The organism is Massilia paldalensis, from assembly GCF_044901715.1.
Lineage (GTDB): Bacteria > Pseudomonadota > Gammaproteobacteria > Burkholderiales > Burkholderiaceae_D > Telluria > Telluria paldalensis.
The window spans coordinates 628,269-682,899 of the sequence record NZ_JBJCIU010000001.1 but is presented as its reverse complement, the minus strand read 5'-3'; the positions used below and the strand labels follow the sequence as shown (position 1 = coordinate 682,899).

Sequence of the window (54,631 nt, the reverse complement as noted above, 5' to 3'; positions counted from 1 at the left end):
GACGACAAGCCCGCGGCGCCCGACGACGTCGTGCCCGCCGCGGCCACGCCGGCCGTCGAAGCCGGGCCCACCAACGCAGGCGTCGTGATCGTGACGGGCACGCGCGCATCCGGCCTGAAGGTCGAGAACAGCGCCTCGCCGATCCAGGTGCTCGACTCGAGCTCGCTGCAGCGCACGGGCCAGCCGGACCTGATCCAGGCGCTGTCGCAGAACCTGCCTTCGCTGAACGCCCAGGCCTTCGGCGGCGACATGGCCAACATGACGCTGTCGGCGCGGCTGCGCGGCCTTTCCCCCAACAACACGCTGGTGCTGGTCAACGGCAAGCGCCGCCACGGCACGTCGAACCTGGCCGTGCTGGGCGGCCCCTACCAGGGCGGCGCCGCGGCCGACCTGAACTACATCCCGGTGGCCGCCATCGACCACATCGAGGTGCTGCAGGACGGCGCCGCGGCGCAGTACGGCACCGACGCGATCGCGGGCGTGGTCAACATCATCCTCAAGCAGAACTACAAGGGCGGCACCGCCAACGTCAACGGCGGCGGCTACGGCGACGGCGGCGGCCACACGGGCGACGGCACCGCCAATATCGGCCTCGCGCCCTTCACCGACGCCTTCCTGAGCCTGACGGCGGAAACCAAGTACCACGGCTTCTCGGACCGCGGCGGCATCGACCCGCGCGTCAACGATCCAGCCAACCTGGCCGCCATGCCGCAGCTGCAGAACCATCCGGGCTACCCGTACGTGAACCACATCTCCGGCGACGCCCAGTACCGCCAGCACATCTTCGCCGCCAACTTCGGCGTCGACATCACGCCCGACCTGAACCTGTACAGCTTCGCCACCTACGGCAAGAAGAAGGCGCGCGCGTTCGAGAACTACCGCACCCCGGACCGCCTGCCGAAGCTCTATCCGACCGGCTTCTCGCCGCAGGAAGTCTTCGACGAGAAGGACTGGGCCTTCACGGCCGGCATCAAGGGTAAGCTGCCGGGCAACTGGAACTGGGACCTGTCCAGCACCTACGGCAAGGACACGGCCGACCTGGGCGTGGCGCACTCGGGCAACGTCTCGCTGTTCAACGACACGGGCGCAACCCCGACCGAGTTCCATGCCGGCCAGTTCGTCGCCAGCCAGTGGACCAACAACCTCGACGTGAACCGCGAGTTCGACGTCGGCTGGGCCACGCCCCTGACCTTCGCCATCGGCCTGGAACACCGCCGCGACGAATACGAGATCGGCGCCGGCGACGCCGCCTCGCGCTACAAGGAAGGCTCGCAATCGTTCCCGGGCTTCTCGCTGACGGACGCCGGCAAGCACAGCCGCAACAGCAAGGCCGGCTACATCAACTTCTCGTCGCAGCCGATCAAGGACTGGACCGTCGACCTGGCCGGCCGCTACGAGCACTTCAGCGACTTCGGCAACGCCAAGGTGGGCAAGCTGACCAGCCGCTACGACTTCAGCCCGGCCGTGGCCCTGCGCGCCACCTACTCGAACGGCTTCCGCGCGCCGACGCTGGCCGAGTCCTACTATTCGGCCACCAACGTCGGCCCGCGCACGGCCTTCGTCCAGCTGCCGCCGAACTCGCCGGGCGCGCGCCTGGTCGGCGTGAACGGCCTGCGTCCGGAAGCCTCGACCAACATCAGCGCCGGCATCGTGCTCAACCCGGCGCCGAACGTGGCGATCACGGCCGACGCCTACAAGATCACGATCCGCGACCGCATCGTCGGCTCCGGCTCGCTGTGCGGCTCGGGCGGCGCCGTCAACTCGCCGGCCGTCACGGCGGCGATCCTGGCCAACGGCAACGTGCTCGATCCGAGCGTGGTGCAGACCGGCATCAACATCTTCTCGAACGCCGTCAACACCCGCACCAGCGGCCTGGAGTTCGTCGCCACGCTGAACAGCAACTACGGCAGCGCCGGCCGCGTCGACTGGTCGCTCGCGGCGAACTACAACCGCACCGAGGTCATCAAGATCAACCAGGCCCCGGTCGAACTGCGTCCGCAGACGCTGCTCGACCAGACCGCGATCTCCGACCTGGAAACGGCCTCGCCGCGCGTGCGCGTGAACCTGGGTGCGCTGTGGAAGATGGGCAACTGGACGGTGAACCTGCGCGAGAACTTCTTCGGCAAGTCGTCCGAGCTGCAGTCGTCCGACGGCGCCACCTACTACGAGACCGAGATCAAGCCGACCGCCCTGACGGACCTCGAAGTGAGCTACCAGTACAACAAGGCCTGGACCTTCTCGCTCGGCGCGAACAACCTGTTCAACCAGTACCCGAACCACATCAACGCCAACCTGCTGGCCGAGCAGCGCGCGAACCTGGACAACGCGGCCGTGACCGTGTATCCGAGCTTCTCGCCGTTCGGGATCAATGGCGGATATTACTATGCGCGGGTGGGGTTCAAGTTCTGAACCTGGCTCGATGCTTCGTTGAAGACGGCCCGTACTTCGTGCGGGCCGTTTTTTTGGGCGTCCCTTCGGGCGCAGCGTCTTTTCGTGCCATGCCCTGCCGGAAGGCCGGCGCAACCGATCCCGGCCCGGACGTAGAATTCCCTGCCCGGCCGACGATGCCGGCTTTCCCGCAATCGACTACCGGACTCCCATGACGCGTCTCCCTATCGCCAGCCTGGCACTGGCCATCCTGCCGGTCCTCGCCCCCGCATCCGCCGGGGCCCAGGACATCGTGCGCCACAAGAACGTGGGATCGCCGCTGCCGATCGCGCAAGCCGTCAGCATCGCCCCGGGCGTCGCGCTGCACTTCGTCAGCGGGCAAGTGCCGCCATCGATCGACAAAAACGCCAACCAGGACACGCCCGCTGCCTACGGCGATACCCGGACCCAGGCGATCGGCGTGCTGACCCGCATCCAGGACGTCTTGCGCGGCATGGGCATGACGATGGGCGACGTGGTCAAGATGCAGGTGTTCCTCGTCGGCGACCCGGCCCGCGGCGGCAAGGCCGACACGGCCGGCTTCGCCGATGCCTACGCCCGCCTCTTCGGCCCCGGCCAACCGAACCTGCCGGCCCGCGCCCTGGTCCAGGTGGCTGCGCTGGGCAATCCCGGCTGGCTGGTCGAGATCGAGGTCATCGCGGCTACGCCCCGTTGACCGGCACAGGCCATCGCGGCACGCCCTTGCCGCCGTCTCCTAGACGTGTTCGTGGCGCGGGAATCGTTGCCAGACGAGCTGGCGCGGCCCTGTCCGGGCCGCCTCGTCCGGACCGCAGAACTCGACCCTGACCAGCACATCCGACTAGTAGGCGAGTCGCACGACGCCATCGGAACGTACCCATTCAATGTGCTGCGCCGGGATCGGGGGAAGACAGGGACGCTTGCATCGTGGCTCCTTCGCGGCGGACGACGGTTCAGCCGACGATGGTAGCGGAGCGAGGATGAAAGATGACGTCCGGCAACGTGACGCCGGTCAAGCTCAGGCTTTTTGGCTTGCGGGCAGGCCGGCCCCGCAATCCTTGCAGAATTTCGCCGACGCCTCGTGGCCGCCGCTGCCGCAGGCGGAACACGTGCGCGGCGGCGACAGCGGCTGCAGCGGCGGCGGCCGCATGGGACCATGGCGGCGATCGCCGCGGCGCAGCGTCATCTCGGCCGTGACGATCCCCGTCGGCACGGCCAGGATGCTCCAGCCGAGCAGCATCATGAACGAGGCGATGGCCTTGCCCAGGTGCGTGTGCGGCGTGATGTCGCCGTAGCCCACCGTCGTCATCGTGACGGTGGCCCAGTACATCGAGACGGGAATGCTGGTGTAGCCGTTCTGCGGCCCCTCCACCACGTACATCAGGGTGCCGAAGATCAGGATCGCCATCAGCACCACCGACAGGAACACCATGATCTTGCGCCGGCTCGCGGCCAGCGCCTCGCCCAGGCGCAGGTATTCCTCGATGTACAGCGTGAGCTTGAAGATGCGGAAGACGCGCAGCAGGCGCAGGATGCGGATGTCGATCAGCACGGCGCTGCCCGTCACCAGCAACGAGAAATAGGTGGGCAGGACCGCCAGCAGGTCGATGATGCCGTAGAAGCCCGTGACGTAGCGCCAGGGGCGCTGGACGGCGACGACACGCGCGATGTACTCGGCGGAGAACAGCAGCGTGAACGTCCATTCGAGCACGTGCAGCGCGGTGCCGTGCTGCTGGTGCAGGCGCGGCACGCTGTCCAGCACGACGACGAGGATGCTGAGCAGGATCGCGATCACCAGCGCGATGTCGAAGCGCCGCCCGGCCGGGGTGTCGGCCTCGAAGATCACGTCGTACATGCGGCGCCGCCAGCCCGGCGGCGGCTTGCCGTAGGATGGCGGCGACTGCGGCACGTAGCCGCCTGTCGTGCCCTCGGCCGGCTTGCCTTCCTCCGCCATCATCCGCGGTCCCTGGTGCAACGCTCGTATGCGGTCATGCGGCTCAGTCGGCGTGGCGCTCGACCCAGGTCGCGTAGCATTCCATGAACTGCGTGAGGAAGCTGCGCAGGCTGTCGTCCTTCAGTTCGTCGCCGTCGAACTTGTCGGCGATGCCGCCGATATAGGCTTCGGGCGACTGCATGCAGGGCATGTTCAGGAATACCAGCGTCTGGCGCACGGCGTGGTTGGCGCCGAAGCCGCCCAGCGCGCCCGGCGAGTTGCTGACGATGGCGCAGGGCTTGCCGGTCCAGGCGGCCTTGCCGTAGGGACGCGAGCCGACGTCGATCGCGTTCTTCAGCACGCCGGGCAGCGAGCGGTTGTATTCGGGCGTGGTGAACAGGATGCCGTCGGCTTCGCGGATGCGGTCGCGGAATTCGCTCCAGGCCGGCGGCGGCGCGTCCGTCTCGTCGTCCTGGTTATACATCGGCAGCTGGCCGATCTCGACGATCTCCAGCTCAAGCGTGGGCGGCGCCACCAGCATCAGCTGCTTCGCCAGTTTGCGCGTGAACGACTCCTTGCGCATGCTGCCCACCAGTACTGCGATCTTCCGTGTTGCCATGGTCGTCCTTTCCGGTCGCGATGAGAAGCTCGAGACCAGAGTGTAGCGGTTCTGGCGGCGGGGCGGCACGCACGCGCCGCGCCAGCCCCGCGTCAGGCGGCGCGGGCCGCCACGGGTGCGCCCCAGGCCTTGAAGGCGCGCTGGATCAGCAGCGTCTCGCGGCCATCCAGCACGGTGTCGGCATGGACGATGTCGAGCATCGCCTTCATCGTGCCCATGCGCAGGGCGGGATCCTCGACGTCGTGCAGCAGGCCGTCGAGCAGTTTCGCATCGATCTCGACCTCGCCGGCGCCGCGCTGGTGGGCGGTGGCGAGCAGGTCTTCGCACAATTCCTGCACGACGTCGTCGAAGTCGTCCTCGTCGATACCGACGCCCTGCAGGATGCCGGAATGATGCATGGCCTTCAGTTCGGCCGGGGCCAGGTGGCCGTCGACGATCATCGCCAGGGCCAGCAGGCGCGAGACGGCACGGGGACTGTCGGTGGCATAGATTCGCATGGTATTCCTCATCAAAGTGTCGATGGCTCCCAGCCTAAGGTCCGCACTCGATAAAGTAAAATCGAATTATCTTTTGCAATCATCAAGATTTCCGGAGCTGTTTCTTGATTAACTACAAGCACCTGCAATACTTCTACATGGTAGCGACGACGGGCACGGTGTCCGCGGCGGCGCAGCGCCTGCACGTCACGCCGCAGGCGATCAGCGGGCAATTGCAGCTGCTCGAGGACCAGCTCGGCGAGGCGCTGCTGCGCCGCAAGGGCCGCGTGCTGGAATTGACGGATGCCGGCAAGACGGTGCTGATGTATGCGGAACGCATCTTCGACCTCGGCAACGAGCTGGAACAGACGGTGCGGCGCGGCCTGTTCCGCGAAGCGGAGACGCTGCGCGTGGGCGTCGGCGACATGATCCCGAAGACGCTCGCCTTCCGCCTGCTGCAGCCGGCGCGCGACGCCGGGCTGGCGCTGCGCCTCGTGTGCCGCGAAGGCCCGCTCGACGCGCTGCTGCAGGACCTGGCGGCGCACCGCCTGGACCTCGTCATCACGGACCGCGGCCTGCCCGCCGGCAGCGCCGTGCGCGGCCATACCCACCTGCTCGGCTCCAGCACCCAGACGATCCTGGGCCACCCGGGCCTGTGCGCGCAATGGGAAGGCGGCTTCCCGCAGCGCCTGCGCGGCGCGCCCTTCCTGCTGCCGGGCGCCGACACGGCGCTGTACAGCCAGTTGCAGGCCTGGTTCGACCTGCGGGACCTGCGTCCCATCGTGGCGGGCGAATTCGACGACGGCGCCCTGCTGATGTCGTTCGCCCGCGAAGGCGCGGGCTTCGTGCCGGCCCCCACCGTGCTGGCGCCGACCATCTGCCGCGAATACGGCCTGGTCGCGCTGGGGGAGATCGCCACGATCGCCGAGCAGTTCCATGCCGTGACCGTGGCGCGGCGCATCGACCACCCGGCCGTGCGCCGCATCCTCGATCATGCGGGCACCCTGTTTGCCGATTAAACCTTGATCTTTACATGGATTAACTTTGCGATTGGACAATATTTATGATTTCGCATGTAATATAAAGGGCTACGCGCGCGACCGTCGCGCGCCTGGCCCTGTCCATGGAGGTCTCTTGCTCAAGCAGGTCACCGTCGGCGCATCGCGGCATGCTCGCCTGAAGCTGTTCGGCTACTACGTGCAGCGCATCGTCACGAGCCGCACCATCCGGCGTGCGGCGAACCGCGCGACGGTTGCCGTGCTGGCCTCGCTGCATGGCCGTCCCGAACAACGCCCCGCCCTCACCCCCGCCATCACCCCCGCGCTCGCGGCCCTCCGTGCCGACGGCTGCGCGCCGCTGGGCCGGCTGCTGTCCGCGGCCGAGTGCGCCGAGGTGCTTGCATGGCTGGAAGGACGCGACATGGTCGCTGCGCGCGCGGGCGGCCAGGTGTTCCGGGCCGGCGCCGTGCCGGCCGGGACGCGCTTCGCCGACTATCCGCTCGACAGCGTCGTCCATTGCCCGCACATCCTGGCGCTGGCCAACCGTCCCGACGTGCTGCAGTTGGCGCAGGACTATCTCGGCTACACACCGACGATCACCCAGCTGGCCTTGCGCTGGTCCTTCCCCGGCGCACAGGCCGACGCCGACGTGCAGGGGTTCCACCGCGACTCCGAACCGGGCAGCATCAAGCTGCTGGCCTACCTCACCGACGTCGACCTCGACGCCGGGCCGCACAGCTACGTCGCCGGCACCCACCGCGACCGCATGCCGCTGCGCCTGCACCACTATGCCGACGCCGACATCGCGCGCGACTACGGCGCCGGCCTGGTGGTGACGGGGCCGGCCGGCACCGCATTCGCCATCGACACCAAGGGCATCCACAAGGGCACGCCGCCGCGGCGCCATGCGCCCCTGGTACTGATGGTGCAGTACTCGCTGCTGCCCTGCCTGATCTACGATTACTCCCCCGTCGCCTACCGCGGCGGCCTCGCCGTCGACCGTTACGTCAACCGCCTCATGATCAGTGCGGCGTCACCAGCTTGAGGCCGACGATCCCGGCCGCGATCAGGCCGATGCACACGAGGCGCGCCACGGTCGCCGCCTCGCCGAACAGCGCCATCCCCGCCAGCGCCGTGCCGACGGCGCCGATGCCCGTCCAGACCGCATAGGCCGTCCCCAGCGGCAGCGTCTTGACGGCCTGGCCGAGCAGCAGCACGCTCGCCACCATCGCGGCCACCGTGCCCACGCTGGGCCACAAGCGGCTGAAGCCGTCCGTGTACTTGATCCCGACGGCCCAGGCGATTTCGAACAGGCCTGCCAATCCCAGTACGAGCCACACCATGTTTGTTTCTCCCGATGATCGAATGGTTCGCATGATAGGTGCCGCGCCGCGATCCACCAAGCCGCGCGTGAAAAAGCGCGTATCTTCCGGGCTTGCCAATCGCTACACTTGTTGATTTGTATCGATACCGGGAGGCACGCTTGGAGCACGAAAGTCACCATCACCACCATCCCCACGGCACCGGCCTGCGCTGGCTCGACATCGTGCTGGGCGTCTGCGCCACCGTCGTCTCGCTGGTATCGCTATGGCTCGGCATCCATTCGGCGCATTCGATGGAAAAACTGGTGGCGGCCAACAGTTATCCGTATGTCGACCTGATGCGCTCGATGGGCTCGGACATCCCCTTGCCCGGCACCGACCGCAACCGCCGTGTCGTCGAATACCTGCTGGCCAACAACGGCGTCGGCCCGGCCCGCGTCGAATGGGTGGAGCTGCGCTACAAGGGCAAGCCGGTGGCGAATATCGACGACCTGCTGGATGCCTGCTGCGCCACGAAGGCGCACGACACGAGTGGCGTGGACCGGCGCGGCAATGTCGTCAATGCACTGATTCCGCCGCGTGCATCCGTCAAACTGTTCACGTGGACCGAGCAGCCCCATGCCAATGCCGACTTCGATACGCTCCACCGCAGCATGAAGGACATTGCCGTCTCGGCCTGCTACTGCTCGGTGTTCGACGAGTGCTATGTGCGTCGCGAAAACAATGCGGAGAAACCGGAAGCCGTCGCCCACTGTCCCGCGCCGGAACTGGCATTCGCTCCACGCTTCCGCACGGATTGACTCAGATCCGGCGGCGCCGGTATTCGTCCAGGAAGGATTCCGCCTCGCGCGGGCTCAAGACCCTGACCGGGTCGCCATGCCAGGCATACAGGAACGGCGGCCCGCCGTCGCGGTCCGTGAGCTTCGCGCGGATCAGGAAGCGCGTGCCGGCCGGATAGCGTTCCGGGTCGGCCAGCGCCCGCGCGCACTGCACCCGCATCGACGTGGCATAGGCCTGCCCCGCCACCGGCTTGATGCGCAGGCGGCCCGTGCGCGCGTCGCACACGGATTCGACCGCCACGTCGCGATAGGCCCAGGGGTCGCGTGCCATGTCAGGCCTCGGCCGCGACGGCGACGGGCCTGGCGACGGGCGCTTCGCGGATCGGCAGGTTGACGAGGGCGGCGAGGACCGCCAGCACGATGTCCGCGTACCACATCCACGCATAATCGCCGAATCGCACGACGGCGAGCCCGCCCAGCCAGGCGCCGAAGAAGCCGCCGACCTGGTGCGACAGCAGCGTCAGGCCGAACAGGGTCGACAGGTAGCGCATGCCGAACAGCTTGCCGACCAGGCCCGCCGTCGGCGGCACGGTGGCCAGCCAGGTGAAGCCCAGCGCGGCGGCGAACACGTAGAACGTCGCCGGCGTCTTGGGCGCGACGAGGTACAGGGCGATGATGACGGCGCGGCTGCCGTACATCAGCGCCAGCAGCCATTTCATGCGGTAGCGCTGTCCCAGCGCGCCGGCCGTCAGCGAACCGAAGATGTTGAAGAGGCCGATCAGGCCCAGCGACGTCGCCGACACGGCCGCCGGCAGGCTGCACAGCGCCACCTCGCCCGGCAGGTGGGTGACGAGGAAGGCGATATGGAAGCCGCAGGTGAAGAAGCCCGCGTGCAGGCACAGGTAGCTGCGGTCGCGCATGGCCTCGCGCAGCTGGCGGCCCAGCGTGAGTGCCGGCAATGCGCCATGACCGGCGACGCTGGCGCTGGCGCCCGATGCCGCGGCGGCCGGCTTGCCGCTCAGGGGACGGGCCAGCGGGATCGTCAGCAGCGTGGTCGCGGCCAGCGCCCACATCGCGCTGACCCAGCCGAAGGCGGCGATGAGGGCATGCACGGCGGGAGCGAAGACGAACTGGCCGAAGGAGCCGCCGGCATTGATGAAGCCGGACGCGAAGGCGCGCCGCTCGGGCGGCAGGCGCTGGGCGGTGGCGCCGATCAGGATCGAGAAGCTCCCTGCCCCGGCCCCGGCCGCGGACAGCACGCCGAGCGTGAACAGCAGGCCCCATTGCGAGGACACGAAGGGCGTGGCGGCCAGCCCGGCAGCCAGCAGGACGCCGCCCAGCACGATCACGCGCCCCGGGCCGTACTTGTCGGCGACGGCGCCGAACACGGGTTGCGACGCGCCCCACATGAACTGGCCGACCGCCATGGCGAAACTGATCGAAGCGATGCCCAGGCCGGTGGCCGTGTTGATGGGCGAGAGGAACAGGCCCGTGGTGAGGCGCGCGGCCATCGTCAGCATCAGGATGGCGCTGGCGGACAGGATCAGCAGCCAGGCGCTTCGCGGGCTCATCGCAGGTGCGTTCGTCATGGCGTCCCCATTATTGTTGGTTCTGCCATTATCGCGGTGAAGGGGCGCTGCCGTAAACCACCGTCGCCCCCGCGCAGGCGGGGGCCTAATTTCGCATGCTGTACGGCTGCGCTTGCAACATTGGGCCCCTGCCTTCGCAGGGGCGACGTGCTGGCGAGCGTGCGTATCGCTTACGCTTCCGCCCTGACCAGCAACGCCGTCGCCTGCGCCGCCATGCCCTCCTCACGGCCGAGGAAGCCCAGCTTCTCGTTGGTCTTGGCCTTGATGTTCACCTGCTGCGGCGACACGCCGATGTCCTCGGCGATGCGCGAGACCATCTGCGGGATGTGCGGGCCCATCTTCGGCTGCTGGGCGATGATGGTGGCGTCGATGTTGCCGATCGTGTAGCCGGTGGCCACGACGCGGTGCGCCACTTCGCGCAGCAGCGTGCGCGAGTCGGCGCCCGCGAACATGGGGTCCGTGTCCGGGAAGTGCTTGCCGATGTCGCCCAGGCCGGCGGCGCCCAGCATGGCGTCGATGATCGCGTGCAGCAGGACGTCGGCGTCCGAGTGGCCCAGCAGGCCCAGGCGGTGCGGGATGGTCACGCCGCCGACGATCAGCTTGCGGCCCTCGACCAGGGCGTGGCAGTCATAGCCGGTTCCGATGCGAAACGGCGGGGTTGGGTTGTACGATGCGAGTGCCATGGTGTGTCTTGCGTCTTAGACGAATTCGGGTTGGGAGACCGCCAGGTAGATCTCGGCGATGCGGATGTCTTCCGGCAGCGTGACCTTCAGGTTGCGCGGATGGCCTTCCACCAATCTTGGGCTCAATCCGAGCGCTTCAACCGCACTGGCGTCGTCGGTAATCGTGTTCGGGTCGGTGGCGGCGTTGAGCGCCTCGCGCAGCAGCTGGTAGCGGAACATCTGCGGGGTCTGGGCGAGCCACAGGCCATTGCGGGGAATGGTGCCGGCCGCCTCGCCGTCGATGCAGCGCTTGACGGTGTCGACCACGGGCAGCGCCAGCAGGCCCCCGGCCGGGTGGTCGCCGGTGGCCGTCACGAGTTTTTCGATCAGTTCGGCCGTCAGGCCCGGGCGGGCGGCGTCGTGCACCAGCACCCAGTCCGTGTCGGCCAGCGTGTTGGCCAGTACGGCCAGGCCGTTGCGCACGGATTCCATGCGGCTGTCGCCGCCGCAGCGCAGCACCGTCACGCCGTGGCTGGGCGCGACCCCGTCGATGTACGGGTCGTCCGGGCTGACGACGACGAAGGTATGGGCGATCAGCTCGCTGGACAGGAAAGCGTCGAGCGTATGGCGCAGCATGGGCTTGCCGCCGATCTTGAGGTACTGCTTCGGGCTGGCGGCCCCCATGCGGGAGCCGACGCCTGCTGCGGGAATTAATGCGAAGTAACGCGGTGCTTGAGTCATGTAAGTTCAGTGACGAGCTGCAGATTACGAGCCTGGCCGTCTTGTCGATCCAATAAGAGACTGTACCTCACCTTGGCAAACTTTGCTGAGACGCGCGTATTCGACGGGACTGTCGATCGCCGCCTGCAGGCGCTCCACGCGCATCATCTCGGCTTTGATGTAGGGCATCCAGTTGGCGTCGATCTCGGCCTGCAGCAGGCTGCGCGCCTGGCCGCGGCGCGCGTACAGGGGCTTGCCGCTGAAGCGCCGCGCCAGGCGGATGCGGATGCGCTCTTCCACTTTCGGCAGAAAGTCCAGGTAGGTGTTGAGATGTCGCATTTCGTGGGCGAGTATCTCGCGGTACGAACAGGTGTCCGGCGCGAATTCGCTGCTGACGTAGATGACGATGGGCGGATAGTACAGCGTCACGTCGACCTGCGGCATCACGCATTCGTTCGCGCCGCCCGGCTCTTCCAGCAGCACGCCGTCGACCTTGATGGACACGCGCGATTCGGCGCGCGTCAGGCCCAGCACGAGCCCGTTTCTGACTGCGACGCGCTTCAGTTGCGTCAGCGCGCGCCACGACAGGGTGTTGTCGACCCGGTAGCCGGCATCGCGCGAGGAGAACGTGGCGCCGGCCTTGCCGGCGGCTTCCTCGCAGCGTTGCTGGAAGGCGCTGCGCGCCGCGCAGGTGCCCGCGCAGGCGAGCAGCGCCCATCCCAGCAACAGCTGCGAGGCCAGGTTCACGTGGGTGTCCAGGTGCCTGCCAGGAATTTCTCCAGCCAGAACGTGCCGATCACCGTCTTGACGTCGGTGATCTCGCCGCGCTTGATCATCTCGAGCAGCTCGGGCACGGTGGCCGTGAACGTCTCGAGGAACTCGCCGTCGTCCAGCTTGGCCTCGCCGGCCACGAGGCCGCGCGCCAGGAACAGGTCGAGGTGCTCGTCGGAATAGGCGATGGCGTTGTGGATCGTGCAGACGAAGTGCCACTCGCTCGCCGTGTAGCCCGTCTCTTCCTCGAGCTCGCGCTTGGCCGATGCCAGCGAGGCCTCGCCCGGGTCGATCTTCCCGGCCGGGAATTCGATGAAGACGCGGTCGTTCGGGTAGCGGTACTGGCGCTCCAGCAGCACGCGGCCGTCGTCCAGCAGCGGCAGGATCACGACGGCGCCGGGATGGCGGATGAATTCGCGCTTCGACTCCTTGCCGTCGGGCAGGCGGATGCGGTCGCGGGTGACTTTCAGGAAGTGCCCGTCGTAGGCGAGCTCGCCATCGATGCGGGTTTCTCTCAGGTGGGAATCGTCAGAGGGTTCCAAGCAAGCTCCGGTGTGATCGTTGATCGGTCACCGGAGCTGTCGGACTCCGGCGGTCAGGCGGGGCGTGCCGTTTTCCGTTTCAGCAGGTAGCGGCCTACGAAACCGGGAAACGCCAGCACGACGAACAGGCAGGCCGTGATCGCGTAGAACTCCCAGGTCTGGGTAAATGCATTCCCGATCTGGGTTTCGAGCAAACGGGCCAATCCGCCGACGACGAAGTATAAGACAAACAACTCGAGAAGGCGCACGACGAAGTACTTGGCGTGCGCCTTGCCCAGTGCCGGCTTCACGGGGATGAAGCCGAACACGCGCTCATTGAGGAACGGCAGGTTGGCGAACGCGATCGCGACCGCGATCACCAACCAGGCTGCGAGCGTGGTATCCACGGCCGATCAGGAACCGAGGGTCTTGGTCATGGCCGACAGGCAGGCCGCCAGCAGGCCGCCCGGCATGATGCCCAGCACCACGACCAGGATGCCGTTCAGCGACAGCACGACGCGCATGTCCATCGGGGTCGAGATCGGGCTCGCATCGGCGACCTCGTCGAACCAGATGGTCTTGACCACGCGCAGGTAGTAGAACGCGCCGATCAGTGAGAACAGCACGGCCACGATGGCGAGCCACAGCTGGCCGGTGGCGACCACCGCCTGCAGCACGGCCCACTTGGCCATGAAGCCCATCATCGGCGGCACGCCGGCCAGCGAGAACATCAGCACGGTCATGACGATCGCGTACCACGGGCTGCGCTTGGCCAGGCCCTTGAAGTCGGCGATTTCCTCGGCTTCGAAGCCCGAGCGCGCCAGCATCATGATCAGGCCGAAGCTGCCCAGCGTGGTCAGCACGTAGGTGATCGTGTAGTACATCGACGCGCTGTAGGCGGTGGCGGCGTTGGCCGCGTTGCCGCCGACCACGCCCGCGGCCATGCCCAGCAGGACGAAGCCCAGCTGCGCGATGGTCGAATAGGCCAGCATGCGCTTGAGGTTGGTCTGCGCGATCGCGGTCAGGTTGCCCAGGCCCAGCGACAGCACGGCCAGCGCCAGCAGCATCTGCTGCCAGTCGAACGCCAGCGGCAGCAGGCCTTCGACGAGGATGCGGATCATCATGGCGAACGAGGCCAGCTTCGGCGCGGCGCCCAGCAGCAGCGTGACGGCCGTCGGCGAACCCTGGTACACGTCCGGCACCCACATGTGGAACGGCACGGCGCCCAGCTTGAAGGCCATGCCGGCCACGACGAACACGAGGCCGAACACGAGGATCGTGTGCTTCTCGGTACCGGCCGTGATGGCGTTCGAGATCGCGGTGATGTCCAGCGAACCGGTGGCGCCGTAGATCATCGAGATACCGTAGAGCATGAAGCCCGAGGCCAGCGAACCCAGGATGAAGTACTTCATCGAGGCTTCGGTCGAGGTCGCGTGGTCGCGGCGGATCGCCACCAGCGCATACAGCGACAGCGACATCATTTCCAGGCCCAGGTAGATCGGCAGCATGTTATTGCCGGAGATCATGATCATCTGGCCCAGCGTCGTGAACAGGGCGAGGACGTAGAACTCGCCGCCCATGTTCCCCGACATCATGCCGCGCTCGTCGGCGTACTGGCGCGAATACACGAGGGTCACGCCCACGGCCAGGTAGGTGAACAGCTTGAGCAGGTTCGCCATCGGATCCGACACGAACATGTTGTGGAACGTGTAGGCGGTGGTGCCGGCACTGAAGTCGGCATAGGTGATGCCGGCGCAGACCACGAGGGTCAGCAGCGACAGCACGTAGGTCAGGTTACGCTTGCTGTCCTTCTTCTGGAACATGTCGATCAGAAGAATGGCGCAGGACGCGATCACCAGGAAGATTTCTGCGTGGATTGGCCCGAAATCGTAGGCCGCCGTCGCAACAGTAGTGTCAATCATGGGATTCATTTGTTATAGGGTCCGCTTGGCTTATTGGGGCAGCTTGCTGACCGACACGTGCTGCAGCAGGTCCGCGACCGAGACTTGCATCGTGTCGGTGAACGGCGCCGGATACAGGCCCATGTAGATGGTCAGGATGGCGAGCACGCCCAGCATGAAGAACTCGCGGCCGTTCAGGTCGACCAGTTCGGCGACGTGCTTGTTGCCGATCTTGCCGAACACGACGCGCTTGACCATCCACAGCGAGTACGCCGCGCCCAGGATCAGGGCGGTGGCGGCCAGCAGGCCGGTCCAGAAGTTGAACTGGACGGCGCCCAGGATGACCATGAATTCGCCTACGAAGCCCGAGGTGGCCGGCAGGCCGCAGTTGGCCATGGCGAACAGCACCGAGAAGGCGGCGAACTTCGGCATCGTGTTCACGACGCCACCGTAGTCGGCGATCTGGCGCGAGTGCATGCGGTCATACAGCACGCCGATGCACAGGAACATGGCGCCCGACACGAAGCCGTGCGAGATCATCTGCACGATGCCGCCCTGCACGCCGATCTCGTTGAAGATGAAGAAGCCCAGCGTGACGAAGCCCATGTGGGCGATCGACGAGTAGGCGACCAGTTTCTTCATGTCGGCCTGCACCATCGCGACGAGGCCGACGTAGATCACGGCGATCAGCGACAGCACGATGATCAGGGGGGCCAGGTAGTGCGAGGCGTCCGGGGCGATCGGCAGCGAGAAACGCAGGAAGCCGTAGCCGCCCAGCTTCAGCATGATCGCGGCCAGCACGACGGAACCGCCGGTCGGCGCTTCCACGTGGGCGTCCGGCAGCCAGGTGTGCACCGGCCACATCGGGACCTTGACGCCGAAGGCCATCAGGAAGGCCAGGAAGATCAGCACCTGCTCCGTCATCGACAGCTTGACGTTGTGCCATGCCAGGATGTCGAAGGAACCGCCCGACTTGTTGTACAGGTAGATGATTGCGACCAGCGTCAGCAGCGAACCCATGAACGTGTACAGGAAGAACTTGAAGGCCGCGTACACGCGGTTCGGTCCGCCGAACACGCCGATGATGATGAACATCGGGATCAGGGTGGCTTCGAAGAAGAAGTAGAACAGCAGGCCGTCCAGCGCGACGAACACGCCGATCATCAGGCCCGACAGCAGCAGGAAGGAACCCATGTACTGGGCCACGCGTTCCGTGATGACTTCCCAGGCCGAGATCACGACGATGATCGTGATGAAGGCGGTCAGCGGCACGAACCACAGCGAGAGGCCGTCGATGCCGAGGTAGTACTGGATGTTGAAGCGTTCGATCCAGGCGGCTTTTTCCACGAACTGCGGTCCGTGGGCGCTATTGCTGAACTGCGTGAACAACGGGATCGTCGGCAGGAAGCTGACGATCGAACCGACCAGCGCCAGCACGCGGGTGAAACCCGCCTTGCTGTCGCGGCCGACGGCCAGGATCAGCACGCCGAACAGGATCGGCAGCCAGACCGACAGGCTCAAATATGGAGGAAAGGTTGAAATCGTGGACTGCATTTGTTTTTCTCTCTTTTAGGCCTGCCAGAACGGGAAGAAGTACAGCAGCGTACCCAGCACGCCCAGGATCATCACGAACGCATAGTGGTAGATGTAACCGGTTTGGAACGTACGGACGATGGTCGAGAACCAACCCACCAGCTTGGCGCTGCCGTTGACGACGAAGCCGTCGATCAGCGCGCGATCGCCCACCTGCCACAGGCCCTTGCCCAGCAGGCGTGCGCCGCCGGCGAACACGACTTCATTGAACTTGTCCATGTAGTACTTGTTGTCCAGCAGGGTGTGGATCGGCTTCAGCGCCTTGTAGAAGGCAGCCGGCACGCGCGGATTGATCATGTAGCAGTAGTAGGCGGCAACGACGCCGGCCAGTGCGAGCCAGAACGGTGCGGTCGTGAAGGCATGGATGCCCATCGCGGCGGCGCCGTGGAACTCGTGGGCCAGTTCTTCCATCGCCGGGTGGTTCTCGCCGATGAAGATGACGTTCTTGAAGAAGTCGCCGAACAGCATGGGGCCGATCGCGAAGAAGCCGATGATGACCGACGGGATCGCCAGCAGGATCAGCGGCAGCGTGACCACCAGCGGCGACTCGTGCGGCTTCTGGCCCGGGGCCAGGCCGTGGTGGCCGTGATCGTCTTCTTCCTCTTCGTGGTGCGCGTCCGAATCGTGCAGCGCGTGCGGATCGTGGGCGTCGTGCGCCGCGGCCACGGCTTGCTTGTGGGCGTCGTGGCGGTGCGACGCGTCGCCGTGCGAATGATCGTCATGCGCATGCGCCTTGCCGAAACGCTCTTCCCCGTGGAACACCAGGAAGTACATGCGGAAGGAGTAGAACGCGGTGATGAACACGCCGGCCGTCACGGAGAACGCGGCGAAGCCCGAACCCCACAGGTGCGATGCGTGCACGGCCTCGATGATCGAATCCTTCGAGTAGAAGCCCGAGAAGAACGGGGTACCGATCAGGGCCAGCGAGCCCAGCAGCGAGGTGATCCAGGTGATCGGCATGTACTTGCGCAGGCCGCCCATGTTGCGCATGTCCTGGTCGTGGTGCATGCCGATGATGACGGAACCCGCGCCGAGGAACAGCAGCGCCTTGAAGAACGCGTGGGTCATCAGGTGGAACACGGCCACGTTGTAGGCCGAGACGCCCAGCGCCACGGTCATGTAGCCCAGCTGCGACAGCGTTGAGTATGCGACGACGCGCTTGATGTCGTTCTGGATGATGCCCAGGAAGCCCATGAACAGCGCGGTGATCGAACCGATGACGATGATGAAGGACAGCGCGGTGTCCGACAGCTCGAACAGCGGCGACATGCGGGTCACCATGAAGATGCCGGCGGTAACCATGGTCGCGGCGTGAATCAGTGCCGAGATCGGGGTCGGGCCTTCCATCGAGTCAGGCAGCCACACGTGCAGCGGGAACTGCGCCGACTTGCCCATCGCGCCGATGAACAGGCAGATGCAGGCGGCGGTCAGCAGCGGCCACGAGGTGCCCGGCACGGTCATCGCGGACAATGCACCGGCTTTCGCGAAGGTCTCGCCGTAGTTCATCGTGCCGGTGGCGGCCAGCAGCAGGCCGATGCCGAGGATGAAGCCGAAGTCGCCGACGCGGTTCACCAGGAACGCCTTCATGTTCGCGAAGATCGCGGTCGGGCGGGTGTACCAGAAACCGATCAGCAGGTAGGAGACCAGGCCCACCGCTTCCCAGCCGAAGAACAGCTGCAGGAAGTTGTTGGACATGACCAGCATCAGCATCGAGAACGTGAACAGCGAGATGTACGAGAAGAAGCGGTTGTAACCGTCGTCCTCGGCCATGTAGCCGATCGTGTAGATGTGCACCATCAGGGAGACCGAGGTCACCACGCACATCATCATCGCCGACAGCGAATCGATCTGGAAGCCGACGGCCATCTTCATGGTGCCGATGGTCATCCAGGTATAGACATCGCCATTGAAGGTGGCGCCGCCCATCACGTCCATCAGGGTCATGACCGAGATGACGAGCGCCACGAACACGCCGAGGATGGTCGCGGTATGCGACACCTTGCGGCCGACGACGTTGCCGAAGAACTTGGTGCCGAGCAGGCCGGCGATCGCCGAGCCCACGAGCGGTGCGAGTGGCACCGCCAGCAAGAGATTAGGGTTGAGTTGCCCCGCCATAATGAACCTTTTCTTATTTATCGAGGAGGTTGACCGAACAAACCGCTCAGCCCTTCAGGCTGTCGAGGTCTTCCACGTTGATCGTGTCCAGGTTACGGAACAGGACCACCAGGATCGCCAGGCCGATCGCCGATTCGGCGGCCGCGACAGTCAGGATGAAGAACACGAAGATCTGCCCTGCCGCGTCCCCCAGATAGTGCGAGAACGCCACGAAGTTCAGGTTCACCGCCAGCAGCATCAGTTCGATGGCCATCAGCAGGATGATGATGTTCTTCCGGTTCAGGAAAATGCCGACCACGGAGATCGCGAACAGGATCGCGCCCAGGATCAGGTAGTGAGCGAGCGATACGGTCATTGCGCCTCCTTGTTGTCGCTTTGTGCAGCAGCGGCAGCGGCGGCTGCAATGGCAGCATCGTCGATCGCCTTCTGGTTCACCGCCTGGACCTTGACGATCTTCAGGCGGTCGTTGCGTTTGACGCGGACGGCGACGCCCGGGTCGATGGCCTTGGTGTCCTTGCGCTTGCGCAGGGTCAGGGCCACGGCGGCGATGATGGCCACCAGCAGGATCAGGCCGGCGATCTCGAAGCCGTAGATGTACTGGGTGTAGATCAGCTTGCCCAGCTCCTTGGTGCCGCCGATGTGGCCCACGGTCGCTTCGGTCGGCGCCGCGCCGGTGCCCAGGAAGCCGCGCCACAGGACGGCGGCCATCTCCAGCACGATCAGCGCGCCGATGATGGATGCCAGCGGCAGGTAGCCCCACATGCCTTCGCGCAGGCGGTCGACGTTAATGTCGAGCATCATGACGACGAACAGGAACAGCACCATGACGGCGCCGACGTAGACCAGCACCAGCACGATGGCCAGGAACTCGGCCTTCAGCAGCATCCAGATGCCGGCAGCGTTGAAGAACGCGAGCACCAGGAACAGCGCGGCGTGGACCGGGTTCCTGGCGGTGATGACGCGCAACCCGGCCACTACCATGACGGCCGAGAACACGTAGAAAAGAACGGTTGTGAAATCCATGACTTACGCTTGTGCCCTCTTGTTATTAGCGGTACTTCGCATCGGCTTCGCGTGCGGCTGCGATGTCGTTCTCGTAGCGGTCGCCCACGGCCAGGAGCATTTCCTTGGTGTAGTACAGGTCGCCGCGTTTCTCGCCGTGGTATTCGAGCACCTGGGTCTCGACGATCGAGTCGACCGGGCACGATTCTTCGCAGAAGCCGCAGAAGATGCACTTGGTCAGGTCGATGTCGTAGCGCGTCGTACGGCGGGTGCCGTCGTCGCGCTGCGCCGACTCGATCGTGATGGCCATGGCCGGGCACACGGCTTCGCACAGCTTGCAGGCGATGCAGCGCTCTTCCCCGTTGGGGTAGCGGCGCAGCGCATGCAGGCCGCGGAAGCGCGGCGAGATGGGGGTCTTCTCTTCCGGATACTGGACCGTGATCTTGCGCGACAGCGCGTACTTGCCGGTCAGGGCCAGTCCCTTCAACAGCTCGGTCAGCATCAGGCTGCCGAGGATCTCTTTTACTCGTGTCATTTGATGTGCTTCCTTACTTCCAGATGTTCCACGGCGTCTGCATCCAACCGGCAACCAGCACCAGCCAGATCAGGGTCAGCGGAATGAAGACTTTCCAGCCCAGGCGCATGATCTGGTCGTAGCGGTAACGGGGCCAGCTGCCACGCACCCAGACGAACAGGGAGACGATGAAGAAGGTTTTCAGGAACAGCCAGAAGAAGCCGCCGAAACCGCCGCCGATGTCCAGGAAGCCGAACGGTGCCGACCAGCCGCCCAGGAACATGATCGATGCCAGCACGCCGACCAGGATCATGTTGGCGTACTCGGCCAGCATGAACATGGCGTAGGACATGCCCGAATACTCGACCATGTGGCCGGCCACGATTTCCGATTCGCCTTCCACCACGTCGAACGGGTGGCGGTTGCACTCGGCCAGGCCGGAGGTGATGTAGATGACGAACAGCGGCAGCAGCGGCAGCCAGTTCCACGACAGGATGTTCACGCCGTGCTCGGCGAACATGCCGCGCTGCTGGGCGCCGACGATGTCGGAGAAGTTCAGGCTGCCCGACACCATCAGCACCACGACCATCACGAAGCCCATCGGGATCTCGTACGAGATCATCTGGGCCGAGGCGCGCATGGCGCCCATGAACGAGTACTTCGAGTTGGCGGACCAGCCGGCGATGATGATGCCGTACACCTCCATCGAGGTGATCGCCAGTAGCAGCAGCAGGCCCGCGTTGACGTTCGCCAGCGCGACTTCCGGGCCGAACGGGATCACCGACCAGGCGGCCAGCGCCGGCATGATGGTCATCAGGGGGCCGATGACGAACAGGCTCGGGGTAGCCTTGGCGGGCACCACGATTTCCTTCAGCAGCAGTTTCAGCGCGTCGGCGATCGGCTGCAGCAGGCCTAGCGGGCCCACGCGGTTCGGACCCACGCGGATGTGGATCCAGCCGATCAGCTTGCGCTCCCACAGCACCAGGTAGGCCACCAGGCCCATCAGGGGCAGCAGGACGCAGACGATTTTCAGCAGCGTCCAGGCAACCGGCCAGACGGTCGGGCCCAGCAGGCTCGCGCCGCCGCTGTTGAGGTTATTGATAAGTTCAGGCATAGCCATTGTTGTTGATCTCCCCGCTTTATGCTTTGGCTACGTTGATCGGACCGAACATGTCGCCCAGCACCGCGGTCGACTCGTGGCTGGCGGCCACGCGCACGACGTTGGCCGGCAGGTGACGGTCGACGTTGGCCGTCAGGACCACACTGCCCTGCCCTTGCGACACGGCGACCTTGTCGCCGGCCTGCACGCCCAGCTTCTCGGCCAGTTGCGCCGAGATGGTGGCGAGCGGCGCCTGCGCGTCGGCCGTGCGCAGCAGCGGCTCGGAACGGCGCGCGATGGCGTCGGCGAAATAGATCGGCACGTCGGCCAGGCGCTCCAGTTGCTCGCCGTTGCCGTAGCGCGCTGCCGTCGGGGCCAGCTTGGCCACGTTGTTCAGCTTGGCGGACAGGTCGGTATTGCCCTTGCCCAGCGCTTCGTCGCGGATCGCTTCCGAGTTCTCGTAGTCGAAGCCCGACAGGCCCAGCAGGTTGCCCAGCACGCGCAGCACTTTCCAGGCCGGACGGGTCTCGCCCAGCGGCTTGACGGTGCCGTTGAAGCTCTGTGCGCGGCCTTCGCAGTTGACGAAGGTGCCGGCCGTTTCGCTGAACGGCGAGATCGGCAGCAGCACGTCGGCGTAGTCCATGCCGTGCTTGAAGGCGGACATGGCGACGACCATCTCGGCGCCGTTCAGGGCGGCGATGGCCTGGGCCGGGTTGGCGGCATCCAGTTCCGGCTCGGCGCCCAGCAGCACGTAGGCTTTCTTCGGCTGCGCGAACAGGTTCGCCGCGTTCTTCGAGACGGCGTTCACCAGGTAGCCGCCGACGGTGTTGGCCGCTTCGACGAAGTAGCCGAACTTGGCGCCGGTCTGGTCGGCGATCCACTGTGCCAGCGCGTGGATCTGCGAGGCTTGCGGGTGGTTGGCGGCGGCATTGCCCAGCAGGACGGCGCCCGGCATGTCGGCCGCGTTCTCGACGACCAGGGTGGCGGCGATGGCCTTGGCCACGTCGCCCGCCTCGATGCCCTCGAAGCCGCTTGGCGCCGCGATGCCCTTGGCGGCGGCGACGGCGACGGCGATCTCGGTCAGCGCGGCCAGCCAGTCGCTCGGTGCGGCGATCAGGCGGTTCGCGGTCGGGATCAGGTTATCGTCGGCGGAGCCGTGCACGATCGACAGCTTCGCGCCCGACTTGACGGCGGCGCGCAGGCGCAGCGCGGCCAGCGGGTGGTCCTTGCGCAGGAAGGAGCCGACGACCAGCACGCGCGACAGCGTCGACAGCTCGGCGATCGGCATGCCCAGCGACGGGACGACGCTGCCGTCCAGCGCGAAATCGCTCTGGCGCAGGCGGAAGTCGACGTTCTCGATGCCGAAGCCGCGCATGGCCTTCTGCAGCAGGTACAGCTCTTCGACGGTGGAGTGACCGGTCGCGACGGCGGCGATGGCATCCGCGCCGTGCTCGTGGCGGATGTTGCGCAGGCCGTGGGCGACGTATTCCAGCGCGGTCTGCCAGTCGGTCTCGACCCACTTGTTGTCCTGCTTGATCATCGGCGCGGTCAGGCGCGAGGCATTGTCCAGCGCCTCATACGAGAAGCGGTCCTTGTCGGACAGCCAGCACTCGTTGACCTGCTCGTTTTCCAGCGGCAGCACGCGCATGACCTTGCCGCCCTTGACCTGGACGATCAGGTTCGAGCCCAGCGAGTCGTGCGGCGACACCGAACGGCGGCGCTGCAGTTCCCACGGACGTGCCGAGTAGCGGAACGGCTTGCTCGTCAGCGCGCCGACCGGGCACAGGTCGATCATGTTGCCCGACACTTCGGAGTCGACCGACTTGCCCACGAAGGTGGTGATCTCCGAGTGCTCGCCGCGGCCGACCATGCCGAACTCCATCACGCCGGCCACTTCCTGGCCGAAGCGCACGCAGCGGGTGCACTGGATGCAGCGCGACATCTCTTCCATCGAGATCAGCGGGCCGGCTTCCTTCGGCACGACGACGCGCTTCTCTTCCGCGTAGCGCGATTCGCCCTTGCCGTAGCCGACGGCCAGATCCTGCAGCTGGCATTCGCCGCCCTGGTCGCAGATCGGGCAATCCAGCGGGTGGTTAATCAGCAGGAACTCCATCACGGACTTCTGCGCGTGCACGGCCTTGTCGCTGTGGGTGCGCACGATCATGCCCGGCGAGACCGGGGTGGCGCAAGCCGGCAGCGGCTTCGGTGCCTTCTCGACTTCCACGAGGCACATGCGGCAGTTGGCCGCAATCGACAGCTTCTTGTGGTAGCAGAAGTGCGGGATGTAGGTTCCCAGTTTGTTTGCGGCGTCCATCACCATGGAACCTGGCGGGACTTCGACTTTCTTGCCGTCTAATTCGATTTCAACCATTTGATCTTTGCCTGACCTGGTTAGAGGTAAGTCGGCACCAAGCAGTGCTTGTGCTCGATGTGATATTCAAACTCTTCGCGGAAGTTCTTGATCATTGCCTGTACCGGCATCGCGGCCGCATCGCCGAGCGCGCAGATGGTGCGGCCCTTGATGTTGTCGGCGATGTTGTTCAGCAGGTCCATGTCTTCCGGACGACCCTGGCCGTTCTCGATACGGTGCACCATGCGGTACATCCAGCCGGTGCCTTCGCGGCACGGCGTGCACTGGCCGCACGATTCCTCGTAGTAGAAGTAGGACAGGCGCAGCAGCGACTTGACCATGCAGCGGGTCTCGTCCATGACGATCACGGCGCCCGAACCCAGCATCGAACCGGCCTTGGCGATCGAGTCATAGTCCAGGTCCGTCTGCATCATGACGTCGCCGCGCACCACCGGTGCCGACGAACCGCCCGGGATCACGGCCTTGATCTTCTTGCCGCCGCGCATGCCGCCAGCCAGTTCCATCAGCGTGGCGAACGGGGTGCCCAGCGGAACCTCGTAGTTGCCCGGACGCTCGACGTCGCCCGAGATCGAGAAGATCTTGGTGCCGCCGTTGTTCGGCTTGCCCAGCGCCATGTACTCGGCGGCGCCCAGGTTCAGGATGAACGGCACGGCCGCGAAGGTTTCCGTGTTGTTGATCGTAGTCGGCTTGCCGTACAGGCCGAACGAGGCCGGGAACGGCGGCTTGAAGCGCGGCTGGCCCTTCTTGCCTTCCAGCGACTCCAGCAGCGCGGTTTCTTCGCCGCAGATGTAGGCGCCGTAGCCGTGGTGCGCGTGCAGCTGGAAGCTGAAAGCGGAACCCAGGATGTTATCGCCCAGGAAACCGGCGGCGCGCGCCTCTTCCAGCGCCTCTTCGAAGCGCAGGTATTCCTGGAAGATCTCGCCGTGGATGTAGTTGTAGCCCACGGTGATGCCCATCGCGTAGGCGCCGATGGCCATGCCTTCGATCAGCGCGTGCGGGTTGTAGCGGATGATGTCGCGGTCCTTGAACGTGCCCGGCTCGCCTTCGTCGGTATTGCAGACGAGGTATTTCTGGCCCGGGAACTGGCGCGGCATGAAGCTCCACTTCAGGCCGGTCGGGAAACCGGCGCCGCCGCGGCCGCGCAGGCCCGAGGTCTTCAGGTCGGCGATGATCTGCTCGGGCGTGATGCCCTCTTCCAGGATGCGACGCAGCGCCGAATAGCCGCCACGCTTGACGTAGTCGGCCAGGTGCCAGTTGTCGCCGGTCAGGTCCTTCAGGATCAGCGGCTTGATGTGACGGTCGTGCAGGCTGGTCATTTGTTCAGCTCCTCCAGCAGGGCGTCGATCTTGGCATCGCTCATGAACGAGCACATGCGGTGGTTATTCACCAGCATGACCGGTGCGTCGCCGCAGGCGCCCATGCACTCGCCTTCGACCAGCGTGAACTGGCCGTCGTGCGAGGTGTCCTTGTAGCCGATGCCCAGCTTGTCCTTCAGGTACTGGCCGGCGCGCTCGCCGCCCGACAGGGCGCACGGCAGGTTGGTGCACACGGTGATCTTGTGCTTGCCGACCGGCTTCAGGTTGTACATGTTGTAGAAGGTGGCCACTTCCTGCACGGCGATCGCGGGCATGCCGATGTAGTCGGCGATTTCCTGCATCGTTTCCGGCGACAGCCATCCCTGTTCGACTTGCGCGTGGGCCAGTGAGGCCATCACGGCGGACTGGCGCTGGTCGGCCGGGTACTTGGCCAATTCGCGGTCGATTTTTTTATAGCACTGCTCAGATAACATAATCTTTTCTACCTCTCAGACTGTCGGCCTTAGCGGTCGATCGAACCGAACACGATGTCCTGGGTGCCGATGATGGTCACGGCGTCGGCGATCATGTGGCCGCGCGCCATTTCATCCAGGCTCTGCAGGTGGACATAGTCCGGGGTGCGGATCTTCAGGCGGTACGGCTTGTTGGCGCCGTCGGACACGATGTAGATGCCGAACTCGCCCTTCGGGTGCTCGACCGCTGCATACGCCTCGCCCGGCGGGACGTGGAAGCCTTCGGTGAACAGCTTGAAGTGGTGGATCAGCGATTCCATATTGGTCTTCATGTCCACGCGCGACGGCGGGGCGACCTTGTGGTTGCTGGTCATGACCGGGCCCGGGTTGGCCTTCAGCCAGGCGACGCACTGCTTGACGATGCGGTTGGCCTGGCGCAGCTCTTCCACGCGCACCAGGTAGCGGTCGTAGGAGTCGCCGTTGGTGCCGACCGGGATGTCGAACTCCACCTTGTCGTAGGCAGCGTACGGCTGGTGCTTGCGCAGGTCGAAGGCGATGCCCGAACCGCGCAGCATCGGACCCGAGAAGCCCATGCCCATCGCGTCTTCCGGCGTCACCACGCCGATGCCGACGGTACGCTGTTTCCAGATCCGGTTGTCGGTCAGCAGGGTCTCGTACTCGTCGACGTAGCCGTCGAAGCGCTTGGTGAAGGACTCGATGAAGTCCAGCACGGAACCCTGGCGGGTTTCGTTCAGTTCGTCGACGGCGCGCTGGCTGCGCATCAGCGACGGCTTGTGCTGCGGCATGACGTCCGGCAGGTCGCGGTACACGCCGCCCGGGCGGTAGTAGGCCGCGTGCATGCGCGCGCCCGACACGGCCTCGTACACGTCGAACAGGTCTTCGCGGTCGCGGAAGGCATACAGGAACGGGCCCATGGCGCCGATGTCCAGCGCGTGCGCGCCCAGCCACATCAGGTGGTTCAGGATGCGGGTGATCTCGTCGAACATCGTGCGGATGTACTGCGCGCGGATGGGCACCTCGATGCCCAGCAGGCGCTCGATGGCCATCACGTAGCCGTGCTCGTTGCACATCATCGACACGTAGTCGAGGCGGTCCATGTAGGGCACGGACTGCAGGTAGGTGCGGGTCTCGGCCAGCTTCTCGGTGCCGCGGTGCAGCAGGCCGATGTGCGGGTCGGCGCGCTGGATGACTTCGCCGTCCAGTTCCAGCACGAGACGCAGCACGCCGTGCGCTGCCGGGTGCTGCGGACCAAAGTTCAGGGTGTAATTCTTAAGCTCAGCCATTATTTCATCCCGTAGGTTTCTTCGCGGATCACGCGCGGAATGTTTTCACGCGGTTCGATCGTGACCGGTTGGTAGATCACGCGCTTCTGCTCGGGGTCGTAGCGCATCTCGACATAGCCCGAGATCGGGAAGTCCTTGCGGAACGGATGGCCGATGAAGCCGTAGTCGGTCAGGATGCGGCGCAGGTCGCCGTGGCCTTCGAACAGGATGCCGAACAGGTCGAACGCCTCGCGCTCGAACCAGTTGGCGTTGCGCCAGATGCCGGTGATGGAATCGACCAGCGGCATGTCGTCGTCCGGGGCGAACACGCGCACGCGCACGCGCCAGTTGTGTTCGATCGAGAGCAGGTGCGACACGACCGCGAACCGCAGGCCGTCCCAGGTGCCTTCGCCGTACGAGGAATAGTCGACGCCGCACAGGTCGACCAGCTCCTGGAAGCGCAGCGACGGGTCGTCGCGCAGTTTCTGCATGGAGGCCAGGTAGTCAGCGGCCTTCACCACTACCGTTACTTCGCCCAGCGCCGCGGTAATGGCAGCGCCCTCGCCCAGCACGTTGCGCAGGGCGAGTTGGAGGGCTTCGAGTTTTGTCGTCATTGTAGGAACCAGCTTGGATTAACGCGCGATCGTATTGGTGCGCTTGATCTTGTTCTGCAGTTGGATGATGCCGTACAACAGCGCCTCCGCAGTCGGCGGGCAGCCCGGGACGTACACGTCGACCGGGACGATGCGGTCGCAGCCGCGCACCACCGAATACGAGTAGTGGTAGTAGCCGCCGCCGTTGGCGCAGGAACCCATCGAGATCACCCAGCGCGGCTCGGCCATCTGGTCGTAGACCTTGCGCAGTGCCGGCGCCATCTTGTTGCACAGGGTACCGGCCACGATCATCACGTCCGACTGGCGCGGCGACGGGCGGAACACGACGCCGAAGCGGTCGAGGTCATAACGGGCAGCACCCGCATGCATCATCTCGACCGCGCAGCAAGCCAGGCCGAACGTCATCGGCCACATCGAGCCGGTGCGCGCCCAGTTGATCAGTTTGTCAGCCGTGGTGGTGACAAAACCTTCGTTTAATACGCCTTCAATTGCCATGGCTTATTCCTCACTCCCAATCAAGGGCACCTTTCTTCCAGATGTACCAGAAACCCACGATGAATTCGACGATGAACACCATCATCGTGACGAACCCCGGCAGGCCCAGTTCGCGCATCGAGACGCCCCAGGGGAAGAAGAATGCCGTTTCCAAGTCAAACAAAATAAACAGGATCGCGACCAGGTAATACCGGACGTCGAACTTCATGCGCGCATCTTCGAACGCTTCGAAGCCGCATTCATACGGGGAGAGTTTGGCAGCGTCGGGACGGTGGGGACCGACGACACGGCCCAGGACTTGCGAAGCGACGCCGACGACGGTGCCGATCACAATGAAGAGCAAAACGGGGAAATAATTCTCGAGGTTCACGATGAAGCCTTAGTGGAACGATCGGTTGATAAAACACTGCATTGGTTTGCAGCACCGCATCGCGCAATCCTGGCTTCGAGCCTTCCACCAGAATCGTACGACTGGAGACCACGAATAACGTTGCTCGCTCTATCGATTCCGACCTTCGAGGCTCGCGATATGTCCGGAAGAAAACGGTTTCATACCGCAGGGCTTCTCGGGCCTGAAGCGCCATCGCTCGCGACGGTCTTTCAAGGCCTCCGACAGATCCTCGTAAAAAAGCCAGCTAAGGCAAGGAGCGTAGCTCATGCGCCCTAGCTGGCTTTCTGTATCTTGGTGCCGACGGCGAGACTCGAACTCGCACAGCTTGCGCCACTACCCCCTCAAGATAGCGTGTCTACCAATTTCACCACGTCGGCTGGAGACCAACATTTTACCCTGTACTAGCAGCATTTTTCAATGCCCAAATTGACCTATTACAAGGAAAAATACTCTTTTTCTCAATTTTTTAAAAACTGTATTCACAGTCGGGCGGATCGAGGAACCGCGGCTTGCGCCCGGGCCAAGACCCGGTGGATAGTACACCTGCATACCGTGCGGGCGCGCACGGCGCGCCCCGCTGGCGCGGGACGCGGGAAACCGCTTACTTGGCCGGAGCCGGGGCCGGGGCGGCCGGCACGTCCTGGGTCGACGGCGCGGCCGGAGCGGCCGGCGCGGCGGCGGCCGGAGCGGTTGCCGGGACGGCATCGCCGGCGCTCGGCGCCTTCGGCGCGGCCGGCAGGGTCACGCGGTCCATCACGCCGCCGCTCGGGGCCGCGTGCGGACGGTTGGTGCCGAAATAGGCCAGGGCCAGCGTCGAAGCGAAGAAGATCGCGGCGGCGACGGCGGTCGACTTCGACAGGAAGTTCGACGAACCGCTGGCGCCGAACAGGCTGCCGGACGCGCCGGAACCGAAGGCGGCGCCCATGTCGGCACCCTTGCCGTGCTGGACGAGCACCAGGCCGATGATGGCCAGGGCGGACAGGACCTGTACGACGACGATCAGATTGAACAACACGTTCATTTCAATATTCCATTCAAGGTTGACTACTACGTTGCTAATGCTTCGCTTCGGGACTGCTGTACTACTGCCGCCGCATGGCGGGCACATGGCGCCCACCCTACGGCCTGCTGCTACCGCACGTCGCCCCTGCGCAGGCAGGGGCCCAATATTGCGCGCAGTACGGCAGCGCTTGCGAAATTGGGCCCCTGCCTGCGCAGGGGCGACGGACTATCTACTTACGCCGCGTGGATGATGGCCAGGAAATCCCTGGCCTTCAACGCCGCCCCGCCGATCAAGCCGCCATCGATGTCCGGCTGGGCCAGCAGTTCCCGCGCATTCTCCGGCTTCATGCTGCCGCCGTACAGGATGCGTACCGTCGGCGCCGCGTCCTGGTTGCGCGCGCGCAGCTGCTCGCGCAGCGCCGCATGCACTTCCTGGGCCATGGCCGGCGTGGCGTTCTTGCCGGTGCCGATGGCCCAGACGGGCTCGTAGGCCACGACCAGTTGCGCCACCTGCGCCGGCTCCAGCAGTTCCAGTACCGCGCCCAGCTGGCCGCCGACCACCGCCACCGTTTCGCCCGCGTCGCGCTGCGCCAGCGTCTCGCCGACGCAGACGATCGGCGTCATGCCCTCGGCCAGCACCGCCCTCGCCTTCTGCGCCACCAGCTCGCTGCTTTCGCGGTGGTAGGCGCGACGCTCGGAGTGGCCCACGATCACGTAGCGGCAGGCGAACTCGGCCAGCATGCTGGCGCAGATCTCGCCCGTGTAGGCGCCGCAGGCGTGCACGGACACGTCCTGCGCGCCCCAGGCGACCGGCGTACCGGTCAATACATCCTGGCATTGCTGCAGGTACGGCGCCGGCACGCAGACCGCCGCTTCGGCGCGCGCGCCGTCCAGGCCGGCCACGATGCCTTCGAGCAGTCCGGCGTTCACCGCGCGGCTGCCATTCATCTTCCAATTGCCTACGATGAGTTTCGTGCGCATCAGACCCCCATCGTCAAATAACCTGCAATTCTAGCTCCCGTCGACAATACGGTCAAACAATGAGCGACGCGCACCTTCGTCTTCATGCCCATGTCGCCTCCTCAGCTGGACGCGACGTCGAGCACGATCTTGCCCACGTGGGCGCTGCTTTCCATCATCGCGTGGGCCTCGGACGCCTGCTCGAGCGGAAACACCTGGTGGATCACCGGCTTGATGGTGCCGGCCGCCAGCAGCGGCCAGACCGTCTCGCGCAGCTCGCGCGCGATCTGCGCCTTGAACGCGACCGGGCGCGGGCGCAGCGTGGAACCGGTGACCGTCAGGCGCCGGCGCAGCACCTGGCCCAGGTCGATGTTGGCCTTGGCGCCGCCCAGCAGGGCGATGATGACGATGCGGCCATCGTCGGCCAGGCAGTTGATCTCGCGGGCCACGTAGTCGCCGCCGACCATGTCCAGCACCACGTCGACACCCTTGCCGTCCGTAAGTTCCTTGATGACGGCCGTGAAATCCTCGGTCTTGTAATTGATGGCGCGTTCGGCACCCAGCCGTTCGCAGGCGCGGCATTTGTCGTCGCTGCCGGCGGTGGCGAACACGCGGTGGCCCAGCGCCTTGGCGACCTGGATCGCCGTGGTGCCGATGCCCGAGCTGCCGCCCTGCACCAGCAGCGTCTCGCCTTCCTTCAAGCCGCCGCGCTGGAACACATTGCTCCACACGGTGAAGAAGGTTTCCGGCAGCGCCGCCGCCTCCACCATGCTCATGCCCTGCGGGACGGGCAGGCATTGCGCCAGCGGCGCCGCGCAGTATTCGGCATAACCGCCGCCCTGCACCAGCGCGCAGACCAGGTCGCCCTTCTTGAAATCGCTGCCGGACAGGTCCCCGTCGACGATCTCGCCGGCCACTTCCAGGCCCGGCAGGTCGGAGGCGCCGGGCGGCACGGGATACTGGCCCATGCGCTGGAACACGTCGGGCCGGTTGATGCCGGCGGCGTGGACCTTGATCAGGATTTCCCCATCCTTCAATTGGGGCAGCGGCCGCTCGCACGGCTGCAGCACTTCCGGGCCGCCGTACTGCGTGATTTCGATAGCTCGCATAGTTCACCTAGTTAAATAAAGAGCAATTGTACGCGAGTGAACGGCGACGTCCCAAGCGCGCGTCAGGCCGGACATTGCTGTTATCGCTAACAACGCGCAATTCCATGCTCTTTTGCATGCCCATCACGCATTCGGCTGCGCTGGCGCAAATTTCCAGCTTACCCTCTCCTTGCCGATAATGCCGAGCCCGCCTAGATTGGCTCGACGGGCCCATGCCTGCTGCATGGCGCATCCGGCGCCGGGTCGATGGCGTCGGGCCCGACCACACGAGGAGAACACCATGGATTGGAGACTGCACGCGTCGTTGGACAAGGGGCGCCGCCGCCTGCTCGCGGCCGCGTTGACGCTGGGCGCGGCGCTGGCGCTGCCGTGCCTGCCCGCGCTGGGCCAGGACTGGCACGACCAGCATTGGACCGGCACCTGGGGCGCCGGCCCGGGCGGGCCGCCGCTGCCGGCCACGACCCAGACCTTCACCGACCAGACGCTGCGCCTGGTCGTGCATACCAGCATCGGGGGCAAGCGCGTGCGCATCCGCGTCTCGAACGAGATGGGCACGACACCGCTGCGCATCGGCGCCGCCCATGTCGCCCTGCGCGCGGCCGGGGCCGACATCGTCGCCGGCAGCGACCGTCCGCTGACCTTCGGCGGCAATGCCTGGGTCGTGCTGCCGCCCGGCGCGCCGGCGCTGTCCGACCCCGTCGACCTCGACGTGGCCGCCCTGTCCGACCTGGCCGTCAGCCTCTACCTGCCGGGCACGGTCGGCGCGACGACCATCCACGGCACGGCCAGCCAGACCAACTACGTGTCGCTGCCGGGCGACTTTACGGCGGCCCCGACCTTCCCCACCCAGCGCACGATCCTGTCCTGGCCCTTCCTCACCGAGGTCGCCGTCGATGGCGGCAGCGGGGGCGGCGGCGCGGCCATCGTCGCGCTGGGCGATTCGATCACGGACGGCACCCGCAGCACGCCCGACACCAACAACCGCTGGCCCGACTGGCTGGCGCGGCGCTTGCAGACCGTACGCGACCCCGTGGTCGGCCTGAACGCGCGCCTGGGCGTCGTCAACCGCGGCATCAGCGGCAACCGCCTGCTGTCGAATCCGCCGGAAGGCTCGCTGGCCGGGCGCAGCATCCAGGAGCGCTTCGACCGCGACGTGCTGGCCACCAACGGCGTGCGCTACATGACCTTGATGATCGGGATCAACGACATCGGCAACAGCTCGGAGACGAACCCGGTCACGGCCACCGACCTGATCGCCGGCTACCGCCAGGTGATCGCGCGCGCCCACGCCAAGGGCATCGCCGTGTACGGCGCCACACTGACGCCGTTCGAAGGCGCCGGCTACTACTCGCCGGAAAAGGAAGTCGTGCGCCAGGCGGTGAATGCCTGGATCCGTTCCGGCGACGCCTTCGATGGCGTGATCGACTTCGACCGCGTGACCCGCGACCCGGCCAATCCCGCCCGCTTCCTGCCGGCCTACGACAGCGGCGACCACCTGCATCCGAACGACCTGGGCTACCAGGCGATGGGCAATGCGGTGCCGCTCGAACTGTTCCGCTCGCTCAAGACAGGGAAAACGGAGATGGCGCCAGCACGTCAATGACGACGACACGCCGTCGATGACGCCGCACCAGCGCCAATAACGTCGCCCCGGTGCGAATGACGTCGCCCCGGCGCAGGCCGGGGCCCATTTGCCGCAGCGCGAAACGACATTGGACCCCGGCCTGCGCCGGGGCGACGGTGTGATGCTAACGGCACACGGGCCCCGATGCGACCTCGCCGGCATGGCCGGCGTACGCGGGATCCGGTCCGTTCGGGGCTTACTTCTGGTTCTTGTGGCTTTGCGAACCCGCCTTGGCATGCTGCTCCGGCGTGCCGCCGCGGGCGCTGTTGCCGCTCTGCTGGCTGCCGCCACTGCCGCTCTGGCTGCTGCGATCGTTCTTGTGGCTCATCGATCCGGCCCGGCGCGCTTCCTCGGACGTGAATTCGTGGGCATTGCCGGATGCATGCGCGGCCTTGCCGCCTTCCGACGCGATCTCGCGCTGCTTTTGCGGATCCATCGATGCGAATCCCCGGTTGCTGGTATCGCCGCCCTGCTTGTTGCCTTGATTTGCCATGGTGCCTCCACTGGTTGGGAACCCCGGAAACGGGCGCCTGCCGGCGTCCGGAGGGGTCCGCCATCCTAAGTCCATCGGCCGTGTTCACGATGTAGGCGCGCGCGCCACGATGGGGTCGGCCTCGTCGGGCCAGCCGTTCAGGAACTGGCGGCGCCCGTCCGCGATTGCGTGGGCAGCGGCGTGCCGGGCTTCCAGTTGCGCGACAGCGCCTGCGCCTCGTCGATCTGTTCCTGCGTCATCTGGCGCGCGATGCTGGCGCGCTGCTCGGTGGCATTGCGGTGGCCGTTGGCGGCGGCCAGGTTCCACAGCATGTAGGCGATCACGACATCCTGCGGCATGCCGGCCACGTGGTAGCGGTACATCAGGCCGAGCGCGTGCTGGGCGTCCGGGTGGCCCTGCTCGGCCGCCTTGCGGAACCACTGCACGGCCAGCTTCTGGTCCTGCGGCACGGCATTGCCCGTGTAGTACATCGCGCCGATCACGTACTGGGCATCGGCCTTGCCCTGTAGCGCCGCCTTGTAGTGCCACGCGAAAGCCTGCTTGTAGTCGCGCGCGACGCCGCGGCCCATGTAGTACATCAGCCCCAGCAAGTGCTGGGCGTCGGCATTGCCGGACTTGGCCAGCGGGGAGATTTCCTTCAGCGCCTGCGCATAGTTGCGCGCATTGTAGGCGCTGGCGCCCTCGGCAAAGCCCGCCATCGCGCTACCGTGCAGGCCCAGCGCGAACAGGATCGCAATGGTCAGTTTTCTCATCGTCTTGTTCGGAACGGTTGCCTTCTCAGGCTGTTTTTCTTGTTCTGTTGGTGGATGCGCGTCGCGCAGCGCGTTTTCCGCTTCTCTGCAGCCTGCGCTTCGGTACAGCGCCATACGGGCTTACTTCCAGCTGACCTTGCCCAGTCCGTCGACCGCCACCTTGCGGTTCAGCGGCTTGCCGTACACCGTGACGGACCCCATGCCGGACAGGTTCAGGTTGGCGTTCTGGTGCGCGGTAACGCTGGCATTGCCGAGGCCGGACAGATCGATGCTCACGTTGTCGGCGCTAAATTGCTGGGCATCCAGGCTGCCGAGGCCGCCGAGGTCTGCCTTGAGCCACTTGGCCCGTCCGCTCAGCCTGACCGTGCCGGCGCCGCCCAGGTTCAACGCCACCCCGTCCCCGCTCAGGCCCTGCAGGTTCATGCTGCCGATGCCTCCCAGGTTGGCCGTCACGACGCGGTAGTTGCAGGCCACTTTCATCGAGCCGGCGCCGTCCAGCGTCAGCTCGAGCTCCTCGCCGGAAAAGCCGGACACCTCGGTCGAGCCAAGGCCTTCCGACACGACTTCGCGCAGCGCCGGCAGCACCAGGTCGACGCGCATCGTGCCCATGCGCACGCGCCCGCGTCCCTGCGTGTCGATGCTCAGCGTATCGCCGTCCTGCGCCGTGTTGACGCGCGGCAGCCAGTCGGCGTCGCCCACGAGCGTCAGGGCCGGCGTGCCGCCCTGGCGGATGCGCAGGTTGATGGCGCCGTCGAACTTGACGCGCACGATGCGCGCGTCGACGGAGCGCGTCTCGGTGACGTTGTCGGCGCCACGCGCGATCCCGAAAAAGGCGCACAGGCCGGCGAATGCCAGGCCCAGCGAAAACATCTTGTTCATCCGTTTCTCCGAATCATTTCCAAAATAGCCATGCAGACAGATTAACGACAAGTCCTGGCACTGCCCAGCAAAATGCGACGAACTGCAAAAAAGCCGGTACAGCCCGCATTCCGGATCTTGGAATGTCATATTGCATTAAATCAAATAATTACTTTTCTGCATGCGTCTGCGCTAAGATAAATTGATCCCGGGCGTCATGGGATGATAAAAATTCACGAAGAGGTCAATCAATGCGCAAGCGCCAACTCTGCCTGGCCCTGGCCGGCCTGTCGCTATCGCTGTCCGCGTTCGCCGCGCGCAGCGACCAGTGGACCCTGCCGGTCGAGGTCAAGAAACTGGACAACGGCCTGACGGTCGTCGTCTCCGAAGACCACAGCTCGCCGACCGTCGGCGTGTCGGTCGTGTACCACGTCGGCATGCGGCTCGAGCCGCGCAACCGGACCGGTTTCGCCCACCTGTTCGAGCACCTGATGTTCCAGGGCACGCCGAATGCGCCGAAGGGCGTGTTCGACCGCACCATCACGGGCGGCGGCGGCCGCAACAACGGTTCCACCCGTCCCGACTTCACCAACTACATCGAGACGGCGCCCGTGTCGAGCATCGAGCCGATCCTGTGGCTCGAAGCGGACCGCATGAAGACGCTGGAATTCAACCCGGCGACGCTGAAGAACCAGCAGGACGTGGTCAAGGAAGAGATCCGCGTCAACGTCAAGAACCAGCCCTACGGCGGCTTCGACTGGATCGACATCAACCAGCTCGCCTTCAAGAAGTGGGAGAACAACCACGACGGCTATGGCAGCTTCGAGGACCTCGAGGGCGCCAGCCTGGACGACGTGCGCGCCTTCCACCGCGACTACTACGGCCCCAACAACGCGGTGCTGTCGATCGCCGGCGACGTCACCCCGGCACAGGCGTTCGCGCTGGCGCAGAAATACTTCGGCGGCATCGCCAGCCGTCCCGTGCCGAAGGGCACCGATTTCTCGGAAGGCTTGAATACCGAGGAAAAGCGCATTGCGCAGAGCGATGCGCTGGCCCAGGTGCCGGCCGTCGCCGCGGCCTGGAAGGTGCCCGAGAAAGGCAGCCGCGACCAGGCGCCGATGGCCGTGCTGGCCCAGCTGCTGGCCGGCGGCGATGCCTCGCTGTTCTACCAGGGCCTGGTGAAGGGCCGCGAGATCGCCCTCAACGTCGAAGGCGGCTTCGGCCTGACCGGCCCGTTCGAATACGCGGGCCCGACCGTGTTCACCGTGACCGGCCTGTACAAGCCGAACTCGAGCGCCGACGCCATGCTCGCCGCCATGGACGAGGAAATCGCCAAGGTCGCGAAGAACGGGGTCGACGACGCCACGCTGAAGCGCGTGAAGACGCGCATGCTGGCCGACTGGAACAACCGCCTGGAAAACTTCCTGAACCGCGCCGACATGCTGGCCAAGCTGCAGACGCTGTGGGGCGACGCCAACGTCGTCAACAAGGTGCCGGGCTGGATCGAGGGCGTGACCTCGGGCGATATCCAGCGCGTGGCATCCACGTACCTGGTCAGGACCAACCGCACCGTGATCGACCGCAAGCCGGCCGTGAAGGCCCCCGCCAATCCCGCCGTGCCGACGCCCGCGAACGCCGCCGCGACGGCACCCGCCGCGCCGGCCACCGGAGACAAACAATGAGGAACGCATCGATGAAAAAACGGCTGCTCGCACTGGCCGTCGCCGCGCTCGGCACGGCCGCCATCCATCCGGCCGCGCTGGCCGCGGACCCGGCTCCCGGCGGCGCCGGCGCCATGCCGGGCTACGGCGTCGACAAGCCGCTGCCCGTCCCGCACATCGGCAAGAAGACGCTGGCCAACGGCCTGCAGGTGTGGGTGGTGCCACGCGAAGGCGTGCCGCGCGTGGACATGGTGCTGGCCGTGCGCGACGCCGGCTACGGCGCCGACGACGCCTCGTATCCCGGCTTTGCCGCCATGCTCGCCGGCCTCTTGAACGAGGGCACGGCCAAGCGCGACTCGCGCGCCATCGCCGAAGCGGCGCAGGGACTGGGCGGCTCGGTCGCTGCGAGCCCGAGCGCCGACGGCATCCTCGTCTCGGCCAACGCCCTCGCCTCGCAGGCGGCGCCGATGATGGCGCTGCTGGCGGAACTGGCGCGCACGCCGTCGTTCCCGGCCAAGGAAGTGGCGCTGGCCAAGGCCAATGCGCTGCAGGCGCTGCGCGTGTCCGAGACCCAGCCGCGCTTTCGCGCCGAGCGCGCCATGAGCCGTGCCATCTACGGCGACCACCCCTACGGCCATACCGACCCGACCGTGGCATCGATCGAGTCCACCACCGAGGCCTTCCTGCGCAGCGAGCACGCGCGCCGCTTCCGTCCGGAGCGCGCGCTGCTCGTGGTCGCCGGCCGCATCGGCGAAGCGGAGGCGATGAAGCTGGCGCAGCAGGCGTTCGGCGACTGGAAGGCGAGCGGCCCGGCCGCCCCCGCCACGCCCAGGGCGCCGGCCGCCGCCAAGCCGGCGCGCCTGGTGCTGGAACGCGCCGGCAGCGTGCAGTCGACGATCCGCCTGGGCAGCCCCGGCATCGCGGCCACGGCGGCCGACCAGATCCCGCTGCGCATGGCCAGCACGATCCTGGGCGGCGGTTTTTCCAGCCGCGTGAACATCAAGCTGCGCGAGGAAAAGGGCTATACCTACGGCGCCTCGGCCGGCGCGCGCCTGCTGCGCGAAGGCGGCAGCATCGTCGGCGGCGCCGACGTGCGCAACGAGGTGACGGGGGCGGCATTGGGCGAGTACTTCAACGAGTACAAGCGCATCGGCGCCGAGCTGGTGCCGGCGGACGAGATGAAGATGCACAAGCGCTACGTCGCCGGCGGCTACCTGCTGAGCAACCAGATGCAGCGCGCCGTGGCCGGCACGCTGGCCACGAACTGGCTGGTCGGCCTGCCGGCGGAGTTCCTCGGCCAGTACGTGCCGCTGATCGAGAAAGTCACGCCGCAGCAGGTGCGCGAGGTATCGATGAAGTATTTTGCGCCGGACAAGCAGTCGATCGTCGTCGTGGGCGATCCGAAGGCCGTGGGCGAACAGCTGAAGGCCTTCGGCGAATTCACCGTGACCGACAAGTAAGCGCGGCCCTCGGACGCGACGAAGCCTCCCGGGTGCAAGCCCGGGAGGCTTTTTTACTGGCGGCGCTTATTTCTTCGAGGACTGCTTCGAGCCGCCGCCCGACGATTGCTTACTCTCGCCGTGCTCGGCACGCTGCTTGTTGACGATGCGCGACGCGACCTCTTCCTCGCGGCCGGGGTAGCGGTGTTCCTTCTTGAATTCGGTCTCGAGCTTCTTGTACTCGCGTTCGCGTTTCGGGCTGGCTCCACGGGGCATGACGACCTCCATCGGTTGGATTGACGAGGCCAGCTTAGTCCCCTTGCGCAGCCAGGTTCGTGCGGTGACACACGTTGGAGGCATGGTGCAGGGGTCGGAGTCCCATGTTGATGGCTGGACTCCGACCCCGGTTTTCAGCCACCTGCGTCAACCCTGCAGCGCCTTCTCCAGGTCCGCCAGCTCGGCCGGCTTGACAAGGTGCGCATCGAAACCCGCCTCCTGCGCCTTCCGCCGGTCTTCCGGCGAACCGTAGCCCGTATGCGCGACCAGGCGGATCGTGCCCAGCTGCGGATGCTGCTTGAGCATGCGCGCCAGCTCGTAGCCGTCCACGCCGGGCAGGCCGATGTCGAGCACGATCACGTCCGGGCGGCGCGCCGTGGCCATCTCGACGATCTGCGACGCGTCCGCCGTGGTGGCCGTGTCGTAGCCCATCTCGGTCAGCAGGAAGGCCATCATTTCCATCGCATCGACGTTGTCGTCGACCAGCAGCACGCGGCGCTTCGCTCCCGTCCCGCCGGCCGGTTCGTCCGCTGCGGCGGCCGCGGGCGCGGGCGTCCCGGCGAGCGGCGCCTGCGGCTCGGCCGCCGTGCGCAGCACCGGCAGCTCCACCGTGAAGGTCGAGCCCAGGCCGATGCCGGGGCTGGTCGCAGACAGGCGCCCGCCGTGCATCTCGAGCAGGCGCGAGACCAGCGACAGGCCGATGCCCAGGCCTTCCGGCGCCCGGTCCGGCGGCACGGCCGCTTGGGTGAACATGCCGAAGATGCGCGACAGGTTGTCCTCGGCGATGCCGATCCCGTTGTCCTGCACGGCGATGCGCACGACGTCGTCGGCGAGCGTCACCTCGACCTTGATGCGGCCACCCTTGGGCGTGAACTTTGCGGCGTTGTGCAGCAGGTTGCCCATCGACTGGGCCAGGCGCACGGGGTCGCCCGCGACCCAGATGTCCTGCTGCGGCTCGCGCACCTCGAGCTGGTGCTCGCGCGCTGCGATCAGGGGGCCGGCCGTCTCGATCGCCTGGGCGATCACGCCCTTCAGGTCGACGGCTTCCTGGCGCAGCGCGATCTTGCCTTCCGAAATGCGCGCCACGTCGAGCAGGTCGTCGACCAGGTGCGCCAGGTGGTCGACCTGGCGCGTGATGACTTCGCGCGCGCGCGCCTGGCGCTCGATGGCGCCGGGACCGCTGGCGCCCAGCAGCGCGGCCGCATTCCGGATCGGCGACAGCGGATTGCGCAGCTCGTGCGCCAGCGTGGCCAGGAATTCGTTCTTGTTGCTGTCGGCGGCGCGCAGCAGCGCCTCCATCTCCTTGCGCCGGGTGATGTCGCTGGTGACGCGCGCCACGCGGTAGACCTCGTCGCGACGGTCGCGCACGGGGAACAGGCGGTCGCGCACCCAGCGCACGCTGCCGTCCGGCATCATCACGCGGAATTCGGCGTCGTAGTGCGGCGTGCGCTGCAGCGCGCCCCACAGGGCGTCGATGTCGGCGCGGTCGTCCGGGTGGACGGCGTCCAGCCAGCTGTCCGGCTCGCGTTCGAGCGAATCGACGCTGCGGCCCCAGATGGCCGCATAGGCCGGGCTCACGTATTCGAGGGCGCGGGTGGGCACCGAGAACATCCAGAACACGTCCTCGACGTTGTCGGTGAGCTGGCGGAAGCGCTCTTCGCTGTCGCGCAGGGCGCTCTGGGTCTGGCGCATGCGCAGCAGCGCGTTCACGTTGGCGACCAGTTCGTCGGCCTCGATCGGCGCGGCGAGGTAGTTGTCGGCGCCGCCTTCCAGGCCGCGGATCTTGTCGGCGCGGCCCGTCAGCGCGGCCGAGGTCTGCAGCACCAGCACCAGCGCGCTGTCCGGGTCGGTCTTGATGCGGCGGCAGACCTCGATGCCGTTAATGTCGGGGAGTTTGACGTCGAGCAGCACGAGCGCCACTTCGCCGCGCTTGACGATCGCCAGCGCATCGGTGCCGTTGGTGGCCTCCACCACGGAGAAGCCCGCGCTCTGCAGGATGCGGGTCTTGGCGTAGCGGGCGCCGTCGTTATCGTCGACGTTCAGGATCAGGGTGGGGTTCGTCATCGTAAGTCCATCAATGTCCGTCGTGGTCCGCGCCGGAAGCGGCCGGGAAGCTCAGCGGCAGCACCAGGCGGAACGTCGAACCGACGCCGACCTGGCTCTCGACCTCGACCCGTCCGCCCAGCAACTCGGCCAGCTTGCGGCACAGCGGCAGGCCCAGGCCCGTGCCCTTGCTGCGGCGTTGCAGCGGATGTTCGATCTGGCTGAACTCCTCGAAGATCAGTTGCAGGTTGTCCGGGCTGATGCCGATCCCGGTATCGGCCACCGCGAAGACGATGGTGCCGGCGCCGCCGTCGACGTCCGCGGACACGCGCACCGCCCCCTGCTCGGTGAATTTCAGGGCATTCGAAATAAAATTGCGCAACACCTGGGCAATTTTACCTTCGTCCGACTCGAACGGCCCCGTCAGGCCGGAAGGCTCGAACACCAGCTCGACCCGCGCCTCGTCGACCAATGGCCGCAGCATGCCCTTCAGGGTGCGGAACAGGTTGTCGACGACCACGGGCGCCATCTGCACCTCGACCTTGCCGGCCTCGATCTTGGCCAGGTCGAGCAGGTCGTTGACGAGCTCCGACAGGTCGTTGGCGGCCGTCTCGATGTAGCGCACCTGGCGCTCCTGCTCGGCCGTGAGGTCGCCGTCCATGCGGTCCAGCAGCAGCTTGGCCAGCGCCCGGATCGAGGACAGCGGCGTGCGCAATTCATGGCTGGTGTTCGACAGGAAGCGCGACTTCATCTCGTCGGCGCGGCGCAGGCGCTCGGCCTTGTCCTCGATTTCCGCGTACAGGGCGACGATGCCGCGGTTGGTGTCTTCCAGCTCGCGCGTCAGCGACAGCAGGTCTTCTTGGCGCTCGCGCAGCTCGGCCAGCGTGGCGGCCAGTTCGCGGTTCTGCAGGTGCACTTCCAGATAAGTGTTGGCCACCGGGCTGTCCTTGGCCAGCTGCTCGGCGATCTCGGCCAGGCGCGCCGCTCCGACCGGGGGCTGCGGCGGCAGCGCGCGCCGCATCGTCACTGCGGCGGGGCCGTGCGCGCCCTGCTCCACCGTGCAGTCGTCCATCAGGCGGTGCGCGGTGACGATGGCGTCGTCGGGCAGCGGGCCCGAGGTCACGTTGCCGGCGCCGATCGTCACCTGCAGGCATTGCCCGCGCTCGAACTCCGCGATGCCGAACGCGGCCCGGCCGCCCAGGCTCACCTGGCAGGCGCCGCGCGCCACTTCGGAGACGGCAGTGGCGATGCGCACCTGGTCCTGCTGCGAAAAGCCGAGCAGGCTGGAAACCTGGCGCGCGCGCTGGCGCACCAGCACGACGTCCTGCTCGTTGGCGATGCCGATATGGAGGATGCGCTGCATGCCGTGGTCCTTGTTATGAATGCGCGCGGCGCGCGACGAGCACCATGGCGTCGTCGCGGCGGCGGATGAAGTCGCGCATCAGCACCGCCGCGATGACGGCCGGGGCGCGCGCGAACAAGCCGGGATAGGCCGCCAGGTCCCACTGGGTCTGCAGGCCGTCCGAATGCAGGACGCACAGCGTGCCGGCCGGGAACGCGACGTCGAATTCGCGCACGGTGCGCATATTGTGGCCGACGATGCCGTTGTGCGAGACCAGCGTGCGCCGCCCCGCCCCTTCGACGACGGCGCCGCTGACGTTGCCGATGCCGGCGAAGCGCAGGGTATCCGTCGCATAGTCGATGCGCGCCACCGACACCGCCGCGCCACGCGTGATGCGCAGCAGGTCGTGGGCGGACTGCAGCACCTCGGCCGGGGCTGCCGAAGGACGCCGCTCGAGCGCCTCGATGGCGCCGGCGGCCGCCTTGGCCGCTTCCGGACCGTGTCCCAGGCCGTCGACGCCGAGCAGCGTGGCGCCGCCCGCTTCGCAGGCCAGCGCCCAGCCGTCGCCGCTGGCGTCCTCGCCGGCCAGCGGCACGCACAGCGCGCCGGCCTCGATGGCGCAGGGATCCGGCTGTTCCTGGCCGCACCACAGGCGCATGAAGAACACGGCGCCCTTGCCGCGCATGCTCCAGACGTCGAACTCGTCGGCCTGGCGGCGCAGCGCGCCCAGGCCGGTGCCGGCCGTGCCGGCCGTCGAGATGCCGTCCTGCAGGCTGAACGCCAGGTCGGCGATGCCGGGGCCCTCGTCGACCGCCAGCACGTCCACGCCGGCCATGGATGCTCCCGACTGGCTGCGCATGATGTACAGCACGCCTTCGCCGGCGTGCTTGAGGATGTTGGTGGCGGCTTCCGTGATCACGATCGCCAGGCGGCCCGCCTTGACGTCGTCGAAGCCGAGCGCGTCGGCCAGCTTCTGGCCGACCCGGCGCGCGGCCGACACATCGCTGGCGTGGTGGATCGGGAAGACGTGTTGTGGCGCGAGGGAGTGAATCAGCGTTTCCATTTGATGACTGCCACCGCCGTGCCTTCGCCCGGACGGGAATCGATGTCGAACTCGTCGACGAGGCGCTTGGAGCCGGACAGGCCCAGGCCCAGGCCGCCGCCGGTCGTGTAGCCGTCGCGCAGCGCCAGTTCGAGATCGACGATGCCGGGACCGTCGTCGACGAAGACGAGGCCGACGCCCTGCTTGAAGCCGTCGGCGAGGGCGTCGAGGTGCACTTCGCCGCCGCCGCCGTACTTGATCGTGTTGCGCGCCAGTTCGCTCGCCGCCGTCACCAGCTTGGTCTGGTCGACCAGCGACAGCGCGATGCCCACCGCGCGCTCGCGCACGTGGCGGCGCAAGGCCACCACGTCCTCGTCGGAACGCAGGGGCAAGGTCGTGCGGCCGGTGCGCAACTGGCCGCGGAACGCCAGCAAGCGGGAATCGAAGGCGACCGCATTGTTCAGAGCGGCGCTCATCAGAAGTCAGTCTTTCCCAGCAGGGCCATGCCTTTCTCGACGTTCAGGGCCGTCTTCACGCCGTGCAGCGTGAGCCCCAGTTCCACCAGCGTGATCGCGACGGCCGGCTGCATGCCGACCACCACCGTCTGGGCGTCGAGCACGCGCGCCATCGCGGCGGTGTTGCTGATCATGCGACCGATGAAGGAATCGACCAGGTCCAGCGCCGAGATGTCGATCAGGACGCCCTTGGCGCGGTCGCGCACGATCCGCTCGGTGAGGTCGTCCTGCAGCGTCATCGCGAGGCGGTCGTGCATGTCGACCTGGATCGTCACGAGCAACAGGTTGCCCATGCGCAGGATGGGGATGCGTTCCATGTGCGGTCCTTATGCCTTGCCGTGCGACTTCACCACGGCGGTGCCGGTACGCTCCAGCGCGACGACGAAGGCGTCGGCCAGCGTCGCCTTGGTCATCACGTCTTCAAGGTTCACGCCCAGGTGGACGATGGTCTGGGCGATCTGCGGGCGGATGCCGCTGATGATGCAGTCGGCGCCCATCAGGCGCGCGGCGGCGATCGTCTTCATCAGGTGCTGGGCGACCAGCGTGTCGACGGTCGGCACGCCCGTGATGTCGATGATGGCGATCGAGGCGCCGGTATCGACGATCTTCTGCAGGATGTTTTCCATGACCACCTGGGTGCGCGCCGAATCCAGCGTGCCGATCAGCGGCAGCGCCAGGATGCCGTCCCACAGCTTGACGACCGGGGTCGACAGCTCCAGCAGTTCCTGCTGCTGGCGCACGATGATCTGGTCTCGGGTGCGCTGGAACGATTCGATCGTGTACAGGCCCAGCTTGTCGAGCAGGGTGGTGATGGTCCAGGACGCGTCGGCCAGCGCTTCGGCATCGCCGTCGAAACCGGCGCGCAGGTGCGCGAACAGCGGTTGCTTGAGCGAGAACACGAAGGTGGCGGTCTCGCTCGGGGTCGAGCCGTTCTTGGCGCGCGCCGACGAGATCTCGCTCAGCAGGTCGCGCACTTCGTCCCAGGCGCGGTGTTCGATGTTCTGCAGTTCGCCGCTACGGGTGGCATTGGTGAAGGCGGACAGGAATTGCTGGCAATGGTTGCGCAGTTGCTCGCGCGAGACGACGTTCGTCCGCACCGTCAGCGCTTCGAGCTGGGCCACCCACGCCGCGCCGATCTCGGCCTGGTGATCCTGGATAAGCTGGCTGATACGGGTCGCGTAGTCCTGAGTGGTCATCTATCGGTCCTTAGTCTGGTGGAAGCCCTGCCCTTGTCATGTGCATACGTCGGGCATTCTGGTAAATGGCCAACTATACCATTCATTGACATTGCAACTAGTCACAATTGCGAAACGTCAGCGTATTTATTTTGCATTGTCGCGACGATTTGTGACAAATCGGCGAAACAGATAATGCAATGAAAGTTTCATTGCTGAAAAGATTTACCCGGTTTCGGTTTTACGGTTTCTTCCAGCCGAAAAAAAACCGCCAGGCTCACGCACTGGCGGTTTTTCCGGAGACCGGAGCAGGCAGGATTACTGCGCCGCGCCCTCGACCGGATCGGCTGCCTTCATCGACAGCTTCAGGCGGCCGCGCTCGTCGGTCTCGAGGACCTTCACGCGCACTTGCTGGCCTTCCTTCAGGTAGTCGGCCACGGCGTTGACGCGCTCGTTGGCGATCTGCGAGATGTGCAGCAGGCCGTCCTTGCCCGGCATCACCTGGACGATGGCGCCGAAGTCCAGCAGCTTCAGCACGGTGCCGTCGTAGGTCTTGCCCACTTCGACCGATGCGGTCAGCTCTTCGATGCGGCGCTTGGCTTCCTGGCCGGCGGCGGCGTCGACCGAGGCGATGGTCACGATGCCTTCGTCGGTGATGTCGATCTGGGTGCCGGTCTCTTCGGTCAGCGCGCGGATGACGGCGCCGCCCTTGCCGATCACGTCACGGATTTTCTCCGGGTTGATCTTGATCGTGATCAGGCGCGGTGCGAAGTCCGACAGTTCGGTCTTCACGCTCGGCACGGCCTTCTGCATCTCGACCAGGATGTGCTGGCGGGCTTCCTTGGCCTGGGCCAGTGCCACCTGCATGATTTCCTTGGTGATGCCCTGGATCTTGATGTCCATCTGCAGCGCGGTGATGCCCGCGGTGGTGCCGGCGACCTTGAAGTCCATGTCGCCCAGGTGGTCTTCATCGCCCAGGATGTCGGTCAGGACGGCGAACTTGCCGCCTTCCTTGATCAGGCCCATGGCGATGCCGGCCACGTGCGCCTTCATCGGCACGCCGGCGTCCATCAGTGCCAGGCAGCCGCCGCAGACCGACGCCATCGACGAGGAACCGTTCGACTCGGTGATTTCCGAGACCAGGCGCACCGAGTAGCTGAACTCTTCCGGCGACGGCAGCGCGGCGACCAGCGCGCGCTTGGCCAGGCGGCCGTGGCCGATTTCGCGGCGCTTCGGGGTGCCCACGCGACCGGTTTCGCCGGTGGCGAACGGAGGCATGTTGTAGTGCATCATGAAGTCGTCCGTGTACTCGCCCATCAGCGCGTCGATCTTCTGGCTGTCGCGGCCGGTGCCCAGCGTGGCGATCACGAGGGCCTGGGTTTCACCGCGGGTGAACAGGGCCGAACCGTGGGTGCGCGGCAGCACGCTGGTGCGGATCGAGATCGGACGCACGGTGCGGGTGTCGCGGCCGTCGATGCGCGGCTCGCCGTCCAGGATCTGCGAACGCACGACCTTGGCTTCCATGTCGAACAGGATGTTGCCGACTTCGGCCGCATCCGCTTCGACACCCTGCTCCGCCAGGCCGGCCAGCACTTCGCTCGACAGCGACTTCAGCTTCTGCTGGCGCGCCGATTTCTCGCGGGTCTGGTAGGCGTCGCGGATCTTCGCGTCGGCCAGTTGCGCGACCTGGGCGATCAGGGCTTCGTTCTTCGGTGCCGGCGCCCATTCGACTTCCGGCTTGCCGCCTTCTTCGACCAGCGCGTGGATCGCGTCGATCACGGCCTTCATCTGCTCGTGGCCGTAGACGACCGCGCCCAGCATGACTTCTTCGGACAGCTGCTGCGCTTCCGATTCGACCATCAGCACGGCGTGCTCGGTACCGGCGACGACCAGGTCCATCTGCGAGGTCTTGAGCTGGGTGGTGGTCGGGTTCAGGATGTACTGGCCGTTGGCGTAGCCGACGCGGGCGGCGCCGATCGGGCCGTTGAACGGGATGCCGGCGATGCACAGGGCGGCCGAGGCGCCGATCATCGACGGGATGTCCGGATCGATTTCAGGGTTGACCGACAGGACGTGGATGATGACCTGGACTTCGTTCAGGTAGCCTTCCGGGAACAGCGGGCGGATCGGACGGTCGATCAGGCGCGACGTCAGGGTCTCCTTCTCCGACGGACGGCCTTCGCGCTTGAAGAAGCCGCCCGGGATCTTGCCGGCGGCGTAGCTCTTCTCGATGTAGTCGACGGTCAGCGGGAAGAAGTCCTGGCCCGGCTTGGCGTCCTTCTTGGCGACGACGGTCGCCAGCACGACGGTGTCTTCCACCGACACGACGACGGCGCCGCTGGCCTGGCGCGCGATCTCGCCGGTCTCCAGGGTGACGGTGTGGTCGCCGTACTGGAAGGTTTTCGTAACTTTGTTAAACATGGGGTATCCCTTTCTATTTGCCGACAGATTTTCAGGCGCTGTCGTTCACCTCACCTCAGTTCGTTCGACGCCGTGTTGGTGCGGCGTCTTTTTCTAGTCAGTTGGGGTCAGAGCACAAGCGTGAAATCCGTGCTCTGACCCCAAAAGGCTGGAAATAAAAAATGCCCGCGCAGTCGAGCTGACGCAGGCATTTCTCGATCAAGCTTTTGGCTCGATGCGCAACAATTACTTACGCAGACCCAGCTTGGCGATCAGGTCGCGGTAACGGTTCAGGTCCTTGTTCTTCAGGTAGGCCAGCAGGCTCTTGCGACGGTTGACCATCATGATCAGGCCGCGGCGCGAGTGGTGATCCTTCTTGTGTTCCTTGAAGTGGCCGTTCAGTTCGTTGATGCGTGCGGTCAGCAGCGCAACTTGCACTTCCGGCGAGCCGGTGTCTTTTTCGCCACGTGCGTTGTCCGCGATGATCGCGGCTTTGTTGATGTGTTCTACGGACATGATATTACCTTTCACATGCGGTGCAAGAGTCGGAACCCAGCGCACCGTGAGTTGTTAAAAAACCTGGCCTGGAGGCCAAGACCCGGAAGTATAGGGGAAAATGCGTCGGGGAGCCAGCGTTTTGGCCGCATCCGCTAGAATTCACGGGTTGGCGATGCCGCATTGGCATGCCTAAAGGACTTTACTGATGAGCAAACTGATCAAAAATACAACAACCATCGCCGCAACGCTGGCCGTCGCGCTGGCGCTGTCCGCCTGCTCCACCTTCTCCAAGGCCCCCGCCGCCGGCACGCCGCTGGCCGACGTGACGGCCAAGCTGGGCAAGCCGGCCGCCGTCTATCCGGATCCGGACGGCGGCCAGGTGCTCGAATACCGCGGCCAGCCGATGGGCCAGGTCCAGCACATGGCGCGCATCGGCGCCGATGGCCGCCTCATCTCCTATGAACAGGTGCTGACCAACGAAAACTTCGCAAAGCTCGGCACCAAGCGCTGGACAAAGGACGACGTGCTGCGCAGCTTCGGCCATCCGGCCGATATCTCGCCGGCGCGCGCCACCGGTCCCTTCCCGGACGATGCGGAAGTCTGGTCCTACCGCTACAAGGACGACGGCGTGTGGAACGCGATGATGAGCGTGTACTTCAACGCCCGCGGCGTCGTGCTGCACACCGCCAAGACCCCCGACCCGATCCTCGACGATCGCTACAAGGGCTTCTGACACAGCCCGGCCGCGCACGGAGCCTTCCATGACCCGTTTGACCAAGAGAACGACGTCCGCGGCCTGCGCCGCCCTGTCCTTGTTCGCGGCGCTGTCGCTGTCCGCCTGCTCCGTCTTCCGCCAGCCGCCGCCGGTCGGCGCCCCGCTGGCGGCCGTCACCGAGGCGTTGGGCCAGCCGGCCGCCGTCTATCCGGAACCGGACGGCGGAAAGATCCTCGAATACCGCGGCCAGCCGATGGGCCAGTTCCAGCACATGGCCCGCATCGGCGCGGACGGCCGCCTGGTCTCCTTCGAGCAGGTACTCACCAGCGAGAACTTCGGCAAGGTGAAAATCGACAGCTGGACCAAGGACGACATCCTGCGCCACTTCGGCCGCCCGGCCGAGACCTCGCGCGTGGCCTACAAGGACTACGAAGTCTGGTCCTACCGCTACAAGGAAGCGGGCGTGTGGAATTCGCTGATGCACGTGCACTTCGACCAGCAGGGCGTCGTGCGCCAGATGCTCAACGGGCCGGATCCGATGTACGACGACCGGTTCCGGTTCCGCTGAGGTTCCCGATAGCCGCAACAATGTGTGACTAATACGGCCGGCATGCTGGCTATACTTTCGCACATGCCCAGTCCGCTTACCCTTCCGCCGCAGCCCCCGCGGCTGCCGGCCAGCGCAGGCAAGCCACGCGATTGAATCGGAGGACAGGATGCGACTGGATCGGCTCGACAGGTGGCTGCTCGGTACGCTGGCAGCCGGGATCGTGGCGGCAGGCTGGTTCGCACGGCGCGACGATGCCACGCCGGCCGAGGTTCGCCCCGCTGCGCCACCCTCCGTGCAACGCCCCCTCTCACCCGCGCAGGCACCGGCGCCAGCGCGGTCGTCGCTGCCCGTGCCTGCGGACACGCCGCCCAACCAGCGCATCCAGGTAGAGCGGCTGCTGGCCAGCCACGATCCGCACGACGCCTTTGCCGCCTATGAACTCGTCGCCCGCTGCGCCGCGTTCAATGTCGAACACGATGCACCCGTATTCGATGAAGAAGAACTCAAGCACTGGAAAGGCGACACGGTGCCCGGCTTCCGCGGCATGACCGCACCGGAAAAAGAACGCGAGGCCCGCGTGTGCGACGGCATGACCGAACGCGAGCGCCAGTCGCGCCTCGACTACCTCGCGATCGCGGCCGCCGCGGACGTGCCCGGCGCCGCCATCGCCTATGCCCGCGAAGGGCCGTTCGGCGATCCGAGTGCGCTGGAGACGCGGCCCGACGACCCGCTGGTCAAGGAGTGGAAGACCCGGGCGGCCGGGCAGCTCGCGCAGGCCGCTGAAATGGATGCGGACCTGTCCGCACTGGCTTACCTGGCGGGGGAGAACTTCAACGGTTCCGGCCTGACGGCACGGGACCCGTTGCTGGCTTACCGCTACACGACGGCGATGGCGATGATCTATGCGGACATGTTCGGGCCGAACCATCCGATGGCAAGGATGAACGACGAGGCAGACCTGACGCCGGCCCAGCGCGACGCCGAGCAGGCTGCCGCCAGGCGCATCGCGGACCGGGCCCGGGAACGGCGCAAACAGGCCGCGCCGGGTGGGGGCTGAACGGGATGCTGATCAGCGCCGCTCGCTCGGATCGAACGTCTCTTCCTCGGTCTGGACGATGCTGACCGGCTTGCCCTTGGCCAGGCGCCACAGGAACACGCCGTAGCCCGACAGGCCGTACAGCACGAACAGCGGCCACAGCACCTTGGGCGGGTCGATCGCCAGCAGCGCCAGCAGCAGCGCGATCAGGAACACGACGATGAACGGCACCGACTTGCGGAAATTGACGTCCTTGAAGCTGTAGAACGGCACGTTGGTGACCATGGTGATGCCCGCGAACAGCGCGATGCACCACGAGATCCAGTCGACGCTACGGGCACTGACGTTGATGTCGGGGTCCGTCATCATCATCACGAAGCCCACCACGAGCGCCGCCGCCGCCGGGCTGGGCAGGCCCTGGAAGTAGCGCTTGTCGACGACTTCGATGTTCGTGTTGAAGCGGGCCAGGCGCAGGGCGGCGCCGGCGCAGTAGACGAAGGCGGCGATCCAGCCCAGCTTGCCCAGGCCGCGCAGCGACCATTCGTAGATGACGAGCGCGGGTGCGGCGCCGAAGGACACCATGTCGGACAGGCTGTCGTACTGGGCGCCGAACTCGGACTGGGTATTGGTCAGGCGCGCCACGCGGCCGTCCAGGCTGTCGAGCACCATGGCGATGAACACGGCCCAGCAGGCGTGGTCGAAGCGCTGGTTCATCGCCATCACGATGGCATAGAAGCCGCCGAACAGCGCGGCCGTCGTGAAGGCGTTCGGAAGCAGGTAGATGCCCCGGCGCGGGCGGGCCGACACGACGTCGGTCTTGCGCGTGCGGGCGAAGCGGGCGAATCGGGGCGCCTTGACGGCGCCTGGCTTTCTGCGACGGGGGAGCGTGGGCATGGTTGTTGTTCTTTGCACTGAGGTAACAATGCGCCAGGGGCGCGGACCACGCCATTATAGTGGCCCGCGCCCCGTGTTAGCGAACCGTCACGCCTAGCGGAACCGGACTTTGCCGACCAGGCGCATGGACAGCGTCGTCTCGCCCGGCTCGAAGCTCGGCTCCGGCACGGCGCCGGCATCGGCGCGCGCGGCACGCATCATCATCGCGGGCGCTGCCTGCGGCGCCGCTTCGCCGACGTAGTTGCCGCTGCCCTCGAAGTCGACCGTGTCGATCGTGGCGTCGTTCACGCCGCGGCCCATAGCTTTCGCGATCGACGCGATGCGCTCGTTCAAGTTGGCGTAGGTGGCGGCGATGCGTTCGTCGTCCAGGCGCTTCTGCAATTCCTTGCTCAGGTGGTAGTCGACGCCGTTCAGGTTCAGCACCTTCTGGGCCGCGGCCGCGACCTTCGGCAGGTTCTGCAGGTTGCGCGTCGTGACTTCCAGGTACTGGCCCACGCGCCAGCCGATCGGCACGCGGCGCGCGGCCGGCGTCGACAGCGGACGCGGGCCGTCCGGCACTTCCGGATAGACGGGATAGGTGTAGTAGCCGACGGTCTTCAGTTGCGCCTGCGGGTCGCCGCCCTTCACGATGTCGGTGCCCTGCTTCATCTTCTGGTTGACGCGTGCGGTGGCGGCGGCGCGGTCCTTGTCCTGTTCCTCGACGGCGAACGTGACTGTCGCCTCGTCGTTGGCGTGGCGGACCTCGCCGAAGGCCGGCACCACGACCAGCGTGCCGGCAGTGAGCGCGGCACGTTCTGCGGGCGCGGAAGTGCTCTGGGCGTGCGCGTTCAGTGCCAAGCCGAGGGCGGACAGCAGGATCAGTTTCTTGAAGGGCATCGTCGTTCTCTCCTTATTGTGTTTCTGCGGCAAGGGCCGCGGCAGGAGAACGATAACCGGTTTCCGCTCGGGAACGGGCGACTGTAATGAAGAGTTGCAAAAGGTTGCAATTGGCAGCAATTGCGCTTTCGTGGCGATGGACCGGCCGGTCGGATCAAGACCTGGCACCGCCCATGCATCCATACACCACCACGCAACCCAGCGCCGATGCGGCCGCAGCTGCCAGGAAGGCATGCGCAAAGCCCGTTTCGAAACCGTGCTGCAAGAGCGCCGCCAGACCTGCCGGCATGGCGCCTCCCGTTCCCGCTGCTCCCGTCACGTCACCCGCCACGAGCTGTTCGATCAACTCCGGCCGGGCCTGCTGACCGAGGCGCGGCAAGCCGGCCAGCAGGGTCGCGCGCGTGCCGCTGGACAGCACGGCACCGAGGCTGGCGAAGCCCAACAATATTCCACAGAAGCGCGAGGTCGTGCTGATGCCGGATGCCATCCCCGCACGGTCCGCCGGGATGGCCCCCATGATCGCCTTCTGCGTTTCTCCGTTCAGCAAGCCGCCTCCCGAGCCGAGGATCGCCATGCCGAGCACATCCAGCGCACGCAGTCCCGGCATGGACGCCGCCCACATCATGACGAGGTTGCCGAGCGCAACGATCGCCAAGCCGAGGGCCAGGATCTGGTAACCGGCCATGAATGCGCCCAGGCGCCTCCCCAGCATCGGTAGCAGCAGCATTGCCAGCGCGAACGGCAGCATGCCGGCACCCGCCTCCAGTGCGGTGGCGCCGCGCGCGTTCTGCAAGTAGAGAGGCAGCAGGGACGCCATGACCTGGGCGGCCCCGGCATACGCGAGCATGGCGATCACGGCACCGACGAAACGTGTGTTCGCGAACAGCTCCAGGTCGAGCATCGGCTGCGCCACCCGGCGCTCGGCCGCAAGGAAACACCCCAGCATGCAGAGCGCCGCCGCGGCCCTGACCAGCACCGGCATGCTCGTCCATCCCTCCGCGGGGCCCGAGATGAGCGTCCAGGTGAACGTGAACATGGCCGATGCGAACAGGACGATGCCAGGGATGTCGAACGGACGAGGGACAGGGCTGCGCGACTCCGGGATCCAGCGGACGACCGCGAGTCCCAGCACGGCGCAGGCCGGGAGATTGACGTAAAAAGCCCAGCGCCATCCGAGCCATCGGCTGATGACACCGCCGACCAGCGGCGACAGCACCATGGTCGTTCCCATGATCGCTCCCCAGAATGCCCATACGCGCGCGCGCTCCTGCTCGCCACGGAACGCATGGCCGATGACCGCTAGCGAAGGCGCGAGCAGGCAGGCTGCGCCGGCCCCCTGCCCGGCGCGGGCCAGGTAAAGTGCCTGTGCGCTGCCGGCCACGCCGCAGGCGAGCGAAGCCAGGCCGAAGATGAACAGTCCCAGCAGCAGCAGACGCTTGCGTCCGATCCTGTCGGCGACGACGCCTGCAGGCAGCAGCAGCGCCGCGAAGCACAGCAGGTAGGTGCTGATCACCCACTCGATGTCCCCGAACGTGGCGTTCAGGTCGCGGGCGATGGTCGGCAGGACGATCCCGACCAGGTTGGTATCGAGCACCGTGACGGCGCAACCCAGCGACGCGGTCAGCAGCAAGGGCATGGATGAGGGCGCGGTACCGCAGATGGCCTGTGTGGAGGATGGCGGGTGCATTCGCATTAAGTCGGGATGAATCCAAAAACGCCATTACACCCGATTCCTGAATTCGGATCATTAACGTAAAAAGATGAAATAATTCGTCCTCACCGAATTTAGAGCAGGCGTCCTCCATGGAGATCCGACATTTTCGCTATTTCATTGCCGTGGCCGAGGAGCTGCATTTCGCCCGCGCGGCGGAACGGCTCGGCATCGCGCCGTCGACGCTGACGGTCCAGATCCAGGAGATCGAGCGCACCTTGCAGGCACGCCTGCTGCAACGTAGCAAGCGCAGCGTTCGCCTGACCAGCGCCGGGGAGCTTTTTCTCGAGCAGGCACGGGCCAGCCTGCTTCAATTCGAGCAGGCGCTTGGTGTCGGGCGGCGCGCGGGGCGCGGGGAGCTCGGGCGCATTATGATCGGCTATGTGGGGTCGGCCGCGCTAGCCGGGGTGCTGCAGCAGCACATGCGGCTGTTTCGTTCGGACTGGCCCATGGTCCAATTGCAGGCCAGTGAACAGTCGATGGGACGCTTGCCGGAGCTGGTCGCCGAGGGGCAGGTGGATGTGGGATTCGTGCGCCTGCCGATGACCTTGCCGACGGGATTATCGAGCCACATACTCCAGCGTAATCGATTCTGCGTCGCCTTGCCTGCCAGCCACCGCCTGGCGGGGGCCCAAGCGGTCGACGCACGTCAACTCGCAGGCGACGATTTCGTCGTGCCGGAACAGGACCTGGGTACGCGCGAAGTCGGCCGGCGCGGAGGATTCGCACCGCGCATCACTGCCATTCCAGGCAATCTGCTGGCGGTACTGACGGAAGTGTCGTTATGGATGGGCGTGGCGATCGTTCCCGACGTCGTCGTGCCGAGCGTGGTACTGCCGGACGTCGTCTACAAACCGCTCGCGGGAGCGGCCATCACGTCCGACCTGGCCGCCATTTTCCGGCGTAACGAAGGCGCGCCGGCGGTGAAGAACCTGATCCGGCAACTGGTGTCGGCCGCGCCCGACGCCCTGGCCGGCGCGTAGGCGGACTCGCCCACGCCCCGGGGTATCAAGGGCGCCGCGGCCGCCCCATTCAGGCGGCTAAGCTGGTCAGTTCTTCGACTGGTCGACCAGCTTGTTCTTGGCGATCCACGGCATCATCGCGCGCAGCTTCTCGCCGACCTGCTCGATCTGGTGTTCCGACGTGAGGCGACGGCGCGAGATCAGGGTCGGGGCGCCGGCCTTGTTCTCGAGGATGAAGCTCTTCGCGTACTCGCCCGTCTGGATGTCGGTCAGGCACTGCTTCATCGCCTTCTTGGTGTCCTCGGTCACGATGCGCGGGCCGGTGACGTATTCGCCGTATTCCGCATTGTTCGAGATCGAGTAGTTCATGTTGGCGATGCCGCCTTCGTAGATCAGGTCGACGATCAGCTTCAGTTCGTGCAGGCACTCGAAGTAGGCCATCTCCGGCGCGTAGCCCGCTTCGACCAGGGTCTCGAAGCCGGCCTTGATCAGTTCCACGGTGCCGCCGCACAGCACGGCCTGCTCGCCGAACAGGTCGGTCTCGGTCTCTTCGCGGAAGTTGGTCTCGATGATGCCGGCCTTGCCGCCGCCGTTGGCCATGGCATAGGACAGCGCGATGTCGCGCGCGGCGCCGGATTTGTCCTGATAGACGGCGACCAGGTGCGGCACGCCGCCGCCCTGGCGGTAGGTGCCGCGCACGGTGTGGCCCGGGGCCTTCGGCGCGATCATGATGACGTCGAGGTCGGCGCGCGGCAC

The 54,631-nt window shown here is 66.2% G+C and carries 56 protein-coding genes and 1 tRNA gene (2 of these 57 only partly in view); 12 read left to right on the top strand and 45 right to left on the bottom strand.

Translation table 11 applies throughout. From position 1 onward, the window contains the following. Positions 1-2,409, top strand: the 3' portion of a protein-coding gene (locus tag ACI1V7_RS03105) for a TonB-dependent receptor plug domain-containing protein (protein WP_404530299.1). Its footprint begins 75 nt before the window's first position; the window shows 2,409 of its 2,484 coding nt (coding positions 76-2,484); its start codon lies beyond the left edge, outside the window; it ends in the stop codon at positions 2,407-2,409. Between the two features lie 190 nt (positions 2,410-2,599). Next, positions 2,600-3,103, top strand: a complete 504-nt coding sequence (locus tag ACI1V7_RS03100) for a RidA family protein (protein ID WP_404530298.1) — start codon at positions 2,600-2,602, stop codon at positions 3,101-3,103. A gap of 321 nt (positions 3,104-3,424) precedes the next feature. On the opposite strand, the gene ACI1V7_RS03095 is transcribed toward ACI1V7_RS03100, so the two are convergent. The 3 genes from ACI1V7_RS03095 to ACI1V7_RS03085 form a co-directional block, all read right to left on the bottom strand. Continuing rightward, positions 3,425-4,363 (bottom strand): ion transporter, encoded by a 939-nt coding sequence (locus tag ACI1V7_RS03095; protein ID WP_404530297.1) that lies wholly within the window; start codon positions 4,361-4,363, stop codon positions 3,425-3,427. A 40-nt stretch (positions 4,364-4,403) separates the two neighbouring features. Beyond that, positions 4,404-4,958, bottom strand: a complete 555-nt coding sequence (locus ACI1V7_RS03090) for an NADPH-dependent FMN reductase (RefSeq protein ID WP_404530296.1) — start codon at positions 4,956-4,958, stop codon at positions 4,404-4,406. Between the two features lie 92 nt (positions 4,959-5,050). Continuing rightward, entirely contained in the window at positions 5,051-5,455 is a 405-nt protein-coding gene (locus tag ACI1V7_RS03085) for a tellurite resistance TerB family protein (RefSeq protein WP_404530295.1), read from the bottom strand. Between the two features lie 104 nt (positions 5,456-5,559). On the opposite strand from ACI1V7_RS03085, the gene ACI1V7_RS03080 reads away from it, so the two are divergent. Then, positions 5,560-6,453, top strand: a complete 894-nt coding sequence (locus ACI1V7_RS03080; RefSeq protein WP_404530294.1) for a LysR family transcriptional regulator — start codon at positions 5,560-5,562, stop codon at positions 6,451-6,453. 115 nt (positions 6,454-6,568) lie between these two features. After that, positions 6,569-7,477: a phytanoyl-CoA dioxygenase family protein gene (locus ACI1V7_RS03075; RefSeq protein WP_404530293.1), complete on the top strand. Its 909-nt coding sequence runs from the start codon at positions 6,569-6,571 to the stop codon at positions 7,475-7,477. Here ACI1V7_RS03075 and sugE read toward each other — a convergent pair. Further along, complete coding sequence (gene sugE / locus ACI1V7_RS03070; RefSeq protein WP_290413667.1) at positions 7,455-7,775, bottom strand: quaternary ammonium compound efflux SMR transporter SugE; 321 nt, start codon at positions 7,773-7,775, stop codon at positions 7,455-7,457. The two genes, ACI1V7_RS03075 and sugE, sit on opposite strands and share 23 nt — an antisense overlap. 140 nt (positions 7,776-7,915) lie before the next feature. On the opposite strand from sugE, the gene ACI1V7_RS03065 reads away from it, so the two are divergent. Beyond that, positions 7,916-8,554 (top strand): hypothetical protein, encoded by a 639-nt coding sequence (locus tag ACI1V7_RS03065; protein WP_404530292.1) that lies wholly within the window; start codon positions 7,916-7,918, stop codon positions 8,552-8,554. A gap of 1 nt (position 8,555) precedes the next feature. Here the strand turns inward: ACI1V7_RS03065 and ACI1V7_RS03060 are convergent, their stop codons facing one another. The 25 genes from ACI1V7_RS03060 to ACI1V7_RS02940 all read right to left on the bottom strand — a co-directional run bounded on the left by ACI1V7_RS03060 (position 8,556) and on the right by ACI1V7_RS02940 (position 31,013). Continuing rightward, positions 8,556-8,864, bottom strand: coding sequence for a hypothetical protein (locus ACI1V7_RS03060; protein ID WP_404530291.1), 309 nt, complete (start codon positions 8,862-8,864; stop codon positions 8,556-8,558). A 1-nt stretch (position 8,865) separates the two neighbouring features. Next, complete coding sequence (locus tag ACI1V7_RS03055) at positions 8,866-10,122, bottom strand: MFS transporter (RefSeq protein WP_404530290.1); 1,257 nt, start codon at positions 10,120-10,122, stop codon at positions 8,866-8,868. 170 nt (positions 10,123-10,292) lie between these two features. Continuing rightward, positions 10,293-10,805, bottom strand: a complete 513-nt coding sequence (ispF, locus tag ACI1V7_RS03050; protein ID WP_404530289.1) for a 2-C-methyl-D-erythritol 2,4-cyclodiphosphate synthase — start codon at positions 10,803-10,805, stop codon at positions 10,293-10,295. A gap of 15 nt (positions 10,806-10,820) precedes the next feature. Beyond that, on the bottom strand, positions 10,821-11,525 hold the full coding sequence (gene ispD, locus ACI1V7_RS03045; RefSeq protein ID WP_404530288.1) for a 2-C-methyl-D-erythritol 4-phosphate cytidylyltransferase: 705 nt from the start codon (positions 11,523-11,525) through the stop codon (positions 10,821-10,823). A 24-nt stretch (positions 11,526-11,549) separates the two neighbouring features. Beyond that, a complete protein-coding gene (locus tag ACI1V7_RS03040) occupies positions 11,550-12,251 on the bottom strand; it encodes a hypothetical protein (protein ID WP_404530287.1) in 702 nt (233 codons plus the stop codon). After that, positions 12,248-12,817 (bottom strand): NUDIX domain-containing protein, encoded by a 570-nt coding sequence (locus tag ACI1V7_RS03035; protein ID WP_404530286.1) that lies wholly within the window; start codon positions 12,815-12,817, stop codon positions 12,248-12,250. The genes ACI1V7_RS03040 and ACI1V7_RS03035 overlap by 4 nt, the downstream gene beginning before the upstream one ends. A gap of 53 nt (positions 12,818-12,870) precedes the next feature. Beyond that, positions 12,871-13,203 carry a DUF2818 family protein gene (locus tag ACI1V7_RS03030; RefSeq protein WP_404530285.1) on the bottom strand — a complete coding sequence of 111 codons (333 nt, stop codon included), beginning with the start codon at positions 13,201-13,203 and terminating at the stop codon, positions 12,871-12,873. A gap of 6 nt (positions 13,204-13,209) precedes the next feature. Beyond that, positions 13,210-14,727: an NADH-quinone oxidoreductase subunit NuoN gene (nuoN, locus tag ACI1V7_RS03025; protein ID WP_404530284.1), complete on the bottom strand. Its 1,518-nt coding sequence runs from the start codon at positions 14,725-14,727 to the stop codon at positions 13,210-13,212. Positions 14,728-14,748: 21 nt separating this feature from the next. Next, entirely contained in the window at positions 14,749-16,251 is a 1,503-nt protein-coding gene (locus ACI1V7_RS03020) for an NADH-quinone oxidoreductase subunit M (RefSeq protein ID WP_404530283.1), read from the bottom strand. A 15-nt stretch (positions 16,252-16,266) separates the two neighbouring features. Then, a complete protein-coding gene (gene nuoL, locus ACI1V7_RS03015; protein WP_404530282.1) occupies positions 16,267-18,405 on the bottom strand; it encodes an NADH-quinone oxidoreductase subunit L in 2,139 nt (712 codons plus the stop codon). Between the two features lie 46 nt (positions 18,406-18,451). Next, positions 18,452-18,760 (bottom strand): NADH-quinone oxidoreductase subunit NuoK, encoded by a 309-nt coding sequence (gene nuoK, locus ACI1V7_RS03010; RefSeq protein ID WP_170203380.1) that lies wholly within the window; start codon positions 18,758-18,760, stop codon positions 18,452-18,454. Then, the gene (locus ACI1V7_RS03005) at positions 18,757-19,428 is read right to left on the bottom strand and encodes an NADH-quinone oxidoreductase subunit J (RefSeq protein WP_404530281.1); all 672 of its coding nucleotides are present in this window, start codon (positions 19,426-19,428) and stop codon (positions 18,757-18,759) included. Before ACI1V7_RS03005 ends, nuoK begins: the two co-directional genes overlap by 4 nt. A gap of 25 nt (positions 19,429-19,453) precedes the next feature. Next, positions 19,454-19,942 carry an NADH-quinone oxidoreductase subunit NuoI gene (nuoI, locus tag ACI1V7_RS03000; RefSeq protein WP_290413654.1) on the bottom strand — a complete coding sequence of 163 codons (489 nt, stop codon included), beginning with the start codon at positions 19,940-19,942 and terminating at the stop codon, positions 19,454-19,456. A 13-nt stretch (positions 19,943-19,955) separates the two neighbouring features. Continuing rightward, positions 19,956-21,041 carry an NADH-quinone oxidoreductase subunit NuoH gene (gene nuoH / locus ACI1V7_RS02995; protein ID WP_404530280.1) on the bottom strand — a complete coding sequence of 362 codons (1,086 nt, stop codon included), beginning with the start codon at positions 21,039-21,041 and terminating at the stop codon, positions 19,956-19,958. Between the two features lie 19 nt (positions 21,042-21,060). Continuing rightward, positions 21,061-23,391 carry an NADH-quinone oxidoreductase subunit NuoG gene (gene nuoG / locus ACI1V7_RS02990; protein ID WP_404530279.1) on the bottom strand — a complete coding sequence of 777 codons (2,331 nt, stop codon included), beginning with the start codon at positions 23,389-23,391 and terminating at the stop codon, positions 21,061-21,063. A gap of 20 nt (positions 23,392-23,411) precedes the next feature. Further along, positions 23,412-24,707, bottom strand: a complete 1,296-nt coding sequence (nuoF, locus tag ACI1V7_RS02985) for an NADH-quinone oxidoreductase subunit NuoF (RefSeq protein WP_404530278.1) — start codon at positions 24,705-24,707, stop codon at positions 23,412-23,414. Then, on the bottom strand, positions 24,704-25,180 hold the full coding sequence (gene nuoE, locus ACI1V7_RS02980) for an NADH-quinone oxidoreductase subunit NuoE (protein WP_290413650.1): 477 nt from the start codon (positions 25,178-25,180) through the stop codon (positions 24,704-24,706). The genes nuoF and nuoE overlap by 4 nt, the downstream gene beginning before the upstream one ends. Positions 25,181-25,209: 29 nt before the next feature. Then, positions 25,210-26,463 carry an NADH-quinone oxidoreductase subunit D gene (locus tag ACI1V7_RS02975; protein WP_290413649.1) on the bottom strand — a complete coding sequence of 418 codons (1,254 nt, stop codon included), beginning with the start codon at positions 26,461-26,463 and terminating at the stop codon, positions 25,210-25,212. Next, positions 26,463-27,056 (bottom strand): NADH-quinone oxidoreductase subunit C, encoded by a 594-nt coding sequence (locus ACI1V7_RS02970; RefSeq protein ID WP_404530277.1) that lies wholly within the window; start codon positions 27,054-27,056, stop codon positions 26,463-26,465. Before ACI1V7_RS02970 ends, ACI1V7_RS02975 begins: the two co-directional genes overlap by 1 nt. Before the next feature lie 18 nt (positions 27,057-27,074). Further along, a complete protein-coding gene (locus tag ACI1V7_RS02965; protein WP_135190173.1) occupies positions 27,075-27,551 on the bottom strand; it encodes a NuoB/complex I 20 kDa subunit family protein in 477 nt (158 codons plus the stop codon). Between the two features lie 10 nt (positions 27,552-27,561). After that, positions 27,562-27,921: an NADH-quinone oxidoreductase subunit A gene (locus ACI1V7_RS02960; RefSeq protein ID WP_404530276.1), complete on the bottom strand. Its 360-nt coding sequence runs from the start codon at positions 27,919-27,921 to the stop codon at positions 27,562-27,564. A gap of 313 nt (positions 27,922-28,234) precedes the next feature. Beyond that, positions 28,235-28,319: transfer RNA gene (locus ACI1V7_RS02955), tRNA-Leu, on the bottom strand. A 224-nt stretch (positions 28,320-28,543) separates the two neighbouring features. Then, on the bottom strand, positions 28,544-28,963 hold the full coding sequence (secG, locus tag ACI1V7_RS02950; RefSeq protein ID WP_404530275.1) for a preprotein translocase subunit SecG: 420 nt from the start codon (positions 28,961-28,963) through the stop codon (positions 28,544-28,546). Positions 28,964-29,178: 215 nt separating this feature from the next. Beyond that, a complete protein-coding gene (gene tpiA, locus ACI1V7_RS02945) occupies positions 29,179-29,925 on the bottom strand; it encodes a triose-phosphate isomerase (protein WP_404530274.1) in 747 nt (248 codons plus the stop codon). A 101-nt stretch (positions 29,926-30,026) separates the two neighbouring features. Then, the gene (locus tag ACI1V7_RS02940) at positions 30,027-31,013 is read right to left on the bottom strand and encodes an NAD(P)H-quinone oxidoreductase (protein ID WP_404530273.1); all 987 of its coding nucleotides are present in this window, start codon (positions 31,011-31,013) and stop codon (positions 30,027-30,029) included. 280 nt (positions 31,014-31,293) lie between these two features. Between ACI1V7_RS02940 and ACI1V7_RS02935 the strand changes: the two genes are divergently transcribed. Continuing rightward, entirely contained in the window at positions 31,294-32,616 is a 1,323-nt protein-coding gene (locus tag ACI1V7_RS02935; protein ID WP_404530272.1) for an SGNH/GDSL hydrolase family protein, read from the top strand. Positions 32,617-32,833: 217 nt separating this feature from the next. On the opposite strand, the gene ACI1V7_RS02930 is transcribed toward ACI1V7_RS02935, so the two are convergent. The 3 genes from ACI1V7_RS02930 to ACI1V7_RS02920 all read right to left on the bottom strand — a co-directional run bounded on the left by ACI1V7_RS02930 (position 32,834) and on the right by ACI1V7_RS02920 (position 34,761). Then, positions 32,834-33,130, bottom strand: a complete 297-nt coding sequence (locus tag ACI1V7_RS02930; protein WP_404530271.1) for a KGG domain-containing protein — start codon at positions 33,128-33,130, stop codon at positions 32,834-32,836. Positions 33,131-33,267: 137 nt separating this feature from the next. Continuing rightward, the gene (locus ACI1V7_RS02925; RefSeq protein WP_404530270.1) at positions 33,268-33,882 is read right to left on the bottom strand and encodes a tetratricopeptide repeat protein; all 615 of its coding nucleotides are present in this window, start codon (positions 33,880-33,882) and stop codon (positions 33,268-33,270) included. A 120-nt stretch (positions 33,883-34,002) separates the two neighbouring features. After that, on the bottom strand, positions 34,003-34,761 hold the full coding sequence (locus tag ACI1V7_RS02920; protein WP_404530269.1) for a GIN domain-containing protein: 759 nt from the start codon (positions 34,759-34,761) through the stop codon (positions 34,003-34,005). A 230-nt stretch (positions 34,762-34,991) separates the two neighbouring features. Between ACI1V7_RS02920 and ACI1V7_RS02915 the strand changes: the two genes are divergently transcribed. Both ACI1V7_RS02915 and ACI1V7_RS02910 read left to right on the top strand, forming a co-directional pair. Continuing rightward, the gene (locus tag ACI1V7_RS02915) at positions 34,992-36,422 is read left to right on the top strand and encodes a M16 family metallopeptidase (RefSeq protein WP_404530268.1); all 1,431 of its coding nucleotides are present in this window, start codon (positions 34,992-34,994) and stop codon (positions 36,420-36,422) included. An 11-nt stretch (positions 36,423-36,433) separates the two neighbouring features. Beyond that, a complete protein-coding gene (locus tag ACI1V7_RS02910; protein WP_404530267.1) occupies positions 36,434-37,861 on the top strand; it encodes a M16 family metallopeptidase in 1,428 nt (475 codons plus the stop codon). 66 nt (positions 37,862-37,927) lie between these two features. Here ACI1V7_RS02910 and ACI1V7_RS02905 read toward each other — a convergent pair whose 3' ends face one another. The 9 genes from ACI1V7_RS02905 to rpsO all read right to left on the bottom strand — a co-directional run bounded on the left by ACI1V7_RS02905 (position 37,928) and on the right by rpsO (position 47,149). Beyond that, positions 37,928-38,116, bottom strand: coding sequence for a hypothetical protein (locus tag ACI1V7_RS02905; protein WP_404530266.1), 189 nt, complete (start codon positions 38,114-38,116; stop codon positions 37,928-37,930). A gap of 147 nt (positions 38,117-38,263) precedes the next feature. Beyond that, entirely contained in the window at positions 38,264-40,180 is a 1,917-nt protein-coding gene (locus tag ACI1V7_RS02900; RefSeq protein WP_404530265.1) for a hybrid sensor histidine kinase/response regulator, read from the bottom strand. 10 nt (positions 40,181-40,190) lie between these two features. Further along, a complete protein-coding gene (locus ACI1V7_RS02895; protein ID WP_404530264.1) occupies positions 40,191-41,522 on the bottom strand; it encodes an ATP-binding protein in 1,332 nt (443 codons plus the stop codon). Between the two features lie 13 nt (positions 41,523-41,535). Continuing rightward, a complete protein-coding gene (locus ACI1V7_RS02890; protein ID WP_404530263.1) occupies positions 41,536-42,564 on the bottom strand; it encodes a SpoIIE family protein phosphatase in 1,029 nt (342 codons plus the stop codon). After that, positions 42,552-43,019, bottom strand: a complete 468-nt coding sequence (locus tag ACI1V7_RS02885; RefSeq protein WP_404530262.1) for an anti-sigma regulatory factor — start codon at positions 43,017-43,019, stop codon at positions 42,552-42,554. Before ACI1V7_RS02885 ends, ACI1V7_RS02890 begins: the two co-directional genes overlap by 13 nt. After that, complete coding sequence (locus ACI1V7_RS02880; RefSeq protein ID WP_404530261.1) at positions 43,019-43,375, bottom strand: STAS domain-containing protein; 357 nt, start codon at positions 43,373-43,375, stop codon at positions 43,019-43,021. The genes ACI1V7_RS02885 and ACI1V7_RS02880 overlap by 1 nt, the downstream gene beginning before the upstream one ends. Before the next feature lie 9 nt (positions 43,376-43,384). After that, positions 43,385-44,254 (bottom strand): STAS domain-containing protein, encoded by an 870-nt coding sequence (locus ACI1V7_RS02875; protein WP_404530260.1) that lies wholly within the window; start codon positions 44,252-44,254, stop codon positions 43,385-43,387. A 297-nt stretch (positions 44,255-44,551) separates the two neighbouring features. After that, a complete protein-coding gene (pnp, locus tag ACI1V7_RS02870; protein WP_404530259.1) occupies positions 44,552-46,654 on the bottom strand; it encodes a polyribonucleotide nucleotidyltransferase in 2,103 nt (700 codons plus the stop codon). Positions 46,655-46,879: 225 nt separating this feature from the next. Then, complete coding sequence (rpsO, locus tag ACI1V7_RS02865; RefSeq protein ID WP_290413629.1) at positions 46,880-47,149, bottom strand: 30S ribosomal protein S15; 270 nt, start codon at positions 47,147-47,149, stop codon at positions 46,880-46,882. 187 nt (positions 47,150-47,336) lie between these two features. Here rpsO and ACI1V7_RS02860 point away from each other — a divergent pair, with 187 nt between their 5' ends. The 3 genes from ACI1V7_RS02860 to ACI1V7_RS02850 all read left to right on the top strand — a co-directional run bounded on the left by ACI1V7_RS02860 (position 47,337) and on the right by ACI1V7_RS02850 (position 49,453). After that, a complete protein-coding gene (locus tag ACI1V7_RS02860) occupies positions 47,337-47,864 on the top strand; it encodes a hypothetical protein (RefSeq protein ID WP_404530258.1) in 528 nt (175 codons plus the stop codon). Positions 47,865-47,892: 28 nt separating this feature from the next. Then, positions 47,893-48,414: a hypothetical protein gene (locus ACI1V7_RS02855; RefSeq protein ID WP_404530257.1), complete on the top strand. Its 522-nt coding sequence runs from the start codon at positions 47,893-47,895 to the stop codon at positions 48,412-48,414. Positions 48,415-48,562: 148 nt separating this feature from the next. Then, entirely contained in the window at positions 48,563-49,453 is an 891-nt protein-coding gene (locus ACI1V7_RS02850; RefSeq protein ID WP_404530256.1) for a hypothetical protein, read from the top strand. Positions 49,454-49,465: 12 nt separating this feature from the next. On the opposite strand, the gene pssA is transcribed toward ACI1V7_RS02850, so the two are convergent. The 3 genes from pssA to ACI1V7_RS02835 all read right to left on the bottom strand — a co-directional run bounded on the left by pssA (position 49,466) and on the right by ACI1V7_RS02835 (position 52,838). Beyond that, positions 49,466-50,326, bottom strand: a complete 861-nt coding sequence (pssA, locus tag ACI1V7_RS02845) for a CDP-diacylglycerol--serine O-phosphatidyltransferase (protein ID WP_404530255.1) — start codon at positions 50,324-50,326, stop codon at positions 49,466-49,468. 93 nt (positions 50,327-50,419) lie between these two features. Next, entirely contained in the window at positions 50,420-51,202 is a 783-nt protein-coding gene (locus tag ACI1V7_RS02840) for an SIMPL domain-containing protein (protein ID WP_404530254.1), read from the bottom strand. A 154-nt stretch (positions 51,203-51,356) separates the two neighbouring features. Next, on the bottom strand, positions 51,357-52,838 hold the full coding sequence (locus ACI1V7_RS02835) for an MFS transporter (protein WP_404530253.1): 1,482 nt from the start codon (positions 52,836-52,838) through the stop codon (positions 51,357-51,359). A gap of 167 nt (positions 52,839-53,005) precedes the next feature. Between ACI1V7_RS02835 and ACI1V7_RS02830 the strand changes: the two genes are divergently transcribed. Next, positions 53,006-53,896 carry a LysR substrate-binding domain-containing protein gene (locus ACI1V7_RS02830; RefSeq protein ID WP_404530252.1) on the top strand — a complete coding sequence of 297 codons (891 nt, stop codon included), beginning with the start codon at positions 53,006-53,008 and terminating at the stop codon, positions 53,894-53,896. Between the two features lie 66 nt (positions 53,897-53,962). On the opposite strand, the gene ilvC is transcribed toward ACI1V7_RS02830, so the two are convergent. Continuing rightward, positions 53,963-54,631: the 3' portion of a ketol-acid reductoisomerase gene (gene ilvC, locus ACI1V7_RS02825; protein ID WP_404530251.1), read on the bottom strand. 348 nt of this gene lie beyond the right edge of the window; only the last 669 of its 1,017 coding nucleotides appear in the window; its start codon lies beyond the right edge, outside the window — the gene reads right to left on this strand; the stop codon is at positions 53,963-53,965.

What these genes read in the sequence shown, in the direction of transcription:
- ACI1V7_RS03100 (WP_404530298.1), top strand. Translation starts at nt 2,600, where the DNA reads ATGACGCGTCTCCCTATCGCCAGCCTGGCACTGGCCATCCTGCCGGTC.
- ACI1V7_RS03095 (WP_404530297.1), bottom strand. Translation starts at nt 4,363, where the DNA reads ATGATGGCGGAGGAAGGCAAGCCGGCCGAGGGCACGACAGGCGGCTAC.
- ACI1V7_RS03090 (WP_404530296.1), bottom strand. Translation starts at nt 4,958, where the DNA reads ATGGCAACACGGAAGATCGCAGTACTGGTGGGCAGCATGCGCAAGGAG.
- ACI1V7_RS03085 (WP_404530295.1), bottom strand. Translation starts at nt 5,455, where the DNA reads ATGCGAATCTATGCCACCGACAGTCCCCGTGCCGTCTCGCGCCTGCTG.
- sugE (WP_290413667.1), bottom strand. Translation starts at nt 7,775, where the DNA reads ATGGTGTGGCTCGTACTGGGATTGGCAGGCCTGTTCGAAATCGCCTGG.
- ACI1V7_RS03060 (WP_404530291.1), bottom strand. Translation starts at nt 8,864, where the DNA reads ATGGCACGCGACCCCTGGGCCTATCGCGACGTGGCGGTCGAATCCGTG.
- ACI1V7_RS03055 (WP_404530290.1), bottom strand. Translation starts at nt 10,122, where the DNA reads ATGACGAACGCACCTGCGATGAGCCCGCGAAGCGCCTGGCTGCTGATC.
- ispF (WP_404530289.1), bottom strand. Translation starts at nt 10,805, where the DNA reads ATGGCACTCGCATCGTACAACCCAACCCCGCCGTTTCGCATCGGAACC.
- ispD (WP_404530288.1), bottom strand. Translation starts at nt 11,525, where the DNA reads ATGACTCAAGCACCGCGTTACTTCGCATTAATTCCCGCAGCAGGCGTC.
- nuoN (WP_404530284.1), bottom strand. Translation starts at nt 14,727, where the DNA reads ATGAATCCCATGATTGACACTACTGTTGCGACGGCGGCCTACGATTTC.
- ACI1V7_RS03020 (WP_404530283.1), bottom strand. Translation starts at nt 16,251, where the DNA reads ATGCAGTCCACGATTTCAACCTTTCCTCCATATTTGAGCCTGTCGGTC.
- nuoL (WP_404530282.1), bottom strand. Translation starts at nt 18,405, where the DNA reads ATGGCGGGGCAACTCAACCCTAATCTCTTGCTGGCGGTGCCACTCGCA.
- nuoK (WP_170203380.1), bottom strand. Translation starts at nt 18,760, where the DNA reads ATGACCGTATCGCTCGCTCACTACCTGATCCTGGGCGCGATCCTGTTC.
- ACI1V7_RS03005 (WP_404530281.1), bottom strand. Translation starts at nt 19,428, where the DNA reads ATGGATTTCACAACCGTTCTTTTCTACGTGTTCTCGGCCGTCATGGTA.
- nuoI (WP_290413654.1), bottom strand. Translation starts at nt 19,942, where the DNA reads ATGACACGAGTAAAAGAGATCCTCGGCAGCCTGATGCTGACCGAGCTG.
- nuoH (WP_404530280.1), bottom strand. Translation starts at nt 21,041, where the DNA reads ATGGCTATGCCTGAACTTATCAATAACCTCAACAGCGGCGGCGCGAGC.
- nuoG (WP_404530279.1), bottom strand. Translation starts at nt 23,391, where the DNA reads ATGGTTGAAATCGAATTAGACGGCAAGAAAGTCGAAGTCCCGCCAGGT.
- nuoF (WP_404530278.1), bottom strand. Translation starts at nt 24,707, where the DNA reads ATGACCAGCCTGCACGACCGTCACATCAAGCCGCTGATCCTGAAGGAC.
- nuoE (WP_290413650.1), bottom strand. Translation starts at nt 25,180, where the DNA reads ATGTTATCTGAGCAGTGCTATAAAAAAATCGACCGCGAATTGGCCAAG.
- ACI1V7_RS02975 (WP_290413649.1), bottom strand. Translation starts at nt 26,463, where the DNA reads ATGGCTGAGCTTAAGAATTACACCCTGAACTTTGGTCCGCAGCACCCG.
- ACI1V7_RS02970 (WP_404530277.1), bottom strand. Translation starts at nt 27,056, where the DNA reads ATGACGACAAAACTCGAAGCCCTCCAACTCGCCCTGCGCAACGTGCTG.
- ACI1V7_RS02965 (WP_135190173.1), bottom strand. Translation starts at nt 27,551, where the DNA reads ATGGCAATTGAAGGCGTATTAAACGAAGGTTTTGTCACCACCACGGCT.
- secG (WP_404530275.1), bottom strand. Translation starts at nt 28,963, where the DNA reads ATGAACGTGTTGTTCAATCTGATCGTCGTCGTACAGGTCCTGTCCGCC.
- tpiA (WP_404530274.1), bottom strand. Translation starts at nt 29,925, where the DNA reads ATGCGCACGAAACTCATCGTAGGCAATTGGAAGATGAATGGCAGCCGC.
- ACI1V7_RS02940 (WP_404530273.1), bottom strand. Translation starts at nt 31,013, where the DNA reads ATGCGAGCTATCGAAATCACGCAGTACGGCGGCCCGGAAGTGCTGCAG.
- ACI1V7_RS02935 (WP_404530272.1), top strand. Translation starts at nt 31,294, where the DNA reads ATGGATTGGAGACTGCACGCGTCGTTGGACAAGGGGCGCCGCCGCCTG.
- ACI1V7_RS02930 (WP_404530271.1), bottom strand. Translation starts at nt 33,130, where the DNA reads ATGGCAAATCAAGGCAACAAGCAGGGCGGCGATACCAGCAACCGGGGA.
- ACI1V7_RS02925 (WP_404530270.1), bottom strand. Translation starts at nt 33,882, where the DNA reads ATGAGAAAACTGACCATTGCGATCCTGTTCGCGCTGGGCCTGCACGGT.
- ACI1V7_RS02920 (WP_404530269.1), bottom strand. Translation starts at nt 34,761, where the DNA reads ATGAACAAGATGTTTTCGCTGGGCCTGGCATTCGCCGGCCTGTGCGCC.
- ACI1V7_RS02915 (WP_404530268.1), top strand. Translation starts at nt 34,992, where the DNA reads ATGCGCAAGCGCCAACTCTGCCTGGCCCTGGCCGGCCTGTCGCTATCG.
- ACI1V7_RS02910 (WP_404530267.1), top strand. Translation starts at nt 36,434, where the DNA reads ATGAAAAAACGGCTGCTCGCACTGGCCGTCGCCGCGCTCGGCACGGCC.
- ACI1V7_RS02905 (WP_404530266.1), bottom strand. Translation starts at nt 38,116, where the DNA reads ATGCCCCGTGGAGCCAGCCCGAAACGCGAACGCGAGTACAAGAAGCTC.
- ACI1V7_RS02900 (WP_404530265.1), bottom strand. Translation starts at nt 40,180, where the DNA reads ATGACGAACCCCACCCTGATCCTGAACGTCGACGATAACGACGGCGCC.
- ACI1V7_RS02895 (WP_404530264.1), bottom strand. Translation starts at nt 41,522, where the DNA reads ATGCAGCGCATCCTCCATATCGGCATCGCCAACGAGCAGGACGTCGTG.
- ACI1V7_RS02890 (WP_404530263.1), bottom strand. Translation starts at nt 42,564, where the DNA reads ATGGAAACGCTGATTCACTCCCTCGCGCCACAACACGTCTTCCCGATC.
- ACI1V7_RS02885 (WP_404530262.1), bottom strand. Translation starts at nt 43,019, where the DNA reads ATGAGCGCCGCTCTGAACAATGCGGTCGCCTTCGATTCCCGCTTGCTG.
- ACI1V7_RS02880 (WP_404530261.1), bottom strand. Translation starts at nt 43,375, where the DNA reads ATGGAACGCATCCCCATCCTGCGCATGGGCAACCTGTTGCTCGTGACG.
- ACI1V7_RS02875 (WP_404530260.1), bottom strand. Translation starts at nt 44,254, where the DNA reads ATGACCACTCAGGACTACGCGACCCGTATCAGCCAGCTTATCCAGGAT.
- pnp (WP_404530259.1), bottom strand. Translation starts at nt 46,654, where the DNA reads ATGTTTAACAAAGTTACGAAAACCTTCCAGTACGGCGACCACACCGTC.
- rpsO (WP_290413629.1), bottom strand. Translation starts at nt 47,149, where the DNA reads ATGTCCGTAGAACACATCAACAAAGCCGCGATCATCGCGGACAACGCA.
- ACI1V7_RS02860 (WP_404530258.1), top strand. Translation starts at nt 47,337, where the DNA reads ATGAGCAAACTGATCAAAAATACAACAACCATCGCCGCAACGCTGGCC.
- ACI1V7_RS02855 (WP_404530257.1), top strand. Translation starts at nt 47,893, where the DNA reads ATGACCCGTTTGACCAAGAGAACGACGTCCGCGGCCTGCGCCGCCCTG.
- ACI1V7_RS02850 (WP_404530256.1), top strand. Translation starts at nt 48,563, where the DNA reads ATGCGACTGGATCGGCTCGACAGGTGGCTGCTCGGTACGCTGGCAGCC.
- pssA (WP_404530255.1), bottom strand. Translation starts at nt 50,326, where the DNA reads ATGCCCACGCTCCCCCGTCGCAGAAAGCCAGGCGCCGTCAAGGCGCCC.
- ACI1V7_RS02840 (WP_404530254.1), bottom strand. Translation starts at nt 51,202, where the DNA reads ATGCCCTTCAAGAAACTGATCCTGCTGTCCGCCCTCGGCTTGGCACTG.
- ACI1V7_RS02835 (WP_404530253.1), bottom strand. Translation starts at nt 52,838, where the DNA reads ATGCCCTTGCTGCTGACCGCGTCGCTGGGTTGCGCCGTCACGGTGCTC.
- ACI1V7_RS02830 (WP_404530252.1), top strand. Translation starts at nt 53,006, where the DNA reads ATGGAGATCCGACATTTTCGCTATTTCATTGCCGTGGCCGAGGAGCTG.